Origin of the sequence: Hymenobacter sp. AT01-02, from assembly GCF_000961955.2 — a bacterium.
GTDB classification, from domain to species: domain Bacteria; phylum Bacteroidota; class Bacteroidia; order Cytophagales; family Hymenobacteraceae; genus Hymenobacter; species Hymenobacter mucosus.
The window spans coordinates 1-57,671 of sequence record NZ_JZIR02000071.1; the positions used below are offsets into that span (position 1 = coordinate 1).

The window sequence follows — 57,671 nt, forward strand, 5'->3', positions numbered from 1 at the left end:
CGCCGCCCCCGTGCAGCCGGCTAGCCCCGGCGCGGGGGTACCCACGGCGCCCGCGTCCATGGCTAGTGCTCAGCCCGTTCAGCTGCCTCTACCCCAAGCAAGCCCCCACGCGGTGGTTACCCAAACGATAGGGTTGACGGAGGTAACGGTAGATTACCACGCCCCTGCCGTACGCAACCGTACCGTATGGGGTGGCTTGGTGCCCTACGACCAATTATGGCGGGCCGGCGCGAATGAGAACACCCTAATTCGCTTTTCAACTCCAGTGGTATTACACGGGCAAATGATTCCGGGCGGGCAGTACTCCTTCTACGTGTTTCCCCACGCCGATAAGGAATGGGAACTGGTGCTAAACCGCGTCATCAACCACTGGGGCACCGAGAACTACGACCCTAAGGCCGACGTCATTCGCATTCCAGTAATGGCCGAGACGGCCCCATTTCACGAAACCTTGCTCTACTGGTTTTCCGAAATAAAGCCCACGGGAGCCCACTTAAACCTGACGTGGGAAAAGCGCACGTTGGTGCTACCCATCGAAACTGAAGTGCACAAGCAGGTTATCAGCGGCATTGAGCAGATACTGCAGCAGAAGCCCGGCGACTGGCAGCTTCTTGCCCAGGCCGCCGATTACATGGTGCAAAACAATATCCAGCCCGAGCGCGCCCTCACGCTCATCAACGAGTCGCTGAAGCTACAGGATGCCGCCACCAACAACTGGATTAAGGCGTGCTTGCTGGCGCAGCAGCAAGATTTCGGGACGGCTGTGGTGTATGCTCGCAAAGCTATTAAGCTGGTAGATAAGGAAGATTCGACCGTAAAGAACCAGCTCCCTACCATGCGCATCGCCCTCACGGAGTGGCAGGCGAAGGCCTATTAACACGACCATTACCTCCCAACGACAGCAGGGAGCTGCCGCCGCGTTTGCCAGATGGCTGCACTGCGGTAGCTCCCCGCTGTTCTATTCTACCCTGCCTATCCTATTGAGTGGCCGCCCTAGAACCGGGCAATAACGCGCAGATTCACGACCCGGCGCGAGAGGAAATTGGGGATGGCGTAGATGCGACCATTCAAATCCTGTAGGTAGCTATAGCCCGCTACATTATCGGCACCGAGGATGTTGAGAATCTCGAGGCTGGCCCACAAGCTTTGCAGTTGCATTGCTTTACCACCGAGCTGTGGCGCGGTCGTCCGTAAACTCAGCACTTTGGAAAAGCCCATATCTACTCGCTTATAGCTGCGGGTGAGCTTGTCAGTTCCGCGCAAATCAAGCAGGCCGGGTGGGCTAAAGGGCAGGCCCGTGCCGAATACCAAGTTCACGTAGCCTTTCACGGAGGGGTTGCCCGGCAGATTATCCTGAAAAAAGACGCCTAAGTTAAGGCGCTGGTCAGAAGGCCGCCGCAAATAGCCTTTGGGCACCCGACCCGTACTATTGCCGTTCGCGTCGTAGGTAGTGATGGAGTCGCCATCAATGTTTTCGCGGGTAGTGAGTATTCCGAGGCTAAACCAAGACTCAATTCCCTTCACAAATTCTCCGCTTACCCGGGCGTCAAGACCCGCGGCGTAGGCTTTGGCGTTGTTCTGAGCAAAGTACCGCAGCCGGACGTTGTCGATATCGTAGGGTACTACGTCGGTGAGGTACTTGTAGTAGGCTTCGCCCGTGAAGCGAAACGGCCGCCCCCACTGGGTAAAGCGCCGCTCGTTGCCCACAATAAAGTGCAAGGACCGTTGGGCCTTCAGGTCGAGGTTGAGTTGTCCCTGCTGGCGCTGGGGCGGGCCAATCTGGGCCCGCAACTCCCGGTAGAACGGGGGCTGATAGTACACGCCTGCGGCCGCCTTCCAGGATACGCGCGGATTGCGCCGGGATGTGAAGGCGTATTGCACGCGCGGACTCACGGTGGTCTGTCCATTCACCGTCCAGTAGTTTACCCGGGCACCGTAGGTAAGGGTGCGCAAAGAATCCAGGGCGTAGGTGTGCTGCACATAGCCCTGGTAGCGGCTGCTTTCCAGGGTTAGGTCAGACTGCAGGCGCGTGCGCCGGGCCGCGGGCACAAAGTCGGCCGAGTCCACGAAGCTATACTCATTCAGCTCATCCACTATTCTCTCCCGTCCGGCCTTGAGGCCCCAGCGCACCGTGTGGGCCGTGCCCGGCGTCCAAGTGCCGCGTGTTTCGAGGGTCGCAATCCGGGCTGTAAGGTAGTTCCGCGAGTGGTCAAAGCGGGAACCAATGTCGCGTTGCCGCACGGCTTGGTTGAAATCCGGATCATCCGGGTCGGTATTGATTTCCCCGAGACGGTAGGCGGCTTCCACATCGCGGTACTCAAACTCCCGCGAGTACAGCAGCCCCGCTAGCAGTTCCGCTTGCAAATTGGAGCGAAAGTTATGACGCAGGCTGAGCCCACCCTGATAGGTGTCGTACTGCATCCGTTCCCGGCCGCCGTAGCTAATAAACAGGCGCGTAAACTGGTTGGTGTTCGTGCTGAACGTGCTTTGGCCACTTTCCGGGTTAAAGCGGTAGTCGTTGTGGGCGAAGGTAGTTAGCAACCCCAGCGAGGTTTTGTTTTCGTCGCCTTTCGGTCCCAGGGCGGCCTTTATATAGGATTGACCGTCGTAGAAAGTAGGGTTGTAGCCCCCTTGCTGCTGCTGTAAGGAGTTGAGAACGTAGGTGGCATTCTTGTACCGTACGCCCGCCAAGTAGCTGATGCGCTTGTTCGGTGAAGTTGCCTCTACGTGCACCGAGCCGCCCACCAAACTAGCCGTTACGGATGCCCCAAACCTAGTCGGTTCCTTGTACTCTATACTCAGCACCGAGGACAGCTTGTCGCCGTACTTGGGTTGCCAGCCTCCAGTAGAAAACTCTACCCGGTTTACTAAATCGGGGTTGATGAAGCTGAGGCCTTCCTGCGCCGCGGCCGTAACCAAGAACGGCCGGTACACTTCGAAGCCGTTCACGTACACCAGATTTTCCTCGTAATTGCCCCCGCGCACGGAGTAGGTACTGCTCAGCTCGTTGTTGCTCACTACCCCTGGCAGCGTTTTGAGCACGGCATTAAAGTCGCCGAAGGGCGAAGGAATTTCCTTGGCCGTGCGCGGGTCCAGCGGAATAATGCTGACTTGCTCACGCGTATCTGTTTCAGTGGACCGCCCACGCACCGTCACGTTGCCCAGCGCCCGCGAGTCTTCCGCCAGCGTGAGGGTAAGCTCCAGTGGATTCGAGAGATTCAAGGTGATGCGCTGGGTTTGATACCCCAAACGGCGCACCACCAGCACGGGTGGGTTTCCCCCTGCAGGAGATATCACGCCCAAGGTAAAGCGGCCCTGACTGTCGGTAGTAGCCCCCCCGCCGGGTTGCCCCTCCACTCCCACACTTACTTGCTCCAAGGGCTGCCCCGCGGCGTCGCGAATGATACCCTTGAGCAGCACGCGGCTATTTTGCTGGGCTACCCCGGCGGGAGCCACCAGCACAAGGAGTGCACCGACTCCCGTTACTGGTCTTAGCGCTAACCGTAGCACAAGTGCCGAACGAGACAGGAAAGGGTGTGGCATGCAAGTACGCTTAATCTTCGGAGCCTACTATCGTTTCCAGCTCGCGGCGCATAGTAGCCAGGGTAGCCACGGGGTCGGGCGAGTTAAAGACAAACGACCCAGCTACCAGCGCATCTGCCCCGGCCTCCACCAAAGCGGCGGCGTTATCCATGGTCACGCCCCCGTCAATTTCAATCAGGCTGCCGAGCCACTATCCACCAGCAGCTCTTTGAGGGCAGCTACTTTGCGTAGCGTGTTCGGAATAAACGACTGCCCTCCGAAGCCGGGGTTCACGGACATAATCAGCACTAGGTCCAAGTCGGCAGCCACATCTTCTAGCACCCAAATGGGCGTATGCGGATTCAGGGCCACGCCGGCCCGGCATCCGAGCTGCTTGATTTGCTGAATAACGCGGTGTAAATGCGTACATGCCTCGTAGTGCACGGTAATGTTGGCAGCACCAGCGTCGCGAAAGGCACTAAGGTAGTGCTGAGGCTCCTCAATCATGAGGTGCACATCAATGGGTTGCTGGGCGTGGCGTTGCACGGCCTGCAGCACGGGTAGGCCAAACGAAATATTGGGCACGAAGCGGCCGTCCATCACGTCGAAGTGCAGCCAATCGGCGGCACTGTCGGCTAGGCGTTCCAATTCAGATTGCAGATTGCCAAAATCGGCCGCGAGCAAAGAAGGCGCCAGCAGCGGAGCCATACGACGGGTAGAGTTCATACCACGAAAGTAGCAGTTTGGCGTGAGGTGCACATAAACAAGCCGAGCGGATGTAGCCAAGAAACGACGTGGCTAGTTGCTACTCTAGTTGAGACTTACTAAGCGCTATAAAAACAACGAGGCGCCCGAACCAATAGTGTTCAGGCGCCTCTGTTTCTACAAACCAATATGGACGAGGCAACAGCCGCAGGCTATTAGCTGGGTTTTTCCCACGCGCGCCAATCAAGTTTGCCGTCTTCCGTTTTGCGCAGGAATACCGTCTGATCATCGTCCTGACGCTTACCAAACGTAACGTCGCCGCGGCAGTCCAGGCATTTAAGCGAGGTGTATTTAAATTTATCCTGCGCTACCCGGGCCGTGAGGTCCAGATTATCGGAGCCACAGAGGCCACACTTGGGCACATCGGGGAAACTCAGCCGGTCGTATTCGGCAACCACTTCGTGGAAATTGGCGCCTTGCACCGTGAAGTGAAACTGTCGGCGCCCGATGCGCTTGGAGACCATCATTTGTAACATCTTGAAAAAGAATTGGGAGTAAGAAAAACAGCGTTTCCGCTGTCAGAATCAACAAAGACGAACGACGAATAATTGCGCTTTGACTAATTAAATTTGCAACAATCTAACCAAAATAGCAAACACAAGAACTGAACTTACTTCCCAAAACCGCCCCATCTACAGCCTGTAGGCTACTTAGCGTCGGCATTTCACTGGCTATGAGGCAGCTATTGACTAGTAGCGGTGGCCGTTACCTGCAAGAGTAAGCGGTACAAGTCATCTTCCTCAAAAGGCTTGGTCAGACACGCGTTCATTCCGGCCGCCAAATACGCTTCCTGGTCCGCGTCAAAGGCGTTTGCGGTAAGCGCAATTAGCGGAACGGAGGCGCGGGCAGCATCTGGGTGCTGCCGGACGGCACGGGTCACATCTACCCCACTCAGCCCCGGCATCTGAATGTCGAGTAGCGCGGCATCGTAGGACTTGGTTTCCAACTGGGCAAGCGCCTCCGTGCCCGTACCCACGGCATACACTAGCACGCCCCGCTGCTCCAGCAGCACCGTCGTAATCCATTGGTTTACCACATTATCTTCTGCCAGCAGCACCCGCAACCCTTCCAAGCCCTCGTAGTTAATAGGCACCGGAACAGCCGCCTCTGTGGTAGCATGTACCCGAGGCAAGGTAAGGGTAAAGGAAAAGGTAGTGCCTTCGCCCGGCGTGCTGCACAGCAGCAGCGAACCGCCCATGTGATGCACTAGTTGCTCACTGATGGCAAGCCCCAATCCCGTTCCGCCAAAACGATAACTAGTTGCCGCACTAGCCTGCGTAAAGGCATCAAAAATGCGTTCCTGGTGCTCCGGCTCAATGCCAATGCCAGTGTCTTGCACCCAAAACCGCACCGTCAGGGACTCAGCCACATCGGCCAGTACGCTTGCCCCGAGTTGAACGCTACCCTGGGTAGTAAACTTCAACGCGTTGCTAAGCAAATTCAACAGGACTTGATGCAAGCGGTAGGCATCGCCCAGCACACGGGGCATTGCCGCAGTGGGTGGCTCTACCAGCAGCGTCAAGCCTTTCTGGGTAGCCAAGGCTGCTACCGTTTGCCCGGCACTTTGCAAAGCCATTACCAAGTCAAACTCAGCCTGATCAATTTGTAAGTGGTGGGTAGTGATTTTGGCCATATCCAGCACATCGTTCACCAGGGCCAACAGGTGCTGCCCCGCCTGCTGCATGGTGGTCAGGTATTCCTGCTGCTGCGAGGTAAGCGTTGTTTTCTCCAGGAGCACGGCCATCCCCAACACGCCATTGAGAGGAGTTCGGATTTCGTGGCTCATGCGGGACAAAAAGGATTCCTTAGCGTGAGCGTTGGCCTCGGCCTCCTGCTTAGCTTGAAGTAAAGCTCTTTCAGCGCGGATACCCTGAGTTACATCGTAGCCGGAGGCGACCACGTAAGGCGCGGCGTCTGCTTCCCGTACTTGATACGTGTAGTAATGGAGGTAGCGCCTCTCCCCAGTCGACGTCATAATGGTCATCAGGCGGGGTTCCGTAGTGGGCTGATTTGTACTAGCCAGGTAGTCGGCTACGGCAGACTGGTGTTCGGGCGGAATGGCTTCGCGAATGTTGCGGCCAATGAGGCGGGCAGCGGGCAGGTTCAACAACCGTTCAATGGCGGGGTTCACCGTCAGCAGGGTACCCTCCAGATCGTGGGTGCAAATCAGCGCCTGGGAATAGCGTACTAAGTCGTGGTACTGTTTTTCCCGTTGCTCGAGGGCAAGGCGCGCCAGCTTTAGGTTGGTGATATCAGTACTTACCGTGAGTATTCCCGGGCTGCCATCGGCCGAGGCCATGGGACACATATACACCTGCAAGTGGCACGGCTCGCCTCGGCTCATGGTAAGCGACATCTCCGTTTTCAGCGGGCGGCTGGTAGCCATCACTTGTTTGTTCAACACCCGAATCTGCCAAAGCTCCTCTTGCACGGCAATGCTCTGCTCCTCCGTGGGTTGCCAGTGCTGCTTACTCCGTGACGCCAGCGCATCAAAGGCAGCATTACGAAACACCACTTGTCCGTTGGCATCCTTCACGTACACCACATCGGGCAGGGCGTCCACAATAAGCCGGACAAACGTTTGTTGCTCCCGCAGTTGCCTTTCTACCTGGCGCTGGCCTTCCTCTGCCGCGTAGCGCGCCGTAATATCAATACCGGAGCCTACTACTAGCTGCAAGGCACCACTCGCATCAAAAATGGGACGGAAGTTGCGTAAAATGTGCTTAACCCCTTTAGGCCCCGTCAACGTCTCCTCCCACGACACATCAGTCTTGGTGCGCACGGCCGACTCGAAGTGTTCTTGGCGCTGATCCGCCAAGGACATAGGCCGCCGCCGGGCCGCCATGTACTCATAATTGGTTTTGCCAATTACCTGTTGCCGGATGGAAGGATCAGAAATAGAGGATGGATTGACGAATAGGAAGCGGTGCTCGGCATCAAACACGGCAATATCAACAGGTAGCAGATTCAGAATTGCCTCGTAGAACTGCTGCTGCTGCGCCATTTGCTGCTCAGTACGCTTACGCTCCGTAATATCAATTCCTGAGCTAATTAGCAGTTGTGAGGACCCATCTGGGCCCACTGCGGAACTCAAACGACGCAGAAAAAAGCGCTGCTCCTGGCCCTTTTCTATTGTCTCCTCCCAAGTCATTTCCGACTTTCCACTCAGCACTTCCCGGAAGGCACGGCGGCGTTGCTGGGCAATGGCGGCGGGGCGCTGCCGGTGCTGGCACGACTCCTCATTTGTTTTGCCAATCATCCAGCGCCGGATTTCCGGGTCGGGCTCCACGGAGGGATTTACGAACAGATAGCGTGAGTCAGCATCAATAACCGCTACGGCAATGGGTACTTGCTCCAGAATAGTTTCGTAGAACTTGCGCTGCTCAACTACTTGCTGCTCGGCTTGCCGACGAGCTGTAATGTCGGTGAAGTACAGCACGGCACACTCCTCATTGGGCACGGCCATAGCCGTCAGGAGATAGTACTGGCCCTGCACGTCTAGTTCTGCCTGTATGGGGTCCGCCATCGTCAGCGCCTGTTGTACGAGCGCAGTGAGCTGTTGCTGGGCATGGCCTTGCGCATCAGCTGCCAGTGCTTGTAGCAGCGGCGCAGCCGCGGGGTTTGCATACAGCAGCTCTCCCGCGGCCGTCAGCCGCAGAATAGGACTGGGGCTTTGCTTGGGGATGTACGAAATCGTCCGCAACTGCGCGTCGCGCTGATGGCGTTCCGTCACGTCGCGGTAGCAGATAAGACGACCCGCTTGCACCTTATCCAACACTAAATAGTCTAGCTCTACCACCCGGCCATTAGCCAGCCGAAACTCTTCGCTGAGAACCGTCTCCCCCGCCGCATGGATGGCCTGGGCGCGCGCACCAAATTCCTCCGGGTTTTGAAAAGCCTGGTCAATAGCAATTGTATTGGCCGGGATGGGAGGATAGGTCTCGGCAATAGGCACCTCAGGGGGCAAGCTGAACAGCTCGCGGAAGTAGCTATTTACTAGCTGAATTGTACCCTCATGATCGACCAAGAGCAATCCTACCCGCATATTTTCCACCAGCGCCGATAACTGCTGCTGACAAAACTGGCTGTGCGTGGCGTTTTTGGCAATCTGCTGTTCCAGTGCTGCAATGCGTGCTTCAGCGGCGGCCAATGCTTCTTCCGCCTGCTGGCGGCGGCTCCGCTCCACTTCTACTTGGGCAGCCCAGGCATCGGGTGAGGATGACGGTGTTGGAGTCATAGCCTGTAGGATGGTCGTAAGCAATTCACTAGATATCGAAACCACCTTCGGTAAGGGTGGCTCTAACCAAATAACGTAGTTTCACCGTACTTGGTCGCATTCTGTTCCCCGCTGCAGTTGTTGAGCGGGTAGTAAGTTCACTGCCAAGCTGCGTGGTAGAGGCTATATTCTATAGCTTTACGAAGCGAAGGGTACGCTGTTCTTTTCCTGTACTCACTGTGCAGGTATACACCCCTTTGGTGAGCACGCCCGGATGCAAGCGCACCTCCGCCGCCGTAGTTGCCGCTACCTGCTGCTCCGTAACCAAGGCCCCACGGGCATCGAAGATGCGCACGCGAAGGGCTCTGGCTTGAAACGCAGGCGCCAGCTGCAAGTACAGTTCATCATCTTTCGCCGGATTGGGATAAATAATCAATTCCTGCCGGCCAGCAGGTGCCCCCGCCGCTAAAGGAGTGCCTGGGTTAGCCAGGTTATACGCCCGCACGAAGCTAGGAATGCCATAGCCCACTTGGTCGTCGGGAGTAGTTGCGCGGGTTCCGGAGCGTTGTAAGTAGCCGAGCACTTGCTGGGCGGTAAGCGTAGGATTGGCCTGCCAGAAGCCCGCCGCCATACCCGCCAGCACCGGACACGAAAAGGAAGTACCACTACCACGCGTAGCAGCCCCCGAGGGACTGATAATGGCCGTTTGTAGCCCCATTGCCGACAAGTTCGGCTTGATACGCCCATCGGCCGTGGGACCCATTGAGCTAAAGTAAGCGCGATTCAGCAGGGAGTCGACCGCACCAACGGTTAGGATAGAGTCGGCGTCGGCGGGGGCTGTAATGTAGCGCCAGGTATTCCTGCCCTCGTTGCCAGCGCTGTTTACAACCAGCATCCCTACGCGGGCCGCCACGGTAGCAGCCCGCGTAGAAAGGGCCGTGCGCCCGTTCAGGTCGTTGTAGGTATAGTCGACAGAAGGATAATCAAAGGTATTGTACCCTAGCGAGGAACTAATAATATCGACGCCTGCGGAGTCGGCGTATTCAGCGGCCACCAGCCAGTTGGCTTCCTCTACCGGATGCTCCGAGTAAATATCTTCCGTAACGAAAAGACGGTAGGTAGCTTGGGGCGCCGTGCCAATGTAAAAACCAGGCGAGTTAGCGGCCATGGTAGAAAGGCAGTTGGTACCGTGGCTGTTTCGCCCGTACACTGCATTGTTTTTTTCTACCACGTTAAACGTACTGGCCAGCCGCTGCTCCTGAAACAACGGCGCAAAGGCGGCCGCGGTATTCACTCCCGTAAAGCCGGCATCAAATACGGCAATCTGCATGCCTTCGCCTCGGTAGCCCGCATCGTGCATAGCTACTGCGCCAATCATGTTGGCCTGGGTGTAGGCCGGCCCATACTGCGCGCGGGTTCCCCGCTGCTCAGCCGGCAGTTGTTCGCCAACCTCGCGTTTGCGAGAACCCGGAAGCCCACGGTTAAGCGTTTTGGCCGTACGCACGCACGGCAAAGCCTGCAACTGCAGCAGCGTGGCCGAATCACAGGCTACTATAGCGGCGTTGAACCAACGCGAGGTGTACCAGAGTTGTGCACCAGCCACCGCCTTCACCTGCTGCACGTAGCTGGGGTTGACCGGCAAATCGCGGGGTTGCACGGCAATATTCTGGCGCTGACGGCGCTGAACAGCCCGCGCCGAAAGGAAGGCTAGCGGCTGCGTTGTGCTATAGGGCGAACCCGCCTTATCACGAAAGTAGACAAGGTGCTTGCGCATGGTGCCCGTAGTTTGCGTGGGGGCAACTGGCGTATTATGCGAGACAGGTGCTGCGGACGGAGTTGGCTCCGAGTTCGTCCACAATCCCGCAAGTAACAATAGGTGGGAGAGTTGCATTCAGATCAGAAAGTAGCGTACCGGAAGATACGAAGTAAAAGCCGGCTGGGCTTTTATACCTAGTTTATTTGCTATCCTAGAGAGGCAAATCTGGCTATAGAGAGGGTCGAATCTTAGCGCACTATATTGGTCCTTGGTCCTATAATAGAGCGCTGTCACTTGCAGAATCTGGCAACAGAGTGGGTATGGGAGTTGTTCACTATTGAACCGCTACCCTGCCCCAGCTGGCAGCAACTGTGCAATCCGCCTCCGTAGAATCCTACGGGCAACAATATGGCGTTATTTGCCAGATTCCACTAGCACCTCCCACCGCGACCGACCACTGTTAGGCCGGCTAGCATTTGGTATGCACCCCGGACTATTGTCGCAGAATGCGAAGTCCCGACGCACCCGGTACACCAGGCCCACCCCCTTGGCGTATACGGCACGGCGCACCGTAGCGTAGAAGAGGTTGACCTCGCCCCGGCCAAACAGGTTGCTGGTAGTTACCGTTTCGTTGTAGCTAAACTGGCGGCTCCCATTGCTGTAAGTGAAGGGCTGGTTTACGCGGTTATAGAAGCGGGTCTCGGCCGTAATCGAGTCTCGACTGTTGAAAGCATTCTGATTCCAGGTGCGCCCTTCCCGCACCGGGAACACCAGTTCCACCGTGCGCAGGTTGCTACGCTGCACTTGCAGGGCTTGGGCCGTGGGAGTTACTAAGAGCACACTATCAAAGCGCCAGGGCTCATTACGGGCGGCCCGGCGGTAGCGCACTACCTGGTAGGCCGGCAGGCCGGCCGCATCCGTTACCAGGGTAGAATCTTTTTCCTTGTACTGGTAGCGCTGGATAGTAGCCGTAAAATTGGAATAGGATGTATCGGCTACGTCATAAATGCGGTAGGCGCCCACGGCAAGGGGGTAATACTCGCGCCCTAACTCCGGACCCGCATCAGTAGTGTTTTCGCAGCTAGCAAGGGTTGCCGCCGTAACCGACAGCGCCAGCAGGGTCCGTAGCGTACGTTTCAACTCGAAGAAGTAAGGGTTGTGCATAAAGTATAAACTCGACCGGAAGATACGGCAAACGAAGGAGTGGGCGCACAAAAGAACGGCCCGGCACCTGCTTTCCACGTAGCAGATTGCCGAGCCGTTCAAAAATCGGGCCTATGCCCACGTTTGGGAGGTGCTTTCTAGTTATTCGGCAGCCAAGGCTACCTCCGCTGGTTCGGTTGCTTCACCAATGGTATGACGCTCAATCCAGCCACCGCCCAGCACATCTTGGCCGTCATAGAATACGGCAGCTTGCCCAGGCGTGACGGCGTGCACGGCCTGCTCAAAATACACGTAAATCTTGTCGCCCTTTTGCTCCAGAAACGCCGGAGAACCATCGTGGTTATAGCGAATCTTGGTAGTACTGGGCACAAGGCCTCGCCCTTCTAAAGAAGCAAACTTGCCCATATTGAGCTTGCCTACTACCGTTCGGGTACTGGCCAAGTCATCGAAATTGCCGAGCACCACCCGGTTCGTGTCGGGGTCAATAGCCGTGACGTAGGCCGGAAAGCCCAAAGCCACGCCCAAGCCTTTCCGCTGGCCAATGGTGTAGAAGGGGTAGCCTTCGTGTTTGCCTACCACCGTACCATCGCGCAGTACAAACTCACCACCGGCTACGCGCTCTTCCAGCCCCGGCACCCGGCGCCGCAGGAAACCACGGTAGTCGTTGTCGGGGATAAAGCAGATTTCGTAGCTCTCGGGCTTGTTCACAAGCTCGGTAAAGCCTCGCTCGCGGGCGAAATCGTAGATGGCCGTTTTGCGCAGTTGCCCCAGCGGAAACAGCGTGCGGCTCAGGCTCTCCTGGGTTACTCCCCACAGGGCATAGCTTTGGTCCTTGTTCTCATCTAGCCCCTTGCTGATGACGTAGCGGCCATTTTCCTGGCGTACTTGCGCGTAGTGGCCGGTAGCAATAAACTCGCACCCAAGCTGGTCGGCCCGGCGTAGTAGAGCATCCCACTTGATGTGCGTGTTGCACAATACGCAAGGGTTCGGCGTACGACCCGCCAAGTATTCCTCCGTAAAGTTGCTGATGACAAAGTCCCCGAACTCGTCGCGGATGTCAATGATGTAATGGGGAAAACCCAGCTCCACCGCAATCTGGCGGGCATCGTTGATACTATCGAGGGAACAGCAGCCCGTTTCCTTCTTGCTGCCGCCCGCCGAGGCGTAATCCCAGGTTTTCATGGTCATCCCAACCACTTCGTAGCCTTGCTCGTGCAGAAGCACGGCTGCTACGGAGCTGTCGATGCCGCCGCTCATAGCGACAAGCACCCGTCCTTTCGTTGTATTCATACGTGAATAAAATTGCGCCCGAAGCGTGAAAGGTTCCGGCCGAAGCAGCAAAGGTACGGGAATTGAAAAATAGAAGGTAGCAACCCAGCAAATAGGTGCCCTTCAGGAAGAAGTTAGAAACGCTGATGTACCTCTGCCCCGCCAACCGAGTCGTAGTAAATTGCCGAAAGCAGCCGCGCAACCAAAATTTCCCCGAATATTGCACCCGCTACGCCGGGCTACCATGGCCGGGCGGCGTCTTCTCTCCTGCTCATCTTTTAGTTTTGCCTCTATGGCCCTCATCATACCCGTCATGGTGCGTGGCATCAACAACCTATCCGACGCCCGCTATTGCGCGGGCATGGGAGCTGATTGCTTAACGTTCCGCCTCGACCCCTCCTGGCCCGACCACCTTACCCCAGATGCCGTGCGCGAGCTTAGCGGGTGGGTGTCGGGCGTACAGCTCATGGGGGAGTTTGATGGGCTGCCCATTGAAGAAATAAACGCGCTGGCTCAGGCCTGCGGGTTGCACGCGGTGCTCCTGCACCAGCGTCGCCCGGCCGAGGAACTGGCTCGCCTTACGGTGCCCGCCCTCAAGCTCATGCGCTGGATTCCGGATATGCTCCCCGAGGATGTAGACCTGCGCTTTCGGGAGCAGGCCTCGCTCTACCAAGGATTTGTGCTGGCGGCGGCGCCCGCCCAGTTGCCCAACTCGGCCGAGCTTACTCGTCTTACCGAGCAGGCTCGGACCTATCCTATTTGGCTGGGCGCGGGCTACGCCCCTACTAACATCCGCTACTTCGCGGAGAGCGTGCGGCCAGCAGGCATTGTACTCGACGGTGGCGACGAGATAAAGCCGGGCCTGCGCGATTTTGAGGAGATGGAAGCCGTATTCGAAGCCCTAGAATTGGATTAGCGTCTCCTCGCTTACGCCATGATGGCTAGCAAGGAGAACACGGGGTTAGTAAGACTTTCTGGCCCCTGGCAGGTAAGGTAGGCAGCGGCTTCGGCCGGGGGCAGGCTTTTAGTAAACAGCCGCCATGCTGCCGCTTCTGGTAGGTCAATGGTGGCCTGCACACTGCCCACGTATTCGCAGCCTACTTCCCAGCGGCTGGAGCTTCGGTGGAGAAACCACGTGCCGCCCGCCGGCCCACTTATGGTAAACTGCACCGTGGTGCCAGGCGCAGCCTCCACCGCCCGATAGTGGTGGGGTAGTGCGTGCACGCAAGTAGCAAGAAACGGATGGTACAGTGTGGGCAGCAGTAGCGCAGCTTCCTGCCCCATCGCTTGGCGGATTTGTTGCTGATGGTGCCATTTCTCCGTGTACTCCCGCGCTATATGAAAATGGTTGGTAGACTCAGCCTCGCCCGCCCAGGCTACTGCAAATTGGGCGGGCGAGGCCGGATCCAACGAATGCAGGAAGCTCGTGTAAGCAGGGCCGCTCACTTCCAGCAGCCATGCCAGTACGGCGGGACTAAGCCGTTGCCCTGCGGCTACCCAGGTTTGGTTCAGTGCGTTTAGGTACTCTACCACGTCGGCATAGGCGGACGTTGCGGGGCCCGGACCGCCAAAGTGCCCGTCGCGCAGCATGGACATACTGCGCAAATTACCATCCAGCAGGTGCAGGGCTACATCGCGCACCCGCCAGCCGGGCACCACCGTGGGCTGCTCCCACTCTGCTAGCGTTAGACGGCGCAACAGCTCCGACAGCAGCCGGTCAAGCTCCGCGAATAAGGGCAACGTGTTGGGCACTACGGCAGGTACCATACGCCAGGACGGTAGTAGAAGTGAAGAATGGGCCTACCACCGCGGCAGGCCCCCTACTCAGCTTAGTTGAAACTGCAGGTATTTGATAGGTACGCCCTGGGCCCGGTACTTGCTCTCGAAGTTGGTGACGATGTCCTCCGCGTGAGGCAGCAGGTCAGGCGTAGCGTATAAGTCTTTGGTGTGGGCCAGAATCGTAACTCCTGGGCGCGCTTGCACCGTTTCCAGGGAGTAGTCGAACAGCCCTTCATTATCGGTTTTTAGGTGCACGAGGCCACCCGGCCGGAGGAGTTGCTGGTACAGATCCAGAAAGCGTGGCGCGGTTAGACGGCGCTTAATATCTCGGTCGCGGGGCCTTGGGTCGGGAAACGTGATCCAAATTTCGTGAAGCTCACCCGGGGCAAAATGCGTCAGCAGATCGTGGGCGCGGGTTCGCACAAAGCCCACGTTGGTCAGGCCCAGTTCTTCGGCCCGCTGACTACCCCGCCAGATTCGGTCCCCTTTGATATCGAGCCCGAGGAAGTTGCGCTCGGGGTAACGAGCTGCTAACCCAACGGTGTACTCTCCCTTCCCACACCCTACTTCCAAGGTAATTGGGTTAGGGTTATGGAAGAAGTTCTCGTGCCAGTGCCCGCCCAGCTGTTGGTAATTGTCTTTGCCTGGCTCGACGATGTCATTGCGCCCAGCGTTGTCAGCAAAGCGCTTTAGTTTGATGCGACTCACGAAAAGTGAAATTGTGCGGTGATAAAGAGAGTTGTTTACTGGGCTAGCATGCGCATTAAGCTTGCCAGTGCATGCTAAGCACAGCACGTAGCGCACAATATCATGCAGTAAATCATCAGCAAAAGTACGGTACCCTCCCCACTATCTGCTAGTGCACCACCCGGGGTCAGGAGAAAGACCAATGGTAGCAAGCAAGCTCAGCGCCTGATCATGCGCCAAGAATCAGGCTGTTATAGCTCTTCGATTTCAGCCACTACGAACGTGCTGCCCCCAATAAATACTACATCATCGGCTCCGGCAGCGGCCCGGGCGGCGGCTACGGCTACCGGCACCGGGCCGTATGCTATACCCTGGAGGCCTTCTGCCCCTGCACGCTCGGCCAACTCAGTTGCGGGTAGCGCCCGCGGAATAGTAGCTTGGCAGAAATAGTACGTTGCGTCCCGCGGCAGCAGCTTTAGCATATTCGACACATCCTTATCGTTGACTACTCCGAGTACAAAATGAAGTTTCTGGTAGGTCAGCCCCGCCAATTGCGCCGTCACGAAACGCAGGCCGGCTTCGTTATGGCCCGTGTCGCAAACAACTAGCGGACGACGGCCCATAATGGTCCACCGACCCCGGAACCCGGTAAGGCGGCTGACTTCGCGGAGCCCTTCCCGGACGGCACTTTCTGGCAGTATAAAGCCTTGCTGCCGCAACTCGTCCAGCGCGGCCAATACACCGGGCAGGTTTAGGCGCTGGTAGTCCCCGGCCAGCGCTAGCTCCACATTGTCGAGGTAAGGCATCCCCTCCCGAGTGATGCGCAGCAGCTGGGCGTCGGCATCGGGGGCGGGCGGGGCAACCAGTTCTACGTGGTAACGCTGGTCGGCGAAAAGAAGCGTAGTACTCTCGGCAGCGGCTTTCTGCACAAACACGGCTTCTACTTCCGGCTGGGTTTGGCTAACGATGGCGGGCACTCCGCCCTTGATGATGCCCGCCTTTTCTGCCGCAATCTGCGGTAGCGTGTTGCCGAGCAAGTGCTGGTGGTCGAGGCTGATATTGGTGATGAGAGAAACGAGAGGGCGAATGATATTGGTGGAATCTAGCCGTCCGCCCAACCCAACTTCAATTACGGCTACGTCTACTTGCTGCTCAGCAAAGTAGCAGAAGCACAAGGCCACGCACATTTCGAAGAATGAGGGCTGCACCTGCGCAAACGACGGCCACCACCTCTCTACCCACTCCACTAAGTACTCCGGTGCCACGTCCTGTCCGTTCACCTTGATGCGCTCCGTAAACTCACGCAAATGAGGAGAAGTGTAAAGCCCCACTTTATAGCCCGCCGCCTGTAGCACCGCCGCTAGCAAATTGCTACTGCTTCCCTTGCCATTGGTGCCCGCTACGTGCACGCTCCGAAACTGCTGCTCAGGGTGACCAGTCAATTCAGCCAGGGCTTCCGTGTTGCCTAGCCCTGGTTTGTAGCCAGCTTCTCCTACCCGCTGGAACATGGGTAACTGGGCGTACAGAAAATCGAGGGTCTCGCGGTAGGTCATGGCGGTGATAGTAGGAACGTGCACACATGGCGCACAGAACGGAAGGCTACCGATGGGAACTAGGCTACTTGCCTACCTCCGTTGGTCGTGCAAAGGTCGCGTTCGAACTGGAAAAGCAAAGCCGCCAGCCGGAATCCTCCAACTGACGGCTTCGCATGTAGTTTTTCGGGGTGCTTACTGCACGGTAAAACGAAACGTGTAATAGCCCGTGGCGCCGCCTTCTGCATCGCTAGTACGGCGAAACTCCACGTTTGCCAGCGCATCGCGGCACACCTTATCCTGAGCTGGTGACACGTTGCCCGAAACTTTGGTGACGGCTTCTACCTCACCGTCGGCGTTGATCTTGATTCGGTAGCGCACAAAGCCCGAGTTATTGTCCAAGGCCGGAACGCTGGGTTTGCTGACGACGGCCCAACCTGCCATTTCGAGGCCGCCACTACCGGGGCTAGTGCCCCGCCCACCCTTACCCGGCTCACCGGAATAAGCACTGCCACCGTAGGTGCCCCGCGGGTCTCCCTTGTCGCCCACGGTGCCAGGGTTGTCGCCGTTGTTGTTGCCAGTGGGGGCATTGCTGGTGCCATTCACCCCATTGCCGCCGCCTGCACTGCTGGAAGCGCGCGGCGTAAATACGGCTCGTTGGTCTACCTTAGGCTTGGGTGCCTCCCGAACGACTACCTCTTCTTTGCGGGGCGCAGGCTTCTCCACCGGCGGAACCGTTACGGGACTTTCTTCCGCTTCACTTGTCACAACGCGTTCCTCAGCCGGCGGAGTTGGGTCGGGCTGAGCTACGGGTTGCGGAGGCGTAGGGTCAGGCTGGGCAGCTGGTGGGCGGCTGTCCTCGCGGTTTTGCGATTCATTGGCCGGGGCCTGGCTTTGAATGTCACCGGAGCTACTTCGTCAACCCCGTAGTTCAGCTCTACGCCATCGCCCCCCAGTGCCTCCAAGGGTGGGTCTGGGCCTTTAAAGACGGTAAAGAAGAACAAAGCTGCCAGCGCCGCGTGAAAAATCACGGTACCTAGCAGTGCTTCTTTGCGGTGCTCTTCGCGGTATTCAGTAGCCATGAGGCGGAGGCATTAAGTTGCGCTACCCAGCCAAGAAAGGCCAATCGGCAGCAATGGCATTCAAACAATACGCCCCGTTCCGGAAACGGCAAACGGGGCGTTGGGTGCTTCTCTATAACGACAAATCCGAGTAATCCGGTTCAGCTAGTGACGACCGAGCTATTTCGCGGAAGACTGCTGGGCCTGGGTAGCCATTACCATTTTTATTTTGAGTCGGTTGCCAATTTCCAGGATATCTACCAGTTTCTGCACGTTCAGGGAAGCATCCACACGCAGCACTGCTGTTGGGCTTTCCAAACCTTGCACGCGGCTAGCGAGCTGCGTTTCCAGCTCCGATGCAGTGGTAGCTTGCCGGTCGATAAAATATTGACCGGTAGCATCCACGGAAATAGTAATGGGTTGCTTCATGGCTTGCTTGCCTGAACGGGCATTGGGCAGCATGAGCTTAATTACATTGGGGTTTACCATCGTCGACACAATCAAGAAGAACAACATCAGAAAGAACATGATGTCGTTCATCGAGCTGGTCTCGACGTGGGAAGATACCTTACGGCGCCGGCTGAGGTCCATGGGGTGAAGTGGTGTACAGCAAACTCGTGAGCCTAGATGCGAGGAAAATCTGGATTCTACTTCGCCCCCAGCAGCACGGGTTCCGCTTTAGTTGTCCTGCAGAATATCCATGAACTCAATGGCAGAGTTTTCCATGCGGAATACCATGCGCTCGACCATAATGCTCAACCAGTGGTAGCCAATGTGCGCAATGATACCCACAATAAGCCCCGCAGCCGAGGTCACCATTTTGGTATACAGACCGCCAGAAATCTGGGCGATACCAAAGTCACCGGTAGAGCTGATAGCGTAGAAGATTTTGATAACCCCGATGATGGTACCTACGAAGCCTAGCATGGGTGCAATACCCGCCACAATGCCTAGCACGTTGATATTCTTTTCGAGGCGGGCAATTTCAATCTTGCCCACGTTTTCTACGCTTGTTTCGATTTCTTTCAGGGGTAGCCCAATGCGGCGAATACCTTTCTCAATCATGCGCGCCAGCGGAGTTGGGTTCTGGGCGCAGAGCATCTTGGCACCTTGCAAGTCGCCTTTGACCATGAGGCCCCGAATACCAGGCATAAAAGACTCCGGCACTGAGCCAGCCTTCCGGATGGTGATGTAGCGCTCCAAGATAATGTAGACGGAGACGAACAGCAGCAGAAAGAGCGGTACCATAATCCATCCCCCGGCCAACACTAGGTCGATCAGTGAGAGGCCGCCCGCCGCGTTAGCGGCAGCGTTGGCAGCAATAGCGGCCGAGTCAGCGGCGGCCGGCGAGGCAGTGGGAACGGCTTCTGTGGTGGGAGTCTGCAGCAGCAGAGAGAGCAAAAAGGTCATTCGAAGAAAGGAGTACCTGGAATATTCACATGTGCGTACGCTGCGAAGGTACGGCCCTCTATCAAAGGCCGGTTTGCTTCCTGCGTACCCCTCCGGTTTCGGAGTTAGTAGTTTTTAATCCACAAGCTGTTACCCATCCGCTTGCGCAGGATGCTGATTTGCCGATCAGCCGAAGCCCGGTCAGCATAATCACCAGCCGACAGCATGTACTGACGGCTACCGGGCTGGGGCAGAATCACCCGGGCCGGACGGTTCAGGCGAAGCAGCGCCTGCCGGCCTTTCTCGGCATTGGCGAGGCTAGTATAGCTGCCAGCAATGATATAGTAACGGCCTGTGCGGTTTTTAATGGTCGCACTTTCAGCCACGGTAGTTGCATTGGTAGCACGAGCTTTTTCCCAGCCCGGTGCTTTTGGCTTGGCCGCCGCCTTCTTTGGTGCTTTCTGGGTACCCAGGGCAGCAGCTACTACTGGCTTCGCAACGGACACGGGCTTAGAAGCTCCGGCTTCTACTGTAGGCACTATATTGGTTTCTAGCGGCTTAGCAACAGGTGCTTCAACTGGCACTTCCACTACTGGGCGAGGCGAAGAAGAAGTCATTTCTGCGGCCAGAGCGGCTTGCTGACGCGTTACGACGGGCTGAGTATTCGTGGAAGACGCCGGTGCGGCTTCGTTCCAGGTAATGCGCCAGCTATCGGGCAGGTAGCCGTTGTGGTCAGCAAACAAATAATTGGCCGACAAGCCGAGGCCGACAATAACGGCTCCGGCTAGTACCTGCAAGGCACGTACGGCCCGCTTGGAGCGGGATGCTGCCAGAATGGGGGCAGCCGTGGGCCGCTCCCGGGCTAGCAAGGCATCGGTAGCCCGGATGGGGCGCGAGACTAGTTCGGGCAGTCCGAAGCTAGCTGCTAGCAGATTTTCCTTACCAGTGTACTCAAACTCTAAGCCGCGGCCCGGAGCGTGCCGGAACAAACCTACTCCGCGCAACTCCGTGCGCTGACCTGTTTCTAGCTCCTGCTGCATGCGGTGCACGGCTTCCCGCACTAGCTGCCGGGCCTGCGCGGGCCCCACGTTCATGGCTCGTGCCACGGCATCTACCAGCAGCCCGTCGTTGCGGGTTAGGGACTGGTTAAAGGCGACGCGCTTCGTTGGCGGGGCCAGGGTATGGCGCACCGGGTGAATGCGAGCAGGCTTGTACTCCGTAATCAAGCCCCCAAAGTCGGGAATGATAACGCAGTCATGGTCGTGCAGGAGGTTATGAATATGATCAGCAAGCATTCGAAAGCAGCTACGGTGGGTAAAGTACTAAGCAAGAAACAGAATCGCCAAGACGCGGCAGTGGGCATCTGCACTGCAAAGGACCTTATTGACTACTACTGTGAACGTAGTAGGGCAACAAGGTCCTTTGCGGAGGTATACTAGCCACTACCTGATGCGGTAGTTCGGGCGGGTTTCTGCATTTACTCAGCAATTAAAATTCATACGTGGCACCGGCCAGTACGTTGATTCCCTTCACTGGATAGTTTAGGAAACGCTCGTACTTACGGCCCAGCAAGTTGTTGCCAAGAGCAAATATGGACAGATTTTCCATAATGCGGTAATCAGCACGCAGGTTCAGATCCACCACCGTATCCGTAGGCCGGGTGCGGGCGGTGTACAGAACGGGCCTTGGGGTGGGCGGCACGGATGGGTTTTCCTGCCGAAGGTAGCTCGTACCATAGCTGGAACTATAGGTGTATAGTTCGGCGCCTAGCAGCAGCTTATCGTACATGTTGTAGGTACCGAATAGCGTTGACTGAAAGGCAGGACGGTGGTAGGCTTCGGCGAGAGAATGCACCTTATACCCGTTGTAATCAGCCTTAAATCCTACCCGCGTTTTTTCGGCAGCGTTGTAAATAATTTCGCCGTGAATGTTGAGCAGTTGGGTTGCTTTCTTGTCATACACCAAGTCGAACTTGGTTGAGTCGCGCAAGGAGTTATTGTAGAAGTACAGATTCCGGTCGTTGCTCACCGTCACCTTCGCATTCACCTCCAGGGCCCGGGCGGGAGCAGCCTGGAAGCCCACGTACAAGGTAGGTCCCCGGCGGGTGTCGGCTACGCGCTGGTTGGGCGCCAACCAGGGATTTTCGGTGGTCAGGTCGTACATCGTTACCCGCTGGACAGCGCCTCCCAGGCCGGCAAAGACTAAGAACTTGTCTTCCGTAACAGTGTACCCCAACCGGATGGCCGGATAAGCATTAAACTGTTTGGCATTGCTAATAGTGTCGCCGGTATAGCCGAGGGTGGCTCCCACCGATACGGCCAGACGGTTCAAGGTTAGCTCGTAGGCCGGCGTAACTTGCACGTAGGGCCGGCTGTAGCTGAGGGAGTCCTTGAAGGAAATAAACGACACGTCGCCATCCACGCGTACCCGGCTGGTTTCGCCCAGCCGATAGGTAGAGCGCAAAGCGGCGAATACGTTGCTTTCCTTAGCAGTAAACCGGTCTTTCCAGTAGTTGAACCCTACGCCAAAATCGTACTGAAAGGCCGCGTCCGTGGCTCGGTTGCGGGCATACAGCTTGATGGCAGCGCGGGTAAAGGTTTGCTTAATAGAATCCTCCGCTGGGGGCAGCCGCAGGGTTTCACGGTTGTAGCCGTAGAAGTTGTACCGCTCCCGGCCTACGCTGGCCGTAGCTCCCAGCACCAGCGGCCCGTTGTAAGTTTCGCCGTTCAACGACAGACTCGTTTGGCTCTGCCCGGAGTTCTTCTTGTCGATGGGGCCGTTGGCCGACGAGAGATGACTGAAGTCGAGGCCGTAGCTGGCCGCGTCGCTCCGGGTGTTGTGCAGATGAGCTTTGCCGTACAGAGTGCCGTAGTTGCCTACCCCCGCTTTTAGGTAGTTGCCGGTGAGTGCAGGCAGTTCCTCCTGCCGGATAGTCAGCACGCGCACCGAGGGATTGAGCCGGTCGGCGGGCAGCTTAAAATCGGGGTACGTGTAGGCTACCTTGGGCCCACTTTTAGCGGGAGCCTCAATGGCAACCTTCTCAAAGTTGCGGGTAGCTTCGGGCAGCTCATTCACCCGCTCCTTCACAATCTCAATTTCGGCGTCCTCAATCTTGCCGCGCGTCTTCTGCGCCCACACTGTAGCGGGGGCAGCAACACTCAACAAAGCCGCAGCGGCCAGTAGTCTCGACGGTTGAAACGTCATACAATCGGGAGTTCAGTTAGCTGAAAGCACTGCCTGAAGCTTTGCTTTACAACTTTCTATTTTTCAGTTATTTATTTTCCGGCAAACTTGACTACTTCTCTCCTACTCCTCCTGTCCGATTGGGCCATCGGTGCGGTTACTGGTCGAATCAGCAGGCTGCGCTGTGGCCGGTGCTAGTGAGCTGCGCACGGACGTTTTGCTGGTTGCCTTACTTGGGGCAGGCTTGGTAGTCGAGGCCTTTGGAGTGGTTTTGCTGGGCGAGGTTTTGGGCGTGCTTGGTGCCGGGGTAGCCGGATCCGCAGGCAGTTCGGCCAACTGCTTCTTGGCGTCGTCTACCACTTCCTTTACCGGGAATTTATTGTCGATAATGGAATTGAGCGTGGCGCGGGCCTGGAAGATTTCGCCTTGGTCGCGGTAGATATCGGCAATGAGCAGGAAGGCCCGCCCCAACCACACATCATAATTGACGAAGTCGGAATTGCTCTTGTAGGCGGCGTCCAGGGCTTCGGGATATTTCTTTTGTTGATACAGTGCCGAGGCCAGCAAGTACTGGGCTTCGGCCCCGCTTTCATCCTTCGCCGTGGCCGTAGTAGCTGTCAGCTCGGTGATGGCCTGATCGAAATTGCCGGCCTTGTAGCTGGCTTTGCCGAGGTAGAGCGATGCCAGGTTGGTAGCGTTGAGAGCGGCTCCGCCCTGGGTTTGCAGCTCCTGCGCAATGCGACGAGTGCCTTCCAGGTCGCCCGCCTCGTAGTAGCTCTTCATCAACCCAATACCGGCATTGGCCACTTCCCGCTTATTCTGCGATACTTCTCGCAAGCGAGCGTAGTAGCGGGCAGCTTCGGCATAGTTCTTATTCTCGAACTCCAACTCAGCCAAGCGCCCCACGGCTCGGTTTACAAACTCGCTCTTCCCTTCGTCTACCACGGCTTTCAGACGGGGTAGCGCATCGGCTTTGCGGCCGGTCTTCAGGTAGGAATCGGCCAGGAAGAAGCGGCCATCAGCCGCCAGCACCGTATTTGGATATTGTTGCAGGTAGCCCTCCAGGCGCGGAATAGCTTGGGCGTATTTCTCGGCGAGGTACAGCGACTTGGCCGCTTCAAACTCCACGCTTTCGGTGGCTTTGCTGTCGGGGTTCTGCTGCTTAAACTGGGCCAAGGACTGGTCAAACTCTTCGGTGCGCCCGAGGGCCGATAAGCTTTCCTGAAGGCTGTAAATAGCACTGCTGGCCGCCTTTGTGCGCGGGTACTGGCTGAGCACTTGGCGGAAGTCGGCCACGGCTTTTTCGTGCTGCTCCAGGTTCTGGTAGGCCACGCCCCGCTTTTGCAGCGCCTGAGGAATCAGGGTGGAGTTAGGCCGGTTCTGGATTAGCTTCGTGAAGCCATCTACGGCGGGCTGAAACTCCCCAGCTTCGTAGTCGAGCTGGGCCTGCTGGAACACAGCATCCTCCGCGTAGCGCGAACTAGGCGCGGTTTTCAGCAGGGTATTTAGGGTAGTAGCCGCTTCCTGGCGCTTACCCATAAGCCCCAGCGTAATTCCTTTCCGGTAATAGGCGTAGTCCTTGTCGGCGGCGTTGGCTTGAATTACTTTATCGTACTGGTCAAGAGCCTGCTGGTAGTTTTTCGACACGTAGTAAATGTCGCCCAGGCGTAGGGTCACGTCGTAGTAGTTCGGGTAAGTAGCTTTGCCACGGGGTCCTGAAGCCAGGCTTGAAACTGCTGGCGGGCCCGGTCATACTGCTTGGTGTTGTAGTACGCGTAGCCTAGGCCGTAGCGAGCTTTCTGGTCGAAGTCGGTTTCGGCAGCCGAGCCGGTACGGGCCGTGCGGGCCGCCGCCGTATATGCCGTAATGGCGGGCTGGTACTGCAGTCCTACGCTGTAAATTTCGCCTTTCAGAACCTGAGCAGCGGCGCGCAGGGCCTCATCTTGCGGATATTTGAGGCTCTTATCGAGTACGGGTAACGCCTCCTGGTAGCGATTGTCGTTGTAGAACGTGGCGGCCTGTAGGTAGGCTACGCGCTGGTAGGTAGCGTTGAGCTTGGCACTCCGGTCGTCGAGGTTATCAAGGTAGTTGAGGGCCTGGGCGTAGTCGGAGGAATTGAGGAAACTCTCGCTCAGGATGTCGTCGGCAGCGGCTTGATTTTTAGAGCGGGGATACTTCTTCTGGAAGTCGCGCAGGGCGGCAATTACTTCCTGCGTGTTGCCCAGTTCGTAGCTCACCTGCGCGTACTTCAGCGTAGAGTTCTCACTGATTACCTTGTCAAAGTTGAGCTTGCGCGCGGCATCAAACGAGTTTAGCGCCAGCTGCTTCTGGTTGGTTTGGAGGTAACTGAGGCCCAAGTGGTAGGCAGCATTCTGGCCCAGGGTATCGCGGCGCACGGCCACGTTCTTTAGGCTTCCAATGGCACCTTTGAAGTCGCCCTGCTTGAAGTTGGAGTAGCCAATTTTGTACTGCACCTTGGGTTCAATGCTCTTGCGGCCCGCGGCGTACTTGTCAAAGTACTCGGCAGCTTGCTTGAAGTCCTGCTTCTGGTAGTAGGCGTCGCCCACCAGCAACTGAATCTCGTCGGCGCTTTGGGGCGGCGGTGTTTGAGCCAGCGCACGCGACCCGTATTCAATGAGGCCGTCGTAGTTGCCTTCTTTATAGAAGATCTGCGTCATGAGGGCCGGTACTACCGGGCGGTAGGCATCGTTCTGTTCGGCCACCGCTAGGTCCTGACGGGCGGCGGCGTAGTCACCAGCACTGGACGCCAAAATACCAGCGTAGTAGGAGCTGGCGTAGCGGTACTGGTGGTTGCCGGCTTTGTTACGGTCAAACTGCAGCTTGGCCTTGTCAAACTCCTTCTGGGAAAAGTAGCTGTAGCCCAGCTTAAATTCAGCTTCGGCCCGCTGGTCGTTGGTCAGGTTGTCGGGGCCCACTTTCTGCAGGTAGTCAATCGACTTCGCGTAGTCCTTCTTATCGAAGTAAAACTTGCCGAGCTGAAAATAGGCTTCGGGGGCTTTGGGGTGGGCCGGATTGGCCGCCGCAAACGCCAGCACGCGGTCCTCCGCGTCGGGGTGAAACAGGTATAAGCCCGACACGGCGTAGTAATACTCGGCATCCACGGTGCGGCCCGGAGCCAACTCCCCGTTGCGGCGCTGGGTTAGCTCTAGGTAGCGCTGAAAGGACTGCTGCGCGGCACCATACTTACCTTTATCGAAGAGTTCGAGGCCCTCTTGGAAGTAGCGCTCGTCATTGGTAAACACCTGGGTTTGCTGGGCAGTGGCGGCCAGCGGCGCGGCGGCACTGAGCGAGGCGGCCAGCGCCAGACGGGGGAATAGTTTCATCAGGAAGCGTTACGCTTAGAACAGTCCGGGCCTTTACAGACCGCAGAATCAGCCAAAAGTAGCGAAAAGTTTGGCCGAGGTTGCCCGCAAAGAGGCCTTTTTGCCGGTGGTAACGCGGGCCGGTGAGTATTTGGTGTAGGAAATCCGGAATTCCTGACGAGTTTGGGAGCCTATTCCCTCTATAGCTATATGCAACGTTTCTATTTCGCTTTACTCCTCGGGTTCATCAGCTTCTGCCTCGACGGTTGCTCCGAGCCTACTTCTTCTACCTCCGCTTACGCGCGAAACCCCACCATATCCGATGCGCGGGGTCGGCCGCGGAATTCCACTACGTTTTACTTTCCAGCCGCTGATTCCTCTTATCCATTCACTAACTCAGTGGAGTACCCACCTAGTCAATTACTATATGCTTCCTGCAATTTGCTGTACTTTGGCGCGCCGGTTCTCTCTAACTACTATCTGAATACTGATGTCTACCGGTTCCTGTGGCTGCGTTCTTTTAACCAACCAGTACTGCTGACGCTTCGCCGCAGTGCTACTGGCGGCAGCATCCGGACGCAATTTTTGGATAAGCCAAACTGCGGAATAAAGCTGGTTACCGTACAATTTATTCCACCTAAGGCATCGGCGCAGCAGGTAAAGCAGCTGGAACAAGAGCTTCGAAAGCGCCAGGCTGACCTGCTACAGCAGCAAAGGATAGCTAAAATCAACCGGCCGCCCGTTCACATCACAAGCAAAGAAACTACCCGCTCTATTTCCCCGCAGCAGTGGCAACAATTTGAGCAGCTGCTAGCGCAGAGCAGATTTCAGCAATTGCCGCCCTTCGAAGCACCAACCGGGGCGATAGATGGTGCTTCCTGGCTATTGGAATCCCACCAAGCTAGCGGCTACCACATGGTGTTTCGCCACGAACCGAATGCAGCTGAAGGTTTTCGCAGAGCGTGCGAGTATTTACTCGACCTGAGTTCGGCACGTGCAGAAGAGCGTTATTAGGGTACCTGAGGTAGTGGCTTGCACCAGTAAATTCAGATGGCCGGGCAACCATCCAACGGGGCAAGGAGTCTCCTGGTTAGCCTATCTTTCCCCACCTATGCGCCTGCTGCTAGTTCTATTCTGTCTTTTCAGTGTATCTCCTGTCTCTCACCTACTAGCCCAAACCACCTTGCTGCAAGGCAAGGTGCTGGACGACAAAACGCAAGAGCCCATACCCTTTGCCTCGGTGGGCATTGCCGGGCAGCCGTTTGGTACGGTTGCCAATGCGCAGGGTCAGTTTCAGTTTACCATTCCGGCTCCTTCCAGCAAGGCCACGGAAGCTGTATTGATTTCCTGCGTGGGGTACCAGACAGCTACGGTGCCAACGGCTACGCTACAAGCCGCCGGGCAGGTAGTGCGGCTTCACCCCAGCAGCATCAACCTAGCCGCCGTGACGGTGCGGCCAGGCAAGGTGAAGACCAAGACGTTTGGCCGCACTAGCAGCTCCACGCTCATGGGGGCTAGCATGTACACCGAGGCCGATTTGGTGAGTGATGCGCTGGCCAAAGAGCAGGGCACCATTTTGCCCGTTGATGAGGATTGCCGGCTGCGGGACTTTAACATGCACGTGGCCTTCAACCGCTTCAAGTCGATAAAATTCCGGTTGAACCTTTACAGCGTGCAGGCCGGTAGGCCTCACCAGCCCCTACTTCGCCAAGATATCCGCTTCGATGTAACCCAGCCTCGCGGCTGGGTGCGGGTAGACTTGACGCCCTACCAAGTACAAGTGCAGGGCCACAAAGCGGTAGCCGTTACAATCCAATGGCTAGAGAGCGAAGCTACCCCTGGCAACTCAAAAAGCTTTGGTATCTCGGCCGTACCCATGCTGGGACATAGCATTCTAACCCGTAGCAAAAGCCAAGCCCAGTGGCAGGAGCTTACCCCTGGCTACTTAAGCATGTACCTGACGTTGGACTCCTACCGCCCCCTTCCGAATAAAGCACTCGAAGCCGGTAAAGCCTCCCTAGCCACTGGCAACCAAGGCCTCCAGCAAGGCCAACCTGCTTCCGCGCCGGCCGACGACTACCAACTGCCGGATAGCCTGCGCTACTTACGGTACGTGACGGCCTCCTCAACACCCACGCTGACAAACCCCGCTGGTTATGGCCAGCACCCCACCGCCGGGCACTTTGTGCAACTGCCTGGCACCCGCCTCTACTACGAACGATACGGCCAGGGCGCTCCGCTCCTGCTTTTGCATGGCAACGGTCAGTCTATTGCTGCCTTTCAGGAGCAAATTGGTGAATTAGCGCAGCACTACGATGTACTTGCGGTGGATACACGGGCTCATGGCCGCAGCCTCGACTCTACCACTGCTAGTCTGACGTATAACCTGTTTGCCGCCGATGTAAAGCAACTGCTCGATTCTCTGCACCTCTCCAAGGTCAATGTGGTGGGTTGGAGTGACGGAGGGAATACGGCCCTTGCGCTGGCGCTGCTCTACCCTGCAAGCCTCAACCGGATGGTGGTAATGGGAGCAAATTTGTTTCCTACCGCCGAGGCTGTTGAGCCCGATTTTCTCCAACTGCTACGCAAGCAACTACGCGAAGCACAACGCCTGCCGGGCGCTCACAGCAAGCAGGATGCCCGACGCCTACAGTTGCTGCTTCAAGAGCCTAACATGACCTTTCAGGAGCTGCACGCCATCACTACCCCCACCTTAGTAGTAGCCGGGCAGCACGACCTTATTCTGGAGAAGCACACTCGCGCCATTGCGCAGCACATTCCTGGCGCGCAACTCCTAATTATGCCCGGTGCTTCGCACTACGCACCTCAGGAAAAGCCCCGCGAGTTTAACCAAGCGGTACTGCAGTTTTTTCAGAAGTAGGAACAGTCAAACCTGGGCTACCCACCAGCAGGGAGATATTACACGGCTTCGCTATAATGATTCTAATAAATATTTTTACTATTACAACTTAAACTATATATTCATCCTACTATATGACAGCGCAGATGTAGCGGGTCTTTGTTCACCTAACGCCCAATCGTATGTCCTTGACTACTCGTTTGTTTGGCACGGTAGCACTTATTGTAGGGATGGGTAGTGCCTATGTACTAGGTCAGCGGAGCCGCCCTGTAGCGCCCACCACCATTAAGAACGCGCAAGCATCTCCGCAGACTCAGGCGGGCAACCACAACCCCAGGGCCGGGCGCCGAGTGGCCACGCCAGCGCGGAAGGATAGCATGGCTGCCTGGACGCGGCGCTTTCGGCAGCAGTACCCAGCCCTGCCCAAGGCCTATTACATCAACGCCAAGCTGGTAAGAGAAATCTTGTCCCAAGAGCAGGGTTCCAACCCCAATGACCCGAAGGGAGGCATGCGGCTGTACTTTGGCCTGGATTCCGCCCGCACTCCCCACGTTATTCTAGTAGGCGTGCGGGAGAATGGCACCAACGTATTAGAGCCTAAACGGCAAGTACCTCTCAGAGCTGGTTTCATTCTGGGAGAATCAGCAACCCGCTGCCCCGATAATTGCGACCGAAATAGCCCACTCGAACAATAAGCCCCGGGCTTTCTATAGCCGCACCAGCGTTACGTCGTCGCGAGTGAAGTCAAAGCGGCTTTTGTCTACTACGCCCCGGCACACGGCCACCCGCGGGGGCGCCAGCTTGCCTTTGCGGCCCGCTTCTATCTGTGCCTCCCCCAATACTTCTAGTGTTGCTACGCCTTCGTGGTTACGGCGCAGTTCCCACATGCCCGGCATGATGTCGCCTTCCACCTGACCGGCGATGAACACCTCTTTGGGTGACATTTGAATGATATCGAATACTTGCATTAGCGGCTTTCCGTGATGAGGTGTAGTTCTACTCTATTCTGGCTTTTTATGATAGTGTCTTGACTAATACGCAGGCATTAGGCCATCCATATGCGCCCTACAACACACCCCGCTTTCATGCACCAGTCTGGTACCCTTTCCATCATATTCTACACCCATGGTCCCTAGTATTCATCTTTTCCGCAAAGTACTACACGCCGTCGGAATAGGTAGCGTCCTTACCTGCTGCCAGCAAGCCGATTCTCCAAACGCCACGGCAGATCGGCCTGCCCCTCCCCAAACCGTTAGTGCTGCCCCGGCCGGATCTACGCCATCGAACAACCACAATCCGGACGCTGGAAAACCCGTTACGGACGAAGCTGGCATAAACATACTAGCTGATTGGACTCGCCGATACCGGGTGTCCTTTCCAAACGCGTACTCGCATCCCCGCGCTTTTTACATCAATGAGAAGCTAGTCGCTGATATTTTAAAGCAGGTAAATTCCTCTGGTAATAAAGGCGGCCTGCGCATGTACCTAGGGCTCGACTCCTTGGGAGTAACCCATATGATTGTAGTAGCGGTAGATAGAAATGGGGTCGAAGTCGTTAGGCCTAGGGGCGCTACGGAAGGGTTGGTGGCTCCTATCGTGGGTGAAACGGATGCCCGCTGCCCCAATAACTGCGACACCAGTAGCCCACTCACACGGTAACCAGAGGTTGCAAGCGTTCAGCTCAAGTAGCAAACCAGCAACCGAACTAGACACCGTATGGAAAATGAGCGGCTACGTTTCTACGCGGTAACAGCGTGGCGAGCCTTGGGAAAGTACTTAGGGGCCAGCTAGTGGGTTCGGTACCCTTGCGCAACTGCTGTATTAGTAAAGACGCGCCGAAAGTTTTTCAGAATGGTGTACCTTGCCAGAGTCTATTTCTTACCAAGAACGGACTTTTTGGCCCTATTTAGCTAGGCTCCCGTTGGCTGAGTTGCCTAGCAGGCAGATAGGTAAACGTAAGCCTGCCTGAAAAGCTACCACCCAACTACGAACATAACTTAACGCCGCTTTTCCGTGTTAAGCAGCCAACGCTGTTTCATATCTGAGCACCCTATTTCTCCGCCCATGTCCATTACCTCCCAAGCAGACTTAGCTGGCCTGCAGCTCGTTAGTGAAGCCGTCGGTACTACCCTGAAACAAATGCGCGAGTATGCCCAGCCGGGTATGACAACCAAAGAGCTAGACGAATATGGCGGACGTATTTTGGCGGCGCTGGGTGCCAAATCGGCCCCGCGGCTTACCTATGGCTTTCCCGGCTGGACGTGCATCAGCGTGAATAACGAAGTGGCACATGGCATCCCATCGGCCCGCAAGGTGCTACAGAACGGCGACTTGGTGAACATCGACGTGTCGGCGGAGCTAGGCGGCTACTGGGCCGATAATGGCGGCTCTTTTGTGCTCGGGTCCGATATTCACCAGCACCAGCCGCTGGTCGATGCCTCACGTCAAATCTTGCGCACCGCCCTTAGCCGCATTCGCGGTGGCGTACGCATTGCCGATATTGGCGGGCTGATTGAAGGCGAAGCACGAAAAGCGGGTTTTCGGGTTATCAAGAACCTGGTGGGGCACGGCATCGGCCGCAGCCTGCACGAGGAACCCAAGGAGATACCCTGCTACTACGACCGGTACAACTTAAAGCGCTTCAAGAAAAACTCAGTGGTAGCAGTAGAAACATTTATTTCTACCCGCGCCTCGCTGGCTCATCAGCTCAGCGACGGCTGGACCCTGGTAACTAAAGATGGCAGCTTTGTGGCTCAGCACGAGCATACCATTGTGATTACCGACGACAAGCCGATTATTCTAACAGAGGCAAATCATATTTGGGAATAAGTACCGACACGGCCTTGCTGAAAAGCCTTACAAAACAGGAGTTACTTAGCTAAATAGTGCTAATAGCTCCTGTTTTGTAAGGCTTTTCAGCAAGGCCGTGTCGGTACGGATCAGTTCGTGGGCCAGCTCCCGCTTGCCTTCTTGCAGCTGCATCATTCGCTCCTCAATGGTATCGGGGCAAATCAGGCGAACGGCAACTACGTGCTTTGTTTGCCCAATGCGGTAGCTTCGGTCAATGGCTTGATTCTCAACGGCGGGGTTCCACCATGGGTCTACCAGGAACACGTAATCGGCCGCGGTGAGGTTGAGGCCCGTACCCCCGGCTTTCAGACTTACGAGGAAAACGCGCGTGCTTTCATCTTCCTGAAACGCTGTCACAGCGCCCGCCCGGTTGCGAGTTTGCCCCGTAAGCGTGACGCTGGGAATATCGTGGGCCTGCAACGCGTATCGAATGAGGTCTAGCATGGCTACGAACTGGGAGAATACCAGGATTTTATGCTCGGGAGCCTTATTTCTGATTTCCTCTACCAACACCTCTAGCTTAGCAGAGGCGTGGCCGTAGTCTTCCGTAGTACGCAGCAGGGCCGGCGAATTGCAGATTTGGCGCAGGCGCGTGATGCCCTGCAAGATGTGCAGGCTTTCCCGCTGCACCCCATCGTCTAACTGCCCCAGCAGCAGGTCGCGGTACTCTTGTTTGCAGGCTTCGTACACCCGGCGTTGCTCGGCTCCCATTTCGCAGTAGAGCACCATCTCCGTTTTCTCCGGTAGCTCAGAAGCTACCTGTGCCTTGGTGCGGCGCAGCACAAACGGGCTGATTTTCCGCTGCAGCTCTCGGGCCCGCTCCCCATCCTTAAACTTGTCGATGGGGTCGGCGAAGTGGGCGCGGAACTGCTGGCGGGTACCCAACAAGCCGGGGCAGGCAAAGGATAGCTGCCCATACAGGTCGTAGGTATTGTTTTCCAGTGGCGTACCCGTCAGAACTACCCGGTTGCGGGCCTGCAGCAAGCAGGCCGCCTTGTAGCGCAGCGAGTCCGGATTCTTGATAGCCTGCGCCTCGTCCAGGAAAACATAGTTGAACCGGTATTCCTTCAGTTGTTTGATGTCGGCTACCAGAGTAGTGTAGGTGGTCAGTACGATAGCATAGGCAGCGTAGTCCATAGTGGCAGAGCGACCACTACCGTAGGCCACATGCACACGTAGAGAAGGCGCAAACTTGGCTATTTCAGCCTGCCAGTTAAATAGTAGTGAGGTAGGCACCACTACTAGGCTAGCCCCCGTGCGCCCCTGCTCCAGCTGCTGCAAGACGAAGGCCAGCACCTGAACGGTCTTACCAAGTCCCATATCATCGGCCAAGCACCCGCCAAAGCCGAAGGAATCTAGGAAAGTAAGCCAGTTCAGGCCCTGCTGCTGATAGCCACGTAGAGTAGCCCGCAAGGCCGCGGGCACCGCCACCTCCCCAATGCCGGCAAAGCTGGCCACGGCCGTGCGATACTCGGCCAGGCGAGCTTTGGTTTCGGTTGTGAGCATTGCTTCTTCGTAGAGCTCTTCCACCGAGGCGAAGCTCACGGCGGGGGTTCGGAGCTGCTCCTCTACTACCTGGCCAGCCCGGAAATAGGTGGCAAACTTCTCGACCCACTCCTGGGGCAGGATGCCGCGGGTGCCGTCATCGAGGTGCACGTAGCGGCTGCGGTTACGGACAGCGCGCTGCAACTGCCGAAGGGAGGCCTGTTGGGAGCCGAAACGCACCTGCACCTTGGTTTCAAACCAGTTGGTTTCACTGCTTACCTGCACGCTAATGCGAGCCTTGTGCCGGTTTAGTGTATTCTGCCGGAGCTGGTTGAAGCCGAGCACCATAATATGCTGCGCCTGCCAGCTCTCGAACGCATCCAGAAACCAGTTCTCATCCAAAAACTGAGCTTTTGGCATGTATAGGGTTTGCTGCGCCAACTGCTCCTGAAAGATAGGATACTGGCGTACAAGGGCCTGCAAGAAACGTTCTTCTGCTGCTGCATCACGGACGACTACAAAGGGTCGGCCCAGAACGTCGGTGGCGTACAGCTGGCGGCGCGACAACACCGATACCTCCCGGGTGCCGTAGCGCATTACGGGCAACAGTTCTACGTGCAGCCCCGCGTCAGACAGGTACAGGACCAGCTCGGGCGTTTGGTCAAAGCCCGCCTCCTGCAGTTGTCGGCGGGTAGCAGGCCGCACGTAAGAGTAGGTGATGCGCAGGCGGTCCTCCAAGTTCGTTAGCACCTCCCGCTGAAACTCGTCGAACTTTGACTGGTGGATCAGCAAGGCGTTGTTATGCTGTTTGAAGAACTCCACTACGCGCCATACCTCCAAGCTGTCGAGCAAGTATAACTCCCCATGCACGGCAACAAAGTACTCGTGCTGGATGGTTAGGTCTCTCAGCTCCAAGAGTTGGTCGAGCAGATGCAGCTTGCCCGTCACTTGATAGAACTCCGCTTGCTGGGTTACCAGTAGCCGCATTTCCAGCCGGACGTGGTGCACCCGCACCGCCTCCACCGACTGCGCCGTAACTTTCTCACCCAGGGCCGAGCGGTGGGCAAGAACGGGGATTCCCTCGGGGTTCTTCACAACGGCCCGCAGGGCCTCCAGAGCCGCCCCAGTGCGGGCATCGTCGTAGTTATGCTGAAACCGCGCCAAGCCAGTATAGAACTTTAGGGCATCGGGGTCCGAGATGTTCCAGATGCCATCAAGCGGGTTCAGGAACGTGAGCGGATTCTTCGGGTTGCCGGCGGCAGTAGTCGCAGCTTCTACCAGCTGAATAGTTAGGTGCCCATAATAGCGGTGGCGCCCCAGCACGATAAAGCGCTGGCGCTGGGCTGTGTTCGGTTCCGGCAGATGCTGCTCGGGTAGCAACTGCCGTATGAGTTCCTGCTTGGTAGCAGCCGTTATGGGCAGCAGCGATGCGCGGATGGGTGCAATGGTTACAGCCTGGTCGGTATAAGTTAGCTGCAGGTGTGCTTCTAGATTGGTTTCCTGCTCCAAGCCGTAGTCTTTAGCGGCAGCCCGCAACCGATCCTGGCGCAGCTTGGCATCAAAGAAAATCCGCAGCTCCGAGCGGTGCAGCACGGCCAGCAGCACCTGGGCCTGGTGTTCACATAGCTGCGCTGCTGGGCCCGCACAGGTGCATGAAACCAACACGCTACGCTCCTGCTGCACTACCGCTACCGTGGGCCATGCCAGCCCCCCCGCCCTGCTGAATGTACCGTGGTTTAGGGTCAGAGCTTCGGGAGTAATAGCGTTGAGGGCACGCGTTTCCCTTGCCACAGGTGTGGCGCAGCGCTGTTCTACATCGGCGGCCGTTAGTTCCGCTACGGGTAGGCTGGCAAAGGTGTAACAATGCGCGGCCTCGTTTTCCGGCGTCTGGTAGTCGTCTTGGGGAGGCATGGCGTGCAGTAAGCAGACGGTTGGGGCGGGGTTTCTATTCTGGGGCGGCTCCTTGCTTCGAAAGGCCTAGGTGACAACCTGACTACATTCCAACCACTGCATGCAACGGCACGGGATGCAGAATCAGCCAGACTAGTTCCCGCAGGATTTCCCCGTCCGTCATGGAGCCGCTGTCGATACCCTTGCTTTGGGCGTCGGCCCGCCGAATGAGGTGCACGATGTCGCGGGTACGGGCAAAGTCGAATACTTTCAGGCCGGTTTGGTAGTCGCGGCGGGCGTAGCTGTTGGCTAGGTTGAGGCGTTTCCAGTCGGCCTCCGTTGGGTTGGGCAACTGGTGCAAGGCCAGCAGACGCGAAAAGTAGTTGAACAGCAGCGTCAGGTTCGGAATGAGGGGGTTATTCTTAGGATTCGCCTCGAAGTAGAGCAGAATGCGGTTGGCCTTCAGCACGTCGCGGCGGATTAATGCGCTCTGTAGCTCGAAGATATTGTACTCCTTACTAATGCCCACCATGCGCTGCACTAGGTCCTCATCAATGGCATGACCGGGCAACAGGTTTATCAGCATCTTGTCTACCTCATTGGTCAGCCGGCCCAGTTCAGCGCCAATGTACTCGGCCAGCATGTTGGTCGCCTGGGGGGTGATTTGCTGGCCCTTGCTGCGCACATAGTTCGTGAGCCAGGGTGCCATCTGGTTGTCGTAGAGCTTTTTGCTGGTAAGCAGCACGGTACCAGCCGGGGCGGGCTCCTTCTTGTCGCCAGCTAGCAGCTTACCCAGCTTTTTGCGCGCATCCAGGGTTTTGTGCTTGTAGCAAAATACCAGCACGGTGCTTTGCAGCGGATTCTTGAGGTAGGCTTCCAGAAATGGCCACGCCTTTTCCGATTCTAAATCGGCCACGGCCTGGGCTTCCTTTACCAGCACCACCGAGCGCTCCGCCATCATAGGAAAGCGCTTGGCCTGCCCCAGAATGCCTGCTACATCTGTGTCCTTGCCATAGAGCACTACTTGGTTGAAGCCCTTTTCATGCTCCTGAAGTACCTGTTTCTCCAGCAAGTCGGCCACCAAGTCGATGTAGTAGGGCTCCTCCCCTTGCAGGAAATACACGGGCGCAAACTGCCGCTGCTGGAGTTGCTTAAGAATTTCGTCGGGGGTGAGGGTCACGCGCTGAAAACTGTGAGGTAGTGAAGGAAGTGAGCAGACGGCTGGCATTTCCGATAAACAAAGGTACCAATGCTTACTACCTTTGTCCAGTTGTTAGGGCCGCGTCCTAGCAGCTGCTTGGATTTCACTGGCCTGACTGTGCGCTCTGGGTTGCCAGTTCGGCCAAGCAGTACACCATTTCACCCATTCACGTTTTCATTCAGTGGATTTAATAGAAGAACTACGCTGGCGGGGCATGTTTCACGACATGATGCCCGGTACCGATGAACACCTCCGTCAGAATGCCCCCATCACGGGGTATATCGGGTTCGACCCGACGGCGCCTTCCCTGCACATCGGCAACCTGGCAACCATTATGCTGCTCGTGCACCTGCAGCGGGCCGGCCACCGCCCGCTTGCCCTCGTAGGCGGCGCTACTGGTATGATTGGCGACCCATCCGGCAAATCATCGGAGCGTAATTTACTGGATGAGGAGGCCTTGCGCCGCAACCAAGCCGGCATTCGGGCGCAGCTAGAGAAGTTTCTTGACTTCAACGAAAGCCCCACCGGCGCCAAAGTGGTCAACAACTACGACTGGTTTAAGGAGTTCGGCTTTCTGCAATTTCTGCGTGAGGTAGGCAAGCACCTCACGGTAAACTACATGATGGCCAAGGACTCGGTAAAGCGCCGCATCAGCGGTAATGAGGAGTCGGGTGCGGAAGGCCTCAGCTACACTGAGTTTAGCTATCAGCTGCTGCAGGGCTACGACTTCTTCCACCTCTACCAAAACTTGGGCACTACCTTGCAAATGGGAGCCTCCGATCAGTGGGGCAACATTACCACGGGCACGGAGCTTATTCGCCGCATGACTAGTGGCGAGGGCAAAGCGTACGCCCTCACCGGCCAGCTCATTACCAAGGCCGATGGCACCAAGTATGGCAAGAGCGAAACGGGCACGGTGTGGCTCGATGGCTCCATGACTTCGCCCTACCAGTTCTACCAGTTCTTCCTCAATGCTGCCGATGCTGACGTGCCACGCCTCATCCGCGTGTTTACCCTGCTACCCCAGGCCGAGATTGAAGCGCTAGAGGCTGAGCACGCCCAAGCGCCCCACTTGCGCACGTTGCAGAAAGCCTTGGCCAAAGACGTAACCACCCGGGTGCACGGTGAAGCTGCTTACGAAGCAGCCCTGTCGGCATCCCAGGTACTTTTCGGCGGGGGCGACCTAGCGACACTTGATGAGGCTACCCTGCTCGACGTATTCGCAGGCGTTCCGAGCATCGAAGTGCCCCAGACCGCACTGGCGGAGCAAAATGTTATTGGCCTGCTTAGCGAAGCAACCAACAGCATCATATTCTCTTCAAAAGGGGAAGCCCGCAAGATGATTCAGGGCGGAGGCGTCAGCCTGAACCGCACCAAGCTACCCCCGAGCAGCAAGCTACGGAGGTTCCGTTGCTGCTGAATCAATACATAGTGGCCCAAAAAGGAAAGAAAAACTACTACCTCATCAAAGTAGTATAAGCGCCTCACCCATTAAGCGTGCTGGCTGCCCATCCAACCCGAGCCCTTCCACTACTCGCCAATGCAGTAGCGGAAGGGCTCTACTTGTAAAGACGCTTAGTCCTTATAAGCGCGATACGCAAAACCTAGGCGGCCAGCCTGAGGTGCTCCCCGGCTCAGCCAAATAAGAAAGGCCCCACCGTTAACCGGCAAGGCCTTACGTGTAACTATCGACACCGCAGAAGCTGCGGTGCCTACTTACTTCTTTTTAGCAGGTGCAGCTTTCTTGGCAGCAGGCGCAGCTTTCTTAGCAGCGGGAGCAGCTTTAGGCGCAGAGTCTGCAGCGGTATTCTTAGCGTTTTGTACTTCCGTACGGATGGTTTGGGCCATGTTCTTCAGCTCCTGCATGCCCTTACGCACGCGGGTGCCAGCGGCCGAGTTGCCCTTATCGTAGAACTTCTCGAAGTCGGCTTCCAGCGACAGCACCAGGTCTTTCAGTTGGCTAAAATTGCTCATTTGGGAGGGGTTGTTTGGTGTGGAAAAAGTGTTTAACCGGCTCTAATATACTGGGATTTCAAATACAAGCAATTTTTCAAGTTTTTTTCTTAAATGCCTTTTTCGGCGAGATAGAGCACTTTTTATGGATAAACACCTCAACAGTAGATGCAAGCAGTAGCAACCCCTACTGGAAATAGTACCAAATACAAAAGCCGGTCCCTGGGGTAGGAACCGGCTTTTGTATTTAGCAAAGCTGCATCTAGCCCTGCAGGTCTGCAGGTACTACTGCTTTGGAATATTGTCCTTTAGCCAACTTCTCTTGCACTGCTTCGAAGGCTGTAATGGTAGTGGCTACGTCCTCAAGGCTGTGCGCAGCCGTGGGGATGATGCGTAGCATGATAACGCCCTTAGGAACCACAGGATACACCACGATAGAGCAGAAAATACCGTGATTCTCACGCAGATCGAAGGTTACTTGGGTTGCGTCAGAAATCTGGCCCTGCAGGAGTACTGGCGTTACGGGCGACGTCGTAGTGCCAATATTGAAGCCTTTTTCGCGCAGGCCGCTTTGCAAGGCCCGTACTACCGTCCACAGGTTTTCCTTGAGCTCGGGGCGAGTGCGTAGCAGCTCCAAACGCTTCAAAGCGCCCACCACCAGCGGCATGGGCAAGGATTTGGCGAAAATCTGGCTACGCATGTTGTAGCGCAAATATTCAATTACATTCTCGGGCCCTGCTACGAAAGCGCCGATGCTAGCCATGCTCTTGGCGAACGTAGAAAAATAAAGGTCGATACCGTCTTGTACGCCCTGTTCTTCGCCCGTTCCAGCGCCAGTAGTGCCCATGGTGCCGAACCCGTGCGCATCGTCAACGAACAACCGGAACTGGTACTTCTCTTTCAAAGCTACCACACCGCGTAAGTCGCCCTGGTTGCCCGACATGCCAAACACCCCCTCGGTGATTACCAAGATGCCGCCGCCCGTTTCGTCCGTAATTCGCTTTGCCCGCTCCAATTGCTTTTCCAGGCTGGCCATGTCGTTGTGCACGTACACGAAGCGCTTGCCGGCGTGCAGGCGCACCCCGTCGATAATGCACGCGTGCGACTCCGCATCGTACACAATCACGTCGTGGCGGCCCACCATCGCATCAATGATGGATACTACGCCCTGGTAGCCGAAGTTGAGCAACATGCAATCCGGCTTCTGGATAAACTCCGCCAGTTCATTTTCTAGTTGCTCGTGCAGGTTGGAGTTGCCCGACATCATCCGGGCACCCATCGGCAGAGCCATGCCATACTCAGCGGCGGCGTCAGCATCGGCTTTGCGCACCTCTGGGTGGTTAGCAAGCCCCAGGTAGTTGTTCAGGCTCCAGGTGAGAACCTCTTTACCGCGAAAAATCATGCGGGGCTTAATCTCGCCTTCCAGCTTGGGGAATGCGAAATAGCCGTGCGCATAGTGTGAGTGGACACCTAGCGGGCCGCGGTTGGCGGCAATCTTCTCGAATAGATCCACGAGGGAACAGGTTGAATGTGAAACGAAAACGAGCGGTCAAGCCCAAGGGCTAAACTCTCAGGTAATGTACAAAGTTATGGCAATCCGCAAAGGTAGCCGCTTTCTGCATGCATCCAACCCTCGCCAAAACGGTCGATGGCGTTTTATGGTACGGCTAGAATGGCGTTTCTTTGACCAGGAAAACCCACTGGCTAGGGCGTATTACGCCATCTACGGCTAGCTCGTCAGTAGAGATATTCAGCTACGTTCTTTTTACCTCTCCCACCCGCACCCTCCCTACATGAAAAAGATTACCAAGCTACTCGTTGCCAACCGGGGCGAAATTGCTTTGCGCGTACTACGCTCAGCCAAAGAAATGGGCTTGCAAACCGTCGCTATTTATAGTGAAGCTGACCGTAATGCTTTGCACGTACGCTACGCCGATGAGGCCGTGTGTGTGGGCCCACCCGCCTCTAAGGACAGCTACCTCCGCGGCGATAAGATTCTCGACGTTTGCCGCCAACTGGGTGTCGATGCCATTCACCCTGGCTACGGCTTCCTATCTGAGAATGCCGAGTTTGCCCGCCAAGTGCAGGAGGCCGGACTGATTTTCGTGGGTCCCTCGCCCGAAGCTATGGATGTGATGGGTGACAAGCTCTCGGCTAAACAAGCCGTGAAAGCCTATAATATCCCGCTAGTGCCCGGCCTCGACCAAGCCATTACCGATGTGCAGGCTGCCAAGCAAATTGCTCAGCAGGTAGGCTTCCCGGTGCTTATCAAGGCCTCGGCCGGCGGCGGCGGCAAGGGCATGCGCCTAGTACATCACATGGACGAGTTTGAGGAGCAGATGCAGCTTGCCGTATCGGAAGCTACCTCCGCTTTCGGCGACGGCGCAGTGTTCATTGAGAAATTTGTAACAGGTCCGCGCCACATTGAAATACAGGTACTCGGCGACGAGCACGGCAACATTGTGCATCTGTTCGAGCGGGAGTGCTCCATTCAGCGCCGCCACCAAAAGGTAATTGAAGAGGCGCCCTCCTCGGTCCTCACGCCCGAGCTGCGGGCTGAAATGGGCCGTTGCGCCGTGGATGTAGCCCGGGCCTGCAACTACACCGGGGCCGGCACCGTGGAGTTCCTCCTGGACGACCAGCGCAACTTCTACTTCCTGGAGATGAATACCCGCCTGCAGGTAGAGCACCCCGTGACCGAGCAAATCACTGGCCTCGACCTGGTGAAGGAGCAGATCAAGGTAGCCCAGGGCCTGCCCCTTGCCTTCCGCCAGGAAGAGTTAGCAATTCAAGGCCACGCCCTGGAGCTGCGCGTGTATGCTGAAGACCCGCAGAACAACTTCCTACCCGATATTGGCACCCTGACTACCTACGTACGTCCTCAGGGGCCCGGCGTGCGCGTAGACGATGGCTTTGAGCAGGGCATGGACATTCCGATTTACTACGACCCCATGATTGCCAAACTCGTCACCTTCGGGGCTACCCGCCAGGAGGCCATTGAGCGAATGCTTCGAGCCATCGACGAGTACCAAATTACCGGCATTGAAACCACGCTGGGCTTCGGCCGCTACGTGTTGCAACACCCCGCTTTCGTGAGCGGCAACTTCGACACTAACTTCATCCGCGACCATTTCACGGCCGAGACCCTGAAGCCCGCTGCCCCGGATGCAACCACGGCCAAGCTCGCCGCGGTCCTCACCGCCATGCTCATGACGGAGAAGAAAGCCCCCGTGGCCGCTTCGGATGCTCCGGCTGCTTCCAACGGCTCGGCCTGGAAACGAAACCGGTTGGGCGTGCGGTAGTGCTTACCTTCGTTACAAGACAAAGGCTCGGCCTAGGTGGCCGAGCCTTTGTCTTGTAACGAAACCAGCTACTGGTTTTTCTAAATCAACTCTGTCACCTCTCGTACCCCAATTGGCCGTTCGCGGGTGAAGCCTTCCCCGAACTCTACCCCAATCAGGTGGCCAAACTCGCGGGCGCGGGCTTCCATAAAGTTGCTGAACACCGGCGTGGAGAGATAGGTCGCCGGCTCGCTGCTGGCAGGATCGTGGAACTGAGTGCGGTACGCCTTGATGCTCTCCCACTTCTTGGGCCAATGGGCTGAAATGTCCACCACGAAATCGGCCGGGATCTGGCGGTCCTGGATGTAGTGGAATACCAAGCGGGGGCGCCAAAGCTCTTGGGGCTGCCCATCGTCGCCGAAGGTTTCAATCATGCGCAGACCGGAAAGAAAGCAGGATTCTGATACAAGCTGGGAACCGCGGCCGTGGTCGGGGTGCCGGTCGTTGATGGCGTTGCAGAGGACAATATCGGGCTGGTAGCGACGCAGTGCGGCAATGACGGGCAGCTGGTGCTCCCGGTCGTTACGGAAGAAACCATCCGACAAGCCCAGATTCTCACGGGCGCTCAAGCCTAAGATGCGGCTGGCCGCTTCAGCCTCTTGCGCGCGGGTAGCGGGCGTACCACGGGTACCCAGCTCTCCCCTAGTTAAATCGATGATGCCCGTTTTCTTACCCGTAGCAGAAGCAGCTAGTAGGGTGCCAGAGCAGGACATTTCTACATCGTCGGGGTGCGAGCCAAAGGCCAGTATATCAAGTTTCATGTGAGGGGAAAAAAGCAACCAAAAATTCAGGCCCCTACTTCGCGAGTATGCGGGCCTGGTACCTAGTGCAGCACGGGCAAAAGTACTAGGTTGGGCGGCTTTTACCGGTGCGTTATGTTTTAGCTCTTGTGCCGGCAAACATCCGCTGGCCCAACTACCTTTGCCGGATATGGGGTCTGTTCTGCTCTAGCAGCCCCCTATTCTTACGTTAATAGGGCCAACATCCGCGCCCATCTTCCCACCACATGGAACACAGACAATTAGGTGCCTCTGGCCTACGCATTCCCGTGCTGAGCTTCGGCACGGCCACTTTTGGCGGCGGCAATGAGTTTTTTAAAGCATGGGGCAGTACCCAAGTCGACGAAGCTCGGCGGCTAGTTGATATTTGCTTGGAGGCTGGCGTCAATTTATTCGACACGGCCAACGTGTACTCCCAGGGTATGGCCGAAACTATCCTGGGCAAAACCATCAAGAGCCGTCGTAACGAGGTGCTGCTTTCCACCAAAGCCACCTTCCCCATGGGCACCGACCCGAACGCATACGGCTCTTCTCGTCAGAACCTTGTGAGAGCGTGCGAGGACAGTTTGCGCCGTCTGGGCACCGATCATATCGACATTTACCACATGCATGGCTTCGACGCCCGCACGCCGGTAGAAGAAACCCTACGCACCCTCGATACACTGGTGCAAAGCGGCAAGGTGCGTTACATTGCTTGCTCCAACTTCTCGGGCTGGCACCTAATGAAGTCCCTGAGCGTATCGGAGCGCCATGGCTGGGCCCGCTACGTAGGACACCAGGCTTACTACTCCCTAGCCAACCGCGAATTTGAATGGGAACTCCAGCCCCTAGGTGTCGACCAGGGTGTCGGGACGATTGTATGGAGCCCTTTGTCGGCTGGCTTGCTGAGCGGAAAATTCCGCCGTGGTCAGCCCGCTCCCGCCAACAGCCGTCTAGCCCAGGGTGGCGGACAAGGTCCCCAAGTACCCGATGAGTTGCTATTCAACATCGTGGATGCCTTGGATCAAGTAGCGGCTCAGACCGGTAAGACGGTGGCCCAAGTTGCCTTAAACTGCTTTTGCAACGCCCGACGGTAGTTAACCTGGTTATTGGGGCCCGTACTGAAGAACAGCTGCGGCAGAACCTAGCCGCCGCCGGCTGGAACCTCACTCCCGAACAGGTTGCGATACTAGACGCTGCCAGTGAAACCTCGCCCATCTACCCCTATTGGCACCAGCGAAGCTTCCCCATGCTTCAGCTCTAAAGGAACTACCGTAGGTAAACATACCTTGTAGCTCCCGTAAAAGCCGCCGTAGGCAGATCACCATAACGAAGGCCCGCTGTAGTCAGACTGCAGCGGGCCTTCGTTATGGTGCGTAAGTGGTATACTACGCTACTTAATTCGCAACGTGCGTCCTACCCGCAGCACGGCAGTACCGCCATTTAGGCGGCGCAACTGTGCTTGCGAGACGCCATACTTATCCGCAATTTCCGAGAGCGTGTCGCCACTTCTGATCTTGTGCGTCACGATCCGCCGCGCGGCAGATGGTTTGGCACTGCTACTGCTCCGACTACTGCTGCTCCCACTTCCTGCGCCCGGTACGCTGCCACCGCGGTAGCGCAACGACTTGCTGTAATAAGCAAACAGGGCCGACGTAATCTGGAAGTTATCCTTGATCAGCCGGTAATCGGGGAAGTCATACATCCGCTCCGGGTCGATGGGGTTGCCTTCGTAGCGAATCTCGAAGTGCAAGTGAGACCCACTGCTCCGGCCCGTATTGCCCCCCCAACCTATTAGCTGTCCTGCCTTTACGAAAGTACCAGGCGTAACGAGTTGCTTTTGCAAGTGCCCATACAGCGTCTCAATACCATTGTAATGACGCACCAGAATATAGTTGCCGTAGCCTGAGCCATCCCATTTTACAATACGCACTACCCCGTCGAAGGCGGCCTTTACGGAATCGCCCGTTTCGAGGTCTAGGTCAGTACCATAGTGCCAGCGGTACCCCCGAAACCCGAAGTCCGAGGTAATAGGCGTTCGGGTTAGAGGCATCTTAGCGAAGCGCTGTCGCTCCGGGTCCGTGAGCTTAAGGTTTAGCGTATCCTTAATGCGGCGACCATCTACTCGGTAAGGGTTAATGTTGTGGGTATCCCAAATGGCATAGTATCCCGCCACTTGAATCCAGCTAGAGTCAATCTGAACCTCCTCTTTTACTTCTACAATGTGTTGCTCACCCTCGTTGAGCGTGGTCGTGTCTTCACTTACGATGGACAGCTTCTTAGCAGGATTGAAGAAGATGGATTTGGCTGCGTCGGAGCTTTCGTCCGGCAGCTCCTCCGTTTCAATTAGAATAGTGGTATCGGGCCGCACGTAGCGGATAGTTGGCGATTTTATGCGAAAAAAGTCCTTTCGCTTACCTGCCGAGCCGGCTTTCGCCTTTGGCTCCGGTGTTTTGCGCCGCTGGGCAAGCAGCTGGCCGGGCAAGCTCAGAAACAGCCCGATCAGTAGCAGCGGCAGCAGCCAGATTTTCACAAAATGAAGCAAGAGCAAATCGGTGAGGTGGTGAAATAGTGAGGTGGTGAAGAGCAAAATGGAAGGTTCCGGCTTCGGTAGCAGAGCCCGCCCCGACAGAACGAAAAAACCTTCCATTTCACTATATCACTCGTTCACCTAATGGTCGCCTAAAGCTGCCAGGTAACGCTCGGCGTCAAGGGCCGCCATGCACCCAGAGCCCGCCGCTGTTACGGCTTGGCGGTAGGTGAAGTCTTGCACATCACCGCAGGCAAACACACCGTCTACGTTGGTTTTGGCAGTACCTGGCAGGGTTTTCAAGTAACCCTGCTCATCATGATGCAAGTAGGGCTGGAATATTTTGGAGTTTGGCTCGTGGCCAATTGCTACGAAAAAGCCCTCAATGGGAAGCTCCCGCGTTTCGTGCGTAACGGTGTTTTTTACCCGAGCTGCTTCTACTGCGTGCTCTCCCAGAATTTCATCTGTGACGGTGTTCCACAGCACTTCAATCTTGGGGTTGTCAAGCACACGCTTTTGCATAATCTTGGATGCGCGCATTTCACCTTTGCGTACAATCATGTACACTTTGGAGCACAGGTTGGCCAAGTACGTAGCTTCCTCGGCCGCCGTATCGCCGGCGCTACAATAGCCACGTCCTTTCCACGGTAGAAGAAACCGTCGCACACGGCGCAGGCCGATACGCCAGAACCATTCAGGCGTTGCTCCGACGGCAGGCCGAGCCACTTGGCTGAAGCTCCAGTAGCAATGATGACAGTATCGGCCGTCAGCTCCAGCTTTTCGTCGATAGTTACCCGGTGCGGATGACCAGAGAAATCTACGGCGGTGGCAATACCATAGCGAATGTCTGTACCAAAGCGGGCCGCCTGCTTTTTCAGGTCCTCCATCATCTCTGGCCCCATGATGCCATCAGGGTAGCCGGGGAAGTTCTCTACGTCGTTGGTAATGGTGAGCTGCCCACCGGGCTGCAGACCTTGATACATAATGGGTTGCAAGCCAGCTCGCGAAGCATAAATAGCTGCGGTATAGCCCGCTGGGCCCGAACCGATAATTAAACACTTGATGTGTTCCGAGGTCGTATTCTCCATGAGAGTTGTCGAAGCGCCCCCAGGCAGCAACGCCATGGGGAGTTGAATTTGGGATACAAAGGTAATAAGAGCCAGCAGTAAGATGGCGGCCGCAACCTCAGCAGTGCGAGCACGCTGCTAGCTTTGCCAGAAAAGGCAAGTAGTCTTCGCTAGGCACGCGGCTTAAACTCAACAAAAAACCCCAACCAATGGTCAGGGTTTTAAGTAGCGGCGTAGAAAAAATTATCCCAAGTAAGGCTTGAGAGCTTTGCTACGCGAAGTATGGCGCAGACGACGAATCGCCTTTTCTTTGATTTGACGAACCCGCTCACGAGTCAGGTTGAACTTCTCACCAATTTCCTCCAATGTGAGGGAGTGCTCTCCATTCAAGCCAAAGTACAGCGTGATTACGTCTGCTTCTCGCTTGGTTAGCGTACTCAAGGCGCGCTGCACTTCCTTACGGAGTGAGTCGTTCATTAGGCCCGTATCAGGCGACTCCTCGTCCTCGTTTTCGAGTACGTCGAGCAGACGGTTTTCCTCACCCTGCACGAACGGAGCATCTACTGACACGTGGCGACCTGAGATCTTCAGGGTGTCCACTACTTCCGAAGTTGTCAGTTCCAGTACTTCGGCAATTTCTTCGGGTGAGGGCTCCCGCTCGAATTTCTGCTCTAGTTCAGAAAAAGACTTCGAAATCTTGTTTAGTGAGCCCACCCGGTTCAGGGGCAAACGGACAATACGCGACTGTTCAGCCAAAGCCTGCAGAATGGACTGACGAATCCACCATACGGCGTAAGAGATGAATTTAAAGCCGCGGGTTTCGTCGAAGCGCTTAGCAGCCTTGATCAGACCCAGGTTACCCTCGTTGATCAAGTCGCCCAGCGACAACCCTTGGTTTTGGTATTGCTTGGCAACCGACACCACGAAGCGTAGGTTTGCTTTGGTTAGTTTTTCCAGCGCTTGCTGGTCACCTTCCTTAATGCGTTGCGCCAGCGTTACCTCCTCGTCGGGGGTCAACAGATCTACCTTGCCAATCTCCTGGAGGTATTTATCCAGCGACTGGCTTTCGCGGTTGGTGATCTGCTTGCTGATTTTTAGCTGTCTCATTGCAGGCGCGTGAGAATTGAGTTATTGATGCTAGAAAACGTCGTATTAGTCCGATATACGGAGGATACCCCAACGCGGGTACCGGCATTGATTGTGTGCAACACGCCGGTACCCGCTAAAGTTCGGAATATCCTTACTGAGCTGCGCCGTTTGATTCGGCGGCACGCTCTGGTTTAGGCAAAAGCACCTTCCGAGAGAGACGATATTTGCCCGTTTTCTTGTCGATATCGAGCAGTTTCACGTCAATCTCCTGTCCTATTTCCAGTACGCCTTCCAAGGAAGCCAAACGCTCGTGAGCTACCTCGGAAATATGCAACAAGCCATCTTTGCCCGGCATTATTTCCACAAACGCGCCGTACGGCTGGATGGAGCGAACCTTGCCCTTGTACGTTTCTCCCACTTCTGGGACGGCCGCAATTGCACGAATCCGGTCGATGGCAGCTTGCATATCCGGCTGATTTGAGGCGAAAATGCTCACGTGGCCTTTCTCGTCTTTTTCCTCAATGATAACCGTAGCGTTTGTATCCTTCTGGATTTGCTGGATGACTTTGCCACCTGGCCCGATTACAGCACCAATAAACTCTTTATCGATGAGCATTTTGTGCGAGCGAGGCGTATGAGGCTTCAGCTCAGCCGCAGGGGCACTGATGGTCTTGGCCATCTCGCCGAGAATGTGCAGACGGCCTTCACGGGCTTGGTGCAGGGCCTTTGTCAGGATTTCGCTGCTCAAGCCTTGGATTTTGATGTCCATCTGGCAAGCCACGATGCCTTTTTCGGTACCCGTTACCTTAAAGTCCATATCGCCGAGGTGGTCTTCGTCGCCTAGGATGTCCGAAAGCACTGCGTATTCGCCGGTTTCTTTATCCTGCACAAGACCCATGGCAATGCCCGATACGGCAGCCCGAACCTTGATGCCAGCATCCATCAGAGCTAGCGAACCAGCGCATACCGTTGCCATCGAGCTAGAGCCGTTCGACTCCAGAATATCCGACACAATGCGGATGGTATAAGGATTTTCGTCTTCCGAAGGCAGTACCTTTTTGAGGGAGCGCATTGCCAAATTGCCATGACCTACCTCCCGACGACCTGGGCCACGGTTTGGCTTTACTTCACCGGTAGAGAAAGCCGGGAAGTTGTAGTGCAGCATGAACTTGTTATAGCCCGACTGCATAGCCGAGTCAATAATCTGCTCATCGAGTTTGGTACCCAGGGCAACCGTAGTGAGCGACTGGGTTTCACCGCGGGTAAACAGCGAGGAGCCGTGTGCACCGGGCAGGTAGTTAACTTCCGACCAGATGGGACGGATTTCCGTGAGCTGACGACCATCGAGGCGGGTGCGCTCCTTAATCATCATATCACGGATGGCCTTTTTCTCAGCCGAACCATAGTAGCGGCCGAACATTTTCAGGTCCAGCTCAGGATTTTCAGCCTGCAACTCTTCCAGCAGTGGCTTCTTGATGGCGCTAAACGACTCCTTGCGGCCTGCTTTGCTCGTGTTACCTGACTTGGCTACTTCGTAGGCCTTTTGGTAAACAGCCGCAGTGATGCGCTGCTTTAGTTCGTCGTTCTCGTCGTATTTAGGGTAGTCACGCTTTACGTGCGACTTTTCAACTTCGGCGGCCAGCTCCTGCTGAACACGTACTTGCTCTTTGATGGCCTCGTGGGCGTAAGCAATGGCTTCTACCATTTCCTCTTCGCTCACTTCATCCATCTCGCCCTCTACCATGGCTACTGAGTCGGCGGTAGCGCCTACAATCAGGTCAATGTCGGCGCGTGCTATGTCGTCCGTCTTAGGGTTAATCTGGAGTTTACCGTCAATGCGAGCGACCCGCACTTCTGAGATAGGACCAGCAAACGGAATATCAGAAACCGATAAGGCAGCGGAAGCAGCCAAGGCGGCAAGTGCGTCAGGCTGCACGTCCTTATCGGCTGAAATCAACGAAATCATTACCTGCACTTCGTAATGATAATCCTTAGGGAACATCGGACGCAAAATGCGGTCTACGAGGCGCGATACGAGTACTTCGTAATCAGAGAGGCGGCCTTCACGGCGCTGAAACGAGCTGGAATTTTGCCGGCGCCACCAAATTTTTCTTGATAATCAACGGACAGCGGCAGGAAATCCACGTCACCGCGGGCGCTGGGCTGCGATACTACCGTGGCCAGCAGCATGGCGTCTCCCAACCGCACAACGACAGCACCGTCGGAAAATTTGGCCAGTTTGCCAGTTTCGATAGAAATCTGCCGCCCATCGGGCAGCGTGATGTGTTTGGTAACCGCAGTGTAATTGGGCATCTTCTAATATTGCTTTTTGAAAGCGTGCAGCGGGCGAGCAGCCGTAAAAATGGGGCCGGCATGGCCCTATTTTGCTCTGAGTTATCTTCTTTCCGGGAGGGGAACAACGAAACCAAAAGAATAATGCGCCTGGCTTCGCACAAAAAAAGAGCAGGGAACCTCTCCAATGGAAAGGCTCCCTGCTCCGGACCGTGGGCTTACTTACGAATACCCAGTTCCTTGATGATAGCGCGGTAGCGGTTGATTTCGCGGTGCTGGAGGTAATCCAGCATACGACGGCGCTTACCAACGAGCTTGAGCAGACCCAGGCGGGTCGAGTAATCCTTCTTGTTCACCTTCAAGTGCTCGGTCAGGTGCGAAATGCGGTGCGTAAACAGCGCAATCTGCGACTCGGCCGAACCGGTGTCGCTAGAGGACTTCTGCAGGCTGTTTTTCTCGAAAATAGCCTGTTTTGCTTCAGTTGTGAGTTGCATCGGCAGATAGGTTTCCCCGTCTTAGATTAAAAAATGAAAAAGAAAAGCCACCCCGCATTTCGGGGTGGCTGCAAAGGTAGTTGTTTCATGCGAGAAACGAGCAGGAATACTTTCTTAAGGCAGCAAATAACCAAAGCCGCGAAACTAATTTCCTAACGGCAATTTAGCAGGTTTCAACTCTATACTACCCGTTTGTAGCCCCGCAACGGCCAGCGCAACCACTGAGGCCGCAGCCGAGTCCAGTCAACATCTAAAATTCCGGAGTCATGCCGCGCTTGGTACAAGAAGAACAGTCCAACTGGCAGCAGAAGAATAAACGCCATCCACATGCCCACTCCTACCGGCATAATGATTTCGCGGCCATACTTCTCGCCCATAATGGACAGCACGTAATAGACGATAAAAAATACAATCGAAATCAGAATAGGAACCCCAAGCCCCCCTTTCTTAATGATAGCCCCCAGCGGTGCCCCAATCAGGAACATGAGTAGCACTGCCGCCGACTGGGTGAACTTGCGATAAAACTCAATCCGGAAGTTGGCGCGCTCCTTCGTAATACCAGTTAAGCGGTCTGAACTGGTGCCGAGGAAGGAACGTACGTTGCGGGCACGGTTGGCAGCTTGCTGCGTAATGGGCAGAGTTACCGGCTTCAGGCGCGACGCAGGGATCTGCCAGCTAGCAACCCGTTGCATAGCCACCCGGCCCGTTGTGTCTAGGCGAAAAAACGAGTAATACGGGTTCAGTTGGGGTACCAACAAGCGTCGTTCATTGGACAAGCGAGTGCGGAGAGAATCGTTGAAATGATTCAACTCTCCTAAATTCAGCATCATCTTGTTTTCCTTGAACAGCTTGTCCGGGGTACGGTCGAGCCCGAAGGACGCCAACGATAAGGTAATCAGGTTGCGGTCGAAGTTCTGCCGTATGAAGTTCGCCCCTGATCGGCTGTTACCATCAGGCTGCTCTACGTACGTACGCCCCCGAAACAACTCTAATCCCAAATACTGGCCCCCAAACCGGGTAAACATACGGCCCGAGTCGGCCAGAATAACTGTGTTGCTACCGCGTCCCTGAGTATGATCATATATCATCACCCCCTTGAGCAAGTCGCCATTTTCGCCCAGCTTCTTGTTTACCTTGATTGTGTAGCCGGGAATGCCATTGTAGAATACTCCTTCGCGAATATCCAATGCTAGCTTCTGCTGACGCACGTCCCATAGCAAGCTATAGGCCTTCAAATTGGCCATAGGCACAATGGTATTATTGAACCACAGACCGGCCCCCGCTAGCAACAGACTTACTAGTAAAACAGGACGGAGGATACGCGTCAAGGAGATGCCAGAAGTCTTAATGGCCGTTAACTCGTGGTGCTCTCCCAGGGTCCCAAATGTCATCAACGACGATAGAAGTACGGCGAGCGGCAGAGAAATTGGGACAATCAGAACGCTGAAGAAGAACAGCAATTGAGCAATAACCCCTAAGCCTAAATCTTTTCCCACCAGGTCGTCCATGTATTTCATCATGAACTGCATGAGAAAAATAAACTGCACCACGGCAAAGGTGAGCAGAAAAGGCCCTGCAAAGGCCTTTAGGATAAGCTTATCGAGTTTTTTCATGGTTGAGAGAAGCCCAAGTGATGTGTGAGGACCAACTCACGAAAAAGGGCAAACACGAAACGAAGATACAGTTCGTTTCGCGTCTGCCCTTTGTGGCATTGTCGTAAACAGTGCTACCCTCCTACCTGTTCCCGCAACTTCAGGATCAGGTTGTCCCACATCTCCTGAAGTTCTACATCATCCGTTTCCTCGGAGTAGTCGATTACCCGCAAGTAGACTTCCTGAGTGAGTTGAGATTCTTCAAGAGTAAAATCTAAGTAATTAGCATCGGATGTGGGACGCTTGTTTCCATCTAAGAACACGAAGCGCGCACTCCGATTAGTTCGATGCGAATTTAGTTCGGCAAAGTGCGGTTGGTTGTCCCAAATGAAATTGAACCGTCGATCCTCATCCAGCCGCACATCTTGGCAGAACCACTGGGAAAGCCCAGAAGCACTAGCCAAGTACGGATACAGAATTTTAGGGGAAGCATTGATAGGGTATTCCACCGTAAATCGGTGTTTGCGGCGGGTAGCGGAGAGCGGCATAAGCAAATCGTGTAAAAATTTCTATCCGGTGTGCCAATGACTTACCGGCTAGAAGCCAATATACATGGTTTTTTTTCTCACAGGATTTGCATTCCGTCAAATCTTGTCTCTACCTTTGCAGCATCAAAACCGGCGGGGTAGCTCAGTTGGTTAGAGCACAGGATTCATAACCCTGAGGTCACGAGTTCAACTCTCGTCCCCGCTACTTGCAAAAACGGCCTTTCCATTGCGGAGAGGCCGTTTTTTGTTGCCTGATATTTTTTTATCACAGTTTTATCACAACTCTATATTTTCGCCCGAGTATGAGCCCCGGCTCTTCGATGCCGATGGAGACCTGTCGAAGCGGTGGTATATCGACTACCGGATATGGGATACTGATAAGCAGGCCTTCGTTCGGAAGCAGTACATGGGCATGAACAAGTACAACACGCTCCGGGACCGGCGGCGCGTGTGCAAGCAAAAGCTGGCTGCTGGAGAAAGACTGCACGGCCAGCGAGACACCTTCACGATGAGGCTGGATCCCGAGAAGGCCAGCATTCAGCAAGCAATGAGCTGGGCGCGACAGTCTGGCATACTCAAAATATGATCTACTGCTACTTAGGAAAGTAGTACGACTGTGTATTCAGAAAACACAGTGTAGTATCTTCTAAAATGAAACCTAAACAAGGTTTAAGGGTTGCCTTGAGAGACCTGCTCTCTTACGTTATACTTGTACAAGTCTTTACTTCTGAAGAGCGGCACGATGGGCACCATTCGGTTTCTCTCACCAGACCAGTTCATTATTCACTGAAAGAGTGATTCTATCTGTGTTAAGGACAAGCAGGATCCACGCGTTACGACTATTGTTGTAATCTTTACGGGTTTTCGTTGAGTAAAAAATCCTTCAACCCATTTTTATGTCTCGATTACTATCCGCCCTACTTCTAAACAGCACTCTTCTAGCCACCTCCTACGGCAAAGATTCTCCTATGCCTATGCCCGAAATGCAAGGCAAATGGCCCCCACATCCTCTACTTACTACGGCTACAGCGCCACCAGTCAGTTTATAAAACAACAGGAGATTCCGGCTCAGCCTTACTATATGGTCATTACCGTAGACCCAAGCCGCAAGCCAGACATACCTTACCAGAAGGTAGACCACTATACCCGCTAAACACGAAGCCTGTAGTTCAGATTAGCTTTACACTCTATTCCTTATCCCGATGCAACGTGTACTCCACCTAATACTCCTGAGTCTGACGCTCCTCACGGCTACAGCTTGCTCTACTGATAAAGATTCCGAGCCTGCTCCCGCCTTGGAGGGGCGCTGGAATTTTGAGCGTAGCCAGACCTATAGCGCACAAGGTACGCTTCTCCCTATCCCTCTTCCAGGGATAATACCTACCCCGCACTACCTAGAGGTCCACGGCACACAAGTGAGCAAGTACCTTGTCGGTAGCACCGCCACAGTCGTTCCTACGTATGTCTACGATGCCTCCCAAAGTACCCTCGTTGGTCAAGACGGAATTATTAGCCGTATAGAGGAATTGACCAAGAATACCTTGCGCATTCGCACTCCTACTTTCGTAGCGAGCCAGGGACCAATAACTGATCCGGTGGTACGCTACGATGTTGTGTCTTACTATACCCGCTAGCATATCCCTATACCCAGGTGCATAATTACCCTTTAGCAGGAAGTATTCCCTTCTAGGGCGCCGCAGCAAATCGCACCACGGTGGCCCCAAAGCCCTAGCTGGTGCTGCTTAGGTCCGTCAAGGACTTGGCCCGGTGCTGAGAAAAGCGGTACCTAGTGCTACGGCTGCGCACGTTCGTCAGCACGAGCTGTCGCTTGCAGGTGCGCTATACTTCACCTCATTGGGCTTGTTCATTTTCTTTCCTACTGCTTATACAGCAACTGAGAGGAAATTCAGACCGTAGAAAATATACCACTCCAGACACGCAGGTCCTTTCCGATTACTCCCATACTTAGTAGACCAATATGGCGAAACAAGCCCCCGCCACGAAAGCCGACAAGCTCAATAGCCTGTACAAAGAATGCGGCCTTATTAAGGAAGATGTTTTCCAGCACCAGCACTATACCATACTTACCCGATCGGGCATTGAGAAGGTACAAGCCCATTATGGAATCCAGGTCAGCTACAAAGCCCTGAAGCTTGAACCCAAGTACGCGGTCATCAAGGCAGTAGCGCAGATGGACGAAGCCAGGGTAGAAACCTATGGTAGTGCCGTTCCGGAGAACTGCAAAAACAGCTATTTTGCAGAGACAGCGGAGAAACGGGCCCTCAGCCGGGCAGTGCTAAAGCTAACGGGCCTCTATCAACACGGCTTCTTTGGAGAAGAAGAATCTGAGCAGTTGACGGCGGAAGCGAAAGCAGCCCCACAGCAATCAACCGAAACTGACGTTCTCAACGATGCGCTAAGCCGCTTACATAGTGGAGACGCACCAGGCACGGTCTGGAAAAGCTATCCGGAACTGCATAGCCATGAGGGCTTCAAGGCTGCTGTAAAGGCCGAATCAGAACGCCGCAAAGCGGCTGCAACCTAGAGCGAACACCCGAAAAGCACGAGAGGTCCAACCAGAAACCACTTTGCTTTTTTTCTTCTAGTTTCCGTCTTCATAGACCAAACCTCCAAGATATTCCCTCAACTCTTTCGTATAGCATCGTATCGAGACATGGTTCGAACAGCGTACGCAGCATTCAACGCCCGCGATATGCCGGGGGCCCTAGCCACCTTCCACCAATGAGTCCGTTGGTCGAGAGCATGGGAGGGCGATTATGCCTCTGGCCACAAGGAAGTCCGGGACTACCGCCCATAAGCCCACGGACGCTCAGCTACAGAAGCAAAAACTGATTGCGGCCTTCCGCCTCTTATACGTGGGAGCCCCATGCTTTTCTACGGCGACGAAGCCGGCTTGTAGAGTAGCAATTGCCCTTACTACCGCAAACCCATGGTGTGGGCCGAACAAAAGTACGTAGCCGAAACCCACAACCTAGACCAAGGCATTCACCCTCCCGACGAGGTAGGTTTCAATAAGGACTTATTTACTTGGCACCAAAATTTATTGGCTTGCGTCAGCGTTCCGCCGCTATTTGGCTGGGAAGCTTCACGACCGTCGCAACCGAGGATGCGCGGCAAGTTTATGCCTTCCGTCGCACATATGAGAAGGAAGATGTACTCGTTTAACCGTGGCAGTCAACCCGCCACTTTTAATCACTAAGTAACAGCTAGCCACCTGTACCGAGATGCCTTCAACTAAAGCAAAACTACCGAAGGTGACTATTCCGGCCCGGGACGTAGTTGGTTTGCGCGCTTAATAACAAGGTTCTTTACCTGGTAACAAGCGGTATTTTGCCCCTTGCCACCCAACAAGCATCCTACTCCTGAATAGAAAAGGGGCGAAGGTTAGCTTCCGTACTAGGCAGCAAGTGGCCTACCACTAGTTGTATAACGATAGCTAGATAGCGCCGCGCACCAGAAGTCATTCTGGTAATTTGTGACTAAGGCACAATGGGGTATCAAGACGAATACGGTTTGTCGAGCTTCTGTACATTGGACTCCGCAACATGTTCTGGTAGATACTGCTCGCTCTAGCTTATCTAGTGATATGTAAAGGAATACGCGACACTAGATTACTTCGTCCGTCCTAACTGCGCTTGTTGCTTCTGCTGAAGCAGCCAAGCAACTGCATCTACTTCCTGTTCAAAGTACTGGTAGAGCATAGGCATATCGCGCACGGCCGTGGTTACACTACGCGTAGCCAAGCGCGCAAACGCATTTTCGGCTAACACAACTGCCCCAAATCGGTAGCTCCCTTCGGCTACCGCGCGTGGTAGCCATTGCTGGATCACGAAAATTTGTTCGGTTGGTGTAAACGGCGACATCAAGCGCTGATCAACTAGCAAGCACCCATCCCCTCGTTTCGCCAACAAACGGGTCACGTGCCCTAACAACGCCGCCATAGCTTCCGCATCACGCGTGCCGGGTTGGTAAGTTAGTCGAGCAAAGCCTAATGGGTCATCAACGGCACGACCAACAGCATTTTCATAATAGACGCGGTATCTAGTTGTCATTGTGCAAACCTACAATCCTAGCTGAGGGCAAGCAACTCCGTCAAATAGCTAGTATCTCGATAGCACCTTACTACCTTCCCAATACTCTAGCACTTCATTTGTATAGTGCACCCATACTACAGCGCATGATCTGTTCTAAAAACTGTATAATCAACGGCTTGCAATAAAGCGGTGATACGCTGCTGAATAGTCTTTCTTCAAATCTGCGGCTTGAGACGACGCTCCAAGACCATATAAGGGTTGGAGTCCTAGTGCTTTTGGTTCACCTAGCGCTGCTTCAACTGAATTGCTTCTCCCTTTCCCGTCGTTGCAAATTTGAATCATCGCTCAAAGACAAGGTCAATACACGCTGATGTTTGAGCAATCAAAAACTATGGTAAGTTGCCTTTATAATAGCTAGCATATATCAACATAAGGTAGTAGAAATATGAGCTTACTAAACCTACATTGATACTGACAGATAAGCTGTGAAGAGCATTTTGGCGGCGAAGCCGTTAAAAACAAAGCGCCTGACCAATATTGGTCAGGCGCTTTGTTTAGCAGCTATAAAAGAATAGTCTACTTGATCTTTTCTACGATGCCTTTGAAGGCTTCGGGGTGGTTCAGGGCGAGATCAGCCAGAACTTTACGGTTCAAGTCGATACCAGCCTTTTTTAGGCCACCCATGAACTGAGAGTAAGACAAACCATACTCGCGCACACCAGCGTTAATACGCTGAATCCACAAAGCGCGGAACTCACGCTTTTTGGTTTTACGGTCACGGTAAGCATACAACAGACCTTTTTCAACAGCGTTTTTCGCTACGGTCCATACGTTTTTGCGACGGCCATAATAGCCTTTCGCCAAACGCATTACTTTTTTCCGACGGTGGCGCGAGGCCGCGTGGTTGACACTTCTTGGCATAACCTGTTTGTTTTTGGCGGCCGGCGGCGGATTTTTTACCGCAGCTTTCGTCTCAGCCGGACGCCTGGTGAAAAATTGATTGTTGGCTTAGCCCCTATTAATGAGTGCCATAAATAATCTTACTGGCACTCATTTCTTAAGAGGCACAAACCAATCAGATGTTGAGCATGTCCTTTACGCGGTTCATGTCGGCCGAGCTAACCAGACCAACGTGCGTGAGAGCACGCTTCTGCTTGGTGGTTTTCTTGGTCAAGATGTGGCTTTTAAAGGCGTGCTTGCGCTTTACTTTGCCCGTGCCAGTCAGCGAGAAACGCTTCTTAGCACCAGACTTGGTTTTTACTTTCGGCATTGTGGTGGTGGTAAAAGGTGAAAAACTGCGGCGGTCGGCTGCCTAGGGCCGGTGCGCCAGCGTGAAATAGGGCTAAAGCCCTAGAATAAGCTTATTCGGCGCTATTTTCAGCGGGCTTTGCTTCCTTAGGTGCAGCCGCAGGCTTAGCAGCCTTTGCTGGCGCTACTGCCTTCGGAGCCAAGTAAAGGAACATGCGCTTGCCTTCCAGCTTGGGCAGTTGCTCTACCTTGCCAAGATCTTCGAGGGCCTGAGCAAACTTGAGTAGCAAGATTTCGCCGCGCTCTTTAAACACAATGCTACGACCCACAAAGTGAACGTAAGCTTTGATCTTGGCACCTTCGCGCAGAAACTCCTGTGCGTGCTTTAGTTTGAAAGCAAAGTCGTGGTCATCTGTATTGGGTCCGAAGCGGATTTCCTTGATGACTACTTTCGTTTGCTTAGCCTTCAGCTCGCGGGTTTTCTTCTTCTGCTCGTATTTGAACTTCGAGTAGTCGATGACGCGGCATACGGGGGGCACAGCAGTAGGAGAAATCTCTACTAGGTCGAGATTCTGCTCCTGAGCCATGCGACGGGCCTGCTCAGTGGGGTAAATGCCCTGCTCGATGTTATCGCCAACGAGGCGGACTTCACGGGCCGTAATCTTTTGATTGATTTTAAACGGCTCCTCGACTTGGGCGCGAGGGATATAGCGGCGGTTTGGGGTAGCTATGGCTAGTTCTCCTTTAGGTGAAAGTCGACTTCTACTGTAGT

General features: G+C 55.4%; 44 protein-coding genes, 1 tRNA gene and 6 pseudogenes. 16 read left to right on the forward strand and 35 right to left on the reverse strand.

What is annotated here, in order from left to right; genetic code table 11:
• A partial coding sequence (locus tag VI25_RS18065; RefSeq protein WP_055562712.1) for a DUF2911 domain-containing protein occupies positions 1 to 877 on the forward strand: 877 nt, incomplete at its 5' end.
• A 116-nt stretch (positions 878 to 993) separates the two neighbouring features.
• Here VI25_RS18065 and VI25_RS18070 read toward each other — a convergent pair.
• The 7 genes and pseudogenes from VI25_RS18070 to mnmA all read right to left on the reverse strand — a co-directional run bounded on the left by VI25_RS18070 (position 994) and on the right by mnmA (position 12,713).
• Positions 994 to 3,543 carry a carboxypeptidase-like regulatory domain-containing protein gene (locus tag VI25_RS18070; protein ID WP_052695382.1) on the reverse strand — a complete coding sequence of 850 codons (2,550 nt, stop codon included), beginning with the start codon at positions 3,541 to 3,543 and terminating at the stop codon, positions 994 to 996.
• A 10-nt stretch (positions 3,544 to 3,553) separates the two neighbouring features.
• Positions 3,554 to 4,230, reverse strand: a pseudogene (gene rpe, locus VI25_RS18075) (ribulose-phosphate 3-epimerase).
• 212 nt (positions 4,231 to 4,442) lie between these two features.
• Positions 4,443 to 4,754 (reverse strand): hypothetical protein, encoded by a 312-nt coding sequence (locus VI25_RS18080; protein WP_045689523.1) that lies wholly within the window; start codon positions 4,752 to 4,754, stop codon positions 4,443 to 4,445.
• A gap of 215 nt (positions 4,755 to 4,969) precedes the next feature.
• Positions 4,970 to 8,524 (reverse strand): PAS domain-containing protein, encoded by a 3,555-nt coding sequence (locus VI25_RS18085; RefSeq protein WP_052695383.1) that lies wholly within the window; start codon positions 8,522 to 8,524, stop codon positions 4,970 to 4,972.
• A gap of 169 nt (positions 8,525 to 8,693) precedes the next feature.
• Positions 8,694 to 10,277: a S8 family serine peptidase gene (locus VI25_RS18090; protein WP_045689524.1), complete on the reverse strand. Its 1,584-nt coding sequence runs from the start codon at positions 10,275 to 10,277 to the stop codon at positions 8,694 to 8,696.
• Positions 10,278 to 10,673: 396 nt separating this feature from the next.
• Complete coding sequence (locus VI25_RS18095) at positions 10,674 to 11,423, reverse strand: hypothetical protein (protein ID WP_045689525.1); 750 nt, start codon at positions 11,421 to 11,423, stop codon at positions 10,674 to 10,676.
• A gap of 141 nt (positions 11,424 to 11,564) precedes the next feature.
• Complete coding sequence (gene mnmA, locus VI25_RS18100) at positions 11,565 to 12,713, reverse strand: tRNA 2-thiouridine(34) synthase MnmA (RefSeq protein WP_072144853.1); 1,149 nt, start codon at positions 12,711 to 12,713, stop codon at positions 11,565 to 11,567.
• A 271-nt stretch (positions 12,714 to 12,984) separates the two neighbouring features.
• On the opposite strand from mnmA, the gene VI25_RS18105 reads away from it, so the two are divergent.
• Positions 12,985 to 13,608, forward strand: a complete 624-nt coding sequence (locus VI25_RS18105) for a hypothetical protein (RefSeq protein ID WP_045689527.1) — start codon at positions 12,985 to 12,987, stop codon at positions 13,606 to 13,608.
• Between the two features lie 11 nt (positions 13,609 to 13,619).
• On the opposite strand, the gene VI25_RS18110 is transcribed toward VI25_RS18105, so the two are convergent.
• From VI25_RS18110 to VI25_RS18160, 11 genes are all read right to left on the reverse strand, one after another.
• On the reverse strand, positions 13,620 to 14,459 hold the full coding sequence (locus tag VI25_RS18110) for a maleylpyruvate isomerase N-terminal domain-containing protein (RefSeq protein ID WP_045689528.1): 840 nt from the start codon (positions 14,457 to 14,459) through the stop codon (positions 13,620 to 13,622).
• Positions 14,460 to 14,516: 57 nt separating this feature from the next.
• Positions 14,517 to 15,179 (reverse strand): tRNA (guanosine(46)-N7)-methyltransferase TrmB, encoded by a 663-nt coding sequence (trmB, locus tag VI25_RS18115; protein ID WP_045689540.1) that lies wholly within the window; start codon positions 15,177 to 15,179, stop codon positions 14,517 to 14,519.
• Between the two features lie 230 nt (positions 15,180 to 15,409).
• The gene (locus VI25_RS18120; protein ID WP_316934362.1) at positions 15,410 to 16,735 is read right to left on the reverse strand and encodes a bifunctional folylpolyglutamate synthase/dihydrofolate synthase; all 1,326 of its coding nucleotides are present in this window, start codon (positions 16,733 to 16,735) and stop codon (positions 15,410 to 15,412) included.
• A gap of 150 nt (positions 16,736 to 16,885) precedes the next feature.
• Positions 16,886 to 17,416 (reverse strand): hypothetical protein, encoded by a 531-nt coding sequence (locus VI25_RS18125; RefSeq protein ID WP_152981691.1) that lies wholly within the window; start codon positions 17,414 to 17,416, stop codon positions 16,886 to 16,888.
• Positions 17,417 to 17,496: 80 nt separating this feature from the next.
• Positions 17,497 to 17,772, reverse strand: coding sequence for a hypothetical protein (locus tag VI25_RS18130; protein ID WP_045689530.1), 276 nt, complete (start codon positions 17,770 to 17,772; stop codon positions 17,497 to 17,499).
• A gap of 159 nt (positions 17,773 to 17,931) precedes the next feature.
• Entirely contained in the window at positions 17,932 to 18,342 is a 411-nt protein-coding gene (locus tag VI25_RS18135; RefSeq protein ID WP_045689531.1) for an ExbD/TolR family protein, read from the reverse strand.
• An 87-nt stretch (positions 18,343 to 18,429) separates the two neighbouring features.
• Positions 18,430 to 19,161 carry a MotA/TolQ/ExbB proton channel family protein gene (locus VI25_RS18140; RefSeq protein ID WP_052695384.1) on the reverse strand — a complete coding sequence of 244 codons (732 nt, stop codon included), beginning with the start codon at positions 19,159 to 19,161 and terminating at the stop codon, positions 18,430 to 18,432.
• Positions 19,162 to 19,265: 104 nt separating this feature from the next.
• Positions 19,266 to 20,435, reverse strand: a complete 1,170-nt coding sequence (locus tag VI25_RS18145) for an SPOR domain-containing protein (protein ID WP_055562714.1) — start codon at positions 20,433 to 20,435, stop codon at positions 19,266 to 19,268.
• Positions 20,436 to 20,628: 193 nt separating this feature from the next.
• The gene (locus VI25_RS18150; RefSeq protein WP_045689532.1) at positions 20,629 to 22,344 is read right to left on the reverse strand and encodes a hypothetical protein; all 1,716 of its coding nucleotides are present in this window, start codon (positions 22,342 to 22,344) and stop codon (positions 20,629 to 20,631) included.
• A 102-nt stretch (positions 22,345 to 22,446) separates the two neighbouring features.
• On the reverse strand, positions 22,447 to 24,000 hold the full coding sequence (locus tag VI25_RS18155) for a tetratricopeptide repeat protein (protein WP_052695387.1): 1,554 nt from the start codon (positions 23,998 to 24,000) through the stop codon (positions 22,447 to 22,449).
• Positions 23,997 to 25,667 (reverse strand): tetratricopeptide repeat protein, encoded by a 1,671-nt coding sequence (locus tag VI25_RS18160; protein WP_052695388.1) that lies wholly within the window; start codon positions 25,665 to 25,667, stop codon positions 23,997 to 23,999. Before VI25_RS18160 ends, VI25_RS18155 begins: the two co-directional genes overlap by 4 nt.
• Positions 25,668 to 25,856: 189 nt before the next feature.
• On the opposite strand from VI25_RS18160, the gene VI25_RS18165 reads away from it, so the two are divergent.
• The 3 genes from VI25_RS18165 to VI25_RS18175 all read left to right on the forward strand — a co-directional run bounded on the left by VI25_RS18165 (position 25,857) and on the right by VI25_RS18175 (position 29,201).
• Positions 25,857 to 26,660: a hypothetical protein gene (locus VI25_RS18165; RefSeq protein WP_143436956.1), complete on the forward strand. Its 804-nt coding sequence runs from the start codon at positions 25,857 to 25,859 to the stop codon at positions 26,658 to 26,660.
• A gap of 97 nt (positions 26,661 to 26,757) precedes the next feature.
• Positions 26,758 to 28,527 (forward strand): alpha/beta fold hydrolase, encoded by a 1,770-nt coding sequence (locus VI25_RS18170; RefSeq protein ID WP_052695389.1) that lies wholly within the window; start codon positions 26,758 to 26,760, stop codon positions 28,525 to 28,527.
• 161 nt (positions 28,528 to 28,688) lie between these two features.
• A complete protein-coding gene (locus VI25_RS18175) occupies positions 28,689 to 29,201 on the forward strand; it encodes a hypothetical protein (RefSeq protein ID WP_055562715.1) in 513 nt (170 codons plus the stop codon).
• A 12-nt stretch (positions 29,202 to 29,213) separates the two neighbouring features.
• On the opposite strand, the gene VI25_RS18180 is transcribed toward VI25_RS18175, so the two are convergent.
• Positions 29,214 to 29,474, reverse strand: coding sequence for a hypothetical protein (locus VI25_RS18180; RefSeq protein WP_045689535.1), 261 nt, complete (start codon positions 29,472 to 29,474; stop codon positions 29,214 to 29,216).
• Positions 29,475 to 29,631: 157 nt separating this feature from the next.
• On the opposite strand from VI25_RS18180, the gene VI25_RS18185 reads away from it, so the two are divergent.
• Complete coding sequence (locus tag VI25_RS18185; protein ID WP_045689536.1) at positions 29,632 to 30,165, forward strand: hypothetical protein; 534 nt, start codon at positions 29,632 to 29,634, stop codon at positions 30,163 to 30,165.
• Between the two features lie 405 nt (positions 30,166 to 30,570).
• Positions 30,571 to 31,335: a type I methionyl aminopeptidase gene (gene map, locus VI25_RS18190; RefSeq protein WP_045689537.1), complete on the forward strand. Its 765-nt coding sequence runs from the start codon at positions 30,571 to 30,573 to the stop codon at positions 31,333 to 31,335.
• Between the two features lie 45 nt (positions 31,336 to 31,380).
• Here the strand turns inward: map and VI25_RS18195 are convergent, their stop codons facing one another.
• Both VI25_RS18195 and holA read right to left on the reverse strand, forming a co-directional pair.
• Complete coding sequence (locus VI25_RS18195; RefSeq protein ID WP_055562716.1) at positions 31,381 to 34,752, reverse strand: DEAD/DEAH box helicase; 3,372 nt, start codon at positions 34,750 to 34,752, stop codon at positions 31,381 to 31,383.
• Between the two features lie 82 nt (positions 34,753 to 34,834).
• Complete coding sequence (gene holA, locus VI25_RS18200; RefSeq protein WP_052695663.1) at positions 34,835 to 35,911, reverse strand: DNA polymerase III subunit delta; 1,077 nt, start codon at positions 35,909 to 35,911, stop codon at positions 34,835 to 34,837.
• 202 nt (positions 35,912 to 36,113) lie between these two features.
• Between holA and tyrS the strand changes: the two are divergent.
• A pseudogene (gene tyrS / locus VI25_RS18205) lies at positions 36,114 to 37,411 on the forward strand (tyrosine--tRNA ligase).
• 321 nt (positions 37,412 to 37,732) lie between these two features.
• On the opposite strand, the pseudogene VI25_RS18210 reads toward tyrS, so the two are convergent.
• Both VI25_RS18210 and VI25_RS18215 read right to left on the reverse strand, forming a co-directional pair.
• Positions 37,733 to 37,906 (reverse strand): annotated as a pseudogene (locus tag VI25_RS18210) (histone H1); the annotation flags it as partial.
• 241 nt (positions 37,907 to 38,147) lie between these two features.
• A complete protein-coding gene (locus VI25_RS18215; protein WP_045690434.1) occupies positions 38,148 to 39,398 on the reverse strand; it encodes an aminotransferase class I/II-fold pyridoxal phosphate-dependent enzyme in 1,251 nt (416 codons plus the stop codon).
• A 280-nt stretch (positions 39,399 to 39,678) separates the two neighbouring features.
• Between VI25_RS18215 and accC the strand changes: the two genes are divergently transcribed.
• Positions 39,679 to 41,187, forward strand: a complete 1,509-nt coding sequence (accC, locus tag VI25_RS18220) for an acetyl-CoA carboxylase biotin carboxylase subunit (protein ID WP_045690433.1) — start codon at positions 39,679 to 39,681, stop codon at positions 41,185 to 41,187.
• Between the two features lie 80 nt (positions 41,188 to 41,267).
• On the opposite strand, the gene bshB1 is transcribed toward accC, so the two are convergent.
• Entirely contained in the window at positions 41,268 to 41,987 is a 720-nt protein-coding gene (gene bshB1, locus VI25_RS18225; protein WP_045688675.1) for a bacillithiol biosynthesis deacetylase BshB1, read from the reverse strand.
• Positions 41,988 to 42,232: 245 nt separating this feature from the next.
• Between bshB1 and VI25_RS18230 the strand changes: the two are divergent.
• Positions 42,233 to 43,248: pseudogene (locus tag VI25_RS18230) on the forward strand (aldo/keto reductase).
• Between the two features lie 129 nt (positions 43,249 to 43,377).
• On the opposite strand, the gene VI25_RS18235 reads toward VI25_RS18230, so the two are convergent.
• The 7 genes and pseudogenes from VI25_RS18235 to VI25_RS18265 all read right to left on the reverse strand — a co-directional run bounded on the left by VI25_RS18235 (position 43,378) and on the right by VI25_RS18265 (position 51,596).
• Entirely contained in the window at positions 43,378 to 44,535 is a 1,158-nt protein-coding gene (locus VI25_RS18235; protein WP_236705116.1) for a M23 family metallopeptidase, read from the reverse strand.
• A 120-nt stretch (positions 44,536 to 44,655) separates the two neighbouring features.
• Positions 44,656 to 45,602: pseudogene (gene trxB, locus VI25_RS18240) on the reverse strand (thioredoxin-disulfide reductase).
• Between the two features lie 222 nt (positions 45,603 to 45,824).
• Positions 45,825 to 46,688 carry an RNA polymerase sigma factor RpoD/SigA gene (locus VI25_RS18245; RefSeq protein WP_022823752.1) on the reverse strand — a complete coding sequence of 288 codons (864 nt, stop codon included), beginning with the start codon at positions 46,686 to 46,688 and terminating at the stop codon, positions 45,825 to 45,827.
• Between the two features lie 133 nt (positions 46,689 to 46,821).
• Positions 46,822 to 48,983: pseudogene (locus VI25_RS18250) on the reverse strand (polyribonucleotide nucleotidyltransferase).
• A gap of 197 nt (positions 48,984 to 49,180) precedes the next feature.
• Positions 49,181 to 49,456, reverse strand: a complete 276-nt coding sequence (gene rpsO, locus VI25_RS18255; RefSeq protein WP_045688677.1) for a 30S ribosomal protein S15 — start codon at positions 49,454 to 49,456, stop codon at positions 49,181 to 49,183.
• A 179-nt stretch (positions 49,457 to 49,635) separates the two neighbouring features.
• A complete protein-coding gene (locus tag VI25_RS18260; RefSeq protein ID WP_045688678.1) occupies positions 49,636 to 51,069 on the reverse strand; it encodes an LptF/LptG family permease in 1,434 nt (477 codons plus the stop codon).
• Positions 51,070 to 51,182: 113 nt separating this feature from the next.
• The gene (locus VI25_RS18265) at positions 51,183 to 51,596 is read right to left on the reverse strand and encodes an START-like domain-containing protein (protein WP_045688679.1); all 414 of its coding nucleotides are present in this window, start codon (positions 51,594 to 51,596) and stop codon (positions 51,183 to 51,185) included.
• 131 nt (positions 51,597 to 51,727) lie between these two features.
• Here VI25_RS18265 and VI25_RS18270 point away from each other — a divergent pair.
• The 6 genes from VI25_RS18270 (at position 51,728) to VI25_RS25260 (ending at position 54,782) form a co-directional block, all read left to right on the forward strand.
• Positions 51,728 to 51,801 (forward strand) — tRNA-Met (locus tag VI25_RS18270).
• A gap of 42 nt (positions 51,802 to 51,843) precedes the next feature.
• Positions 51,844 to 52,182: a hypothetical protein gene (locus VI25_RS23515; protein WP_152981692.1), complete on the forward strand. Its 339-nt coding sequence runs from the start codon at positions 51,844 to 51,846 to the stop codon at positions 52,180 to 52,182.
• Positions 52,183 to 52,590: 408 nt separating this feature from the next.
• Positions 52,591 to 52,749 carry a hypothetical protein gene (locus VI25_RS25255; RefSeq protein WP_161806976.1) on the forward strand — a complete coding sequence of 53 codons (159 nt, stop codon included), beginning with the start codon at positions 52,591 to 52,593 and terminating at the stop codon, positions 52,747 to 52,749.
• A gap of 49 nt (positions 52,750 to 52,798) precedes the next feature.
• A complete protein-coding gene (locus VI25_RS18275) occupies positions 52,799 to 53,230 on the forward strand; it encodes a hypothetical protein (protein ID WP_055562717.1) in 432 nt (143 codons plus the stop codon).
• A gap of 344 nt (positions 53,231 to 53,574) precedes the next feature.
• Entirely contained in the window at positions 53,575 to 54,141 is a 567-nt protein-coding gene (locus tag VI25_RS18280; protein ID WP_045688682.1) for a hypothetical protein, read from the forward strand.
• 503 nt (positions 54,142 to 54,644) lie between these two features.
• Positions 54,645 to 54,782 (forward strand): hypothetical protein, encoded by a 138-nt coding sequence (locus tag VI25_RS25260; protein ID WP_161806977.1) that lies wholly within the window; start codon positions 54,645 to 54,647, stop codon positions 54,780 to 54,782.
• A 446-nt stretch (positions 54,783 to 55,228) separates the two neighbouring features.
• On the opposite strand, the gene VI25_RS24835 is transcribed toward VI25_RS25260, so the two are convergent.
• From VI25_RS24835 to infC, 4 genes are all read right to left on the reverse strand, one after another.
• Positions 55,229 to 55,669 (reverse strand): hypothetical protein, encoded by a 441-nt coding sequence (locus VI25_RS24835; RefSeq protein ID WP_152981693.1) that lies wholly within the window; start codon positions 55,667 to 55,669, stop codon positions 55,229 to 55,231.
• A 558-nt stretch (positions 55,670 to 56,227) separates the two neighbouring features.
• Positions 56,228 to 56,572 carry a 50S ribosomal protein L20 gene (gene rplT / locus VI25_RS18295; RefSeq protein WP_045688685.1) on the reverse strand — a complete coding sequence of 115 codons (345 nt, stop codon included), beginning with the start codon at positions 56,570 to 56,572 and terminating at the stop codon, positions 56,228 to 56,230.
• A gap of 154 nt (positions 56,573 to 56,726) precedes the next feature.
• On the reverse strand, positions 56,727 to 56,921 hold the full coding sequence (gene rpmI, locus VI25_RS18300; protein WP_045688686.1) for a 50S ribosomal protein L35: 195 nt from the start codon (positions 56,919 to 56,921) through the stop codon (positions 56,727 to 56,729).
• Between the two features lie 91 nt (positions 56,922 to 57,012).
• Positions 57,013 to 57,630: a translation initiation factor IF-3 gene (gene infC / locus VI25_RS18305; RefSeq protein WP_072144859.1), complete on the reverse strand. Its 618-nt coding sequence runs from the start codon at positions 57,628 to 57,630 to the stop codon at positions 57,013 to 57,015.
• Between the last annotated feature and the right edge of the window lie 41 nt (positions 57,631 to 57,671).

What these genes read in the sequence shown, in the direction of transcription:
- VI25_RS18165 (WP_143436956.1), top strand. Translation starts at nt 25,857, where the DNA reads ATGCAACGTTTCTATTTCGCTTTACTCCTCGGGTTCATCAGCTTCTGC.
- VI25_RS18130 (WP_045689530.1), bottom strand. Translation starts at nt 17,772, where the DNA reads ATGGCTACTGAATACCGCGAAGAGCACCGCAAAGAAGCACTGCTAGGT.
- VI25_RS18275 (WP_055562717.1), top strand. Translation starts at nt 52,799, where the DNA reads ATGCAACGTGTACTCCACCTAATACTCCTGAGTCTGACGCTCCTCACG.
- VI25_RS18085 (WP_052695383.1), bottom strand. Translation starts at nt 8,524, where the DNA reads ATGACTCCAACACCGTCATCCTCACCCGATGCCTGGGCTGCCCAAGTA.
- VI25_RS18140 (WP_052695384.1), bottom strand. Translation starts at nt 19,161, where the DNA reads ATGACCTTTTTGCTCTCTCTGCTGCTGCAGACTCCCACCACAGAAGCC.
- VI25_RS18265 (WP_045688679.1), bottom strand. Translation starts at nt 51,596, where the DNA reads ATGCCGCTCTCCGCTACCCGCCGCAAACACCGATTTACGGTGGAATAC.
- map (WP_045689537.1), top strand. Translation starts at nt 30,571, where the DNA reads ATGTCCATTACCTCCCAAGCAGACTTAGCTGGCCTGCAGCTCGTTAGT.
- VI25_RS25255 (WP_161806976.1), top strand. Translation starts at nt 52,591, where the DNA reads ATGGCCCCCACATCCTCTACTTACTACGGCTACAGCGCCACCAGTCAG.
- VI25_RS24835 (WP_152981693.1), bottom strand. Translation starts at nt 55,669, where the DNA reads ATGACAACTAGATACCGCGTCTATTATGAAAATGCTGTTGGTCGTGCC.
- VI25_RS18180 (WP_045689535.1), bottom strand. Translation starts at nt 29,474, where the DNA reads ATGCAAGTATTCGATATCATTCAAATGTCACCCAAAGAGGTGTTCATC.
- VI25_RS18145 (WP_055562714.1), bottom strand. Translation starts at nt 20,435, where the DNA reads ATGCTTGCTGATCATATTCATAACCTCCTGCACGACCATGACTGCGTT.
- mnmA (WP_072144853.1), bottom strand. Translation starts at nt 12,713, where the DNA reads ATGAATACAACGAAAGGACGGGTGCTTGTCGCTATGAGCGGCGGCATC.
- VI25_RS18095 (WP_045689525.1), bottom strand. Translation starts at nt 11,423, where the DNA reads ATGCACAACCCTTACTTCTTCGAGTTGAAACGTACGCTACGGACCCTG.
- VI25_RS18070 (WP_052695382.1), bottom strand. Translation starts at nt 3,543, where the DNA reads ATGCCACACCCTTTCCTGTCTCGTTCGGCACTTGTGCTACGGTTAGCG.
- VI25_RS18080 (WP_045689523.1), bottom strand. Translation starts at nt 4,754, where the DNA reads ATGATGGTCTCCAAGCGCATCGGGCGCCGACAGTTTCACTTCACGGTG.
- VI25_RS18135 (WP_045689531.1), bottom strand. Translation starts at nt 18,342, where the DNA reads ATGGACCTCAGCCGGCGCCGTAAGGTATCTTCCCACGTCGAGACCAGC.
- VI25_RS18150 (WP_045689532.1), bottom strand. Translation starts at nt 22,344, where the DNA reads ATGACGTTTCAACCGTCGAGACTACTGGCCGCTGCGGCTTTGTTGAGT.
- accC (WP_045690433.1), top strand. Translation starts at nt 39,679, where the DNA reads ATGAAAAAGATTACCAAGCTACTCGTTGCCAACCGGGGCGAAATTGCT.
- VI25_RS18105 (WP_045689527.1), top strand. Translation starts at nt 12,985, where the DNA reads ATGGCCCTCATCATACCCGTCATGGTGCGTGGCATCAACAACCTATCC.
- VI25_RS18245 (WP_022823752.1), bottom strand. Translation starts at nt 46,688, where the DNA reads ATGAGACAGCTAAAAATCAGCAAGCAGATCACCAACCGCGAAAGCCAG.
- rpmI (WP_045688686.1), bottom strand. Translation starts at nt 56,921, where the DNA reads ATGCCGAAAGTAAAAACCAAGTCTGGTGCTAAGAAGCGTTTCTCGCTG.
- rpsO (WP_045688677.1), bottom strand. Translation starts at nt 49,456, where the DNA reads ATGCAACTCACAACTGAAGCAAAACAGGCTATTTTCGAGAAAAACAGC.
- VI25_RS18175 (WP_055562715.1), top strand. Translation starts at nt 28,689, where the DNA reads ATGTCCTTGACTACTCGTTTGTTTGGCACGGTAGCACTTATTGTAGGG.
- VI25_RS18185 (WP_045689536.1), top strand. Translation starts at nt 29,632, where the DNA reads ATGGTCCCTAGTATTCATCTTTTCCGCAAAGTACTACACGCCGTCGGA.
- VI25_RS18280 (WP_045688682.1), top strand. Translation starts at nt 53,575, where the DNA reads ATGGCGAAACAAGCCCCCGCCACGAAAGCCGACAAGCTCAATAGCCTG.
- VI25_RS18110 (WP_045689528.1), bottom strand. Translation starts at nt 14,459, where the DNA reads ATGGTACCTGCCGTAGTGCCCAACACGTTGCCCTTATTCGCGGAGCTT.
- bshB1 (WP_045688675.1), bottom strand. Translation starts at nt 41,987, where the DNA reads ATGAAACTTGATATACTGGCCTTTGGCTCGCACCCCGACGATGTAGAA.
- VI25_RS18090 (WP_045689524.1), bottom strand. Translation starts at nt 10,277, where the DNA reads ATGCGCAAGCACCTTGTCTACTTTCGTGATAAGGCGGGTTCGCCCTAT.
- VI25_RS18170 (WP_052695389.1), top strand. Translation starts at nt 26,758, where the DNA reads ATGCGCCTGCTGCTAGTTCTATTCTGTCTTTTCAGTGTATCTCCTGTC.
- VI25_RS18195 (WP_055562716.1), bottom strand. Translation starts at nt 34,752, where the DNA reads ATGCCTCCCCAAGACGACTACCAGACGCCGGAAAACGAGGCCGCGCAT.
- rplT (WP_045688685.1), bottom strand. Translation starts at nt 56,572, where the DNA reads ATGCCAAGAAGTGTCAACCACGCGGCCTCGCGCCACCGTCGGAAAAAA.
- VI25_RS18160 (WP_052695388.1), bottom strand. Translation starts at nt 25,667, where the DNA reads ATGAAACTATTCCCCCGTCTGGCGCTGGCCGCCTCGCTCAGTGCCGCC.
- VI25_RS18260 (WP_045688678.1), bottom strand. Translation starts at nt 51,069, where the DNA reads ATGAAAAAACTCGATAAGCTTATCCTAAAGGCCTTTGCAGGGCCTTTT.